This is a genomic window from Seramator thermalis (genome assembly GCF_004138125.1).
In the GTDB taxonomy this organism is placed as follows: Bacteria; Bacteroidota; Bacteroidia; order Bacteroidales; family Dysgonomonadaceae; genus Seramator; species Seramator thermalis.
Window position 1 is genome coordinate 1 of sequence record NZ_RXHS01000016.1, and the last position, 57,671, is coordinate 57,671.

Sequence of the window (57,671 nt, forward strand, 5' to 3'; positions counted from 1 at the left end):
TAGAGTTAAAAGGATCCAACCTGAGAAAAAAAATGTAATTTTGTCAGATTCCTTCGTTCTTTGAAATAAAACCATCAAGAGGGGTCAATATCACCGGAACGAGGGGTCAACATCACCGGAATATCCATGACTGCGAAAAAAGTTCATCTTATTAAGTTAATGAAGTAAACAGGGGTTTCCGAAACGGTATATAAGACTTTTACGGTTCTTTGAAAATAGGTATTTCCCGTTTTACATTTTGACTGAGCGAGATCATGGTTTCGGTGGCAACAACACCGGGAATTTCCTGAATACGGTTGTTGAGAAGATCCATCAAATGCTCATTGTCGCGGGCGTAAAGTTTAACTAACAACGTATAGGGACCCGTAGTGAAATGACACTCGGTGATTTCGGGAATTTTTTCGAATTCGGGTACCACGTTTTTATACATGGAACCTTTCTCGAGTTTCACACCAATATAAGCAGTTGTAGCATATCCGAGCACTTTGGGATTAACATTATATCCGGATCCGGTGATCACATTGTTTTCGATCATCCGTTGAACGCGTTGGTGGATGGCAGCACGTGAAACGCCACATTGTTCGGCAACATCTCGAAATGGAATTCGAGCATTTTGAGAGATGATCTCTAAAATTTGTCGGTCCAATTTGTCAATTTTTTCCATCGAACTTCTTTTATTATTTACATTTTGACTTCAAAAGTACTAATTTTCTTTATTAAAATGACAAATTGAAATTATTTTTTTTGAAATAAAATAATTTGTAAACTAAACAGTCTCAATTTTGAAACGAATATTTCGTGAAAGAAGAACTCTTACTGCAAAATCGAGTTAACCAGTATTTCTGCCAAATTAAAATCGAATGCGGTTGTAATTTTAATGTTCTCGTCATTCCCCTCCACCAAGTGAATTTCGATACCATACTCTTCGGCCACCGAAGCATCATCGGTAAAGGAGCTTTTGAAATCTACAGAATAGGCTTTCTTCAAAAGACGAGCAGGAAAAACCTGAGGAGTCTGTACCAATTTCAACAAAGAGCGATCGATAGGTTTGTGTCCGTGTGAAGTGAGCATCCGGACACTGTTTTTTTCGCTCACTACCGGGATAGCTCCACATTGACAATTTGCGGCTTCGGCAAATACGTTTTCAATAACCGAGTGTGCAACAAATGGCCGAGCTGCATCATGGATAGCCACCATTTCATCATCATCGATCAGCGAAAGTCCGTTTTTTACCGAATGAAAACGTGTTGCTCCCCCATCGACGAGCAAGTGCGGCACTTCAAATCCATGAGAAGAACATAACTGCGCCCACAAATTACGATATTCGGGATGAAGAACAACGACTATTTTCATTTCCCGATTGTATCGATAAAAAACTTGAATGGTATGCATCAATAATGGTTTACCGCCAACAGACACAAACTGTTTGGGTAACTCGGTGCCTGCCCGAAGGCCTACCCCTCCGGCGACAATCACGACACTTTGTTTCTGCAAGCCCTTCATGCAACGACACATTAAGCAATCTCATCGAGCATGCGCTGCAAATCCTCGTCGGCTTTGGTAAGTTTCTCTTTGCAAAAAGCAATCAACTCGCCCGCATGCTTAACCTTTTCAGTCAGTTTATCCACATCAAGCTCGCCGGACTCGATAGAGCGGACAATTTCTTCCAGTTCTTTCCGTGCCTGAGAATAAGTCATATTTTCCATTTTTCGATATTTTTTATTTCCGAAGTTGTTTTACCATCCGAAAAAATAGTTTCGATACATTCGTTTTCAACGAGAGAAGTAGCGGAAGTTACGATTTTACCATTTTGCACCGTGATGGTATATCCCCGCTTCAGCACATTTTTGGGAGATACCATTTCAAAATATTGCTCAGCGTTCTCTATCCGATGTTTTTCACTCCGAATCACATGTTCAACAGCATTCCGAAAGCGCACGACCTGCTCTTTGTGCTCTTGCCTAAGCGTATCGAGTTGCTTTTGTGAATAGGCACGAAGCATAAAAACAACATTTCCGATTTCGCTGTTTTGTTTACTCAAAAAGGCAATAGAATGATGATATACGTCCTTCGACAAAAGCGCCAACTCCGAGTTTTCGCGGCTAATCGCTTGTCTTGCAATAGATACCAAACGCTGTTGCAAGTCGGTTATTCGGGCGAGCGACTCGGCTTGATGATCGATGAAAAACTCGGCAACGGCAGTTGGCGTTTTAACACTTGTGTGGGCAACCATATCGAGCACGGTGACATCGCGCTCGTGTCCGATGCCGGTTACGATAGGCAAAGGAAATTGAGCACAGTTGGTTGCAACCGGATAAGAATCGAAACAATTCAGTTCGGACGTTGCCCCTCCACCCCGAATGATAGCTACGGCATCAAACATATCCCGGTTTTCGTAAATCTTTTCGAGCGCAGCAATAATTGAAGCTTCGCTATTTTCTCCCTGCATTGCAGCCGGAAAAAGTTTCGTATAAAAAATCAATCCGAACGGATTCGAAGCAAGTTGATGCAAAAAATCGCCATATCCGGCTGCAGTGGCAGAAGAAATCACGGCAATCCGATTGCACACATCAGGTATAGGGAGTTCTTTATTAAGCCTGAGCACTCCTTCCTCCTCGAGCCGGCGAATAACCAACATTCGGTTGCGCGCCATTTCGCCAATCGTAAACGAAGGATCGATATCCACCACCGTGAGAGAATAACCATACTGTTCGTGAAATTCCACCGACACACGAACCAAAACCCCCATTCCCGAAGTAAATGCCGTACCGGTTTGCGATTGGAAATAACTTTCGAGAAGGCGAAAGGTATTTGCCCAAATCACACCACGAGCGCGGGCGACAATATTTTGCGTAACCGGATCTTTTTCGATAAACTCCAAATAGCAGTGGCCATTGGCATTGCGCCGCACATCACTCGTTTCGGCACGTACCCAATATGTGTCCGGAAAATTGTTTTTCACTACTTCCCGCACAAAGCGATTCAGTTCCAGCAAGGTGAGCGATTGATTCATAGTTTAATTTTTAAACGCGCAACACGCAAATCCAAAGGACTATCGATGACGATGTAAAGATATTGGTTTTCTTTTTTCAAACCACTGTTCAGCTGAAAATTTAATAGATAATTCTCGTCGAGCTTGTTTTCGTAAAGGATCAGTCCATTTTCGGAAAGCAATCTGACAATATATATATTAGGAGGAAGCTCGCGATCGAGAAGTTGAACGGAAATATGATTTTTAGGATGATCCATCGAAACGGAAAAACCATCATCGGACAATATTTTTTCGGCGGGTTCGATACTTTCAAGAACGGTTCTCATAGCTTTGGAAAAATCGGGAATTCCGTATCCAAAGACAGTATCAGGGCGATTATACCGATCGGCCGATTCTTTCAGGGCATGGAGGATGTCGGTACGGGTAAGTTGAGGATGAATGGACCAAAGAGAGGCAACGAGTCCGGCAAGAAATGGCGACGAAAAGGACGTTCCATTCGACCATCCCACAACACCGTTTTGATTAACCGTAGCCACTCCCACTCCCGCCGACACTAAATCGGGTTTTATGCGTCCGTCGGCCGTAGGGCCAATAGAACTAAATTTGGCAATAGTGCTATCAAGTAGAACAGCTCCGACCGTAAGCGCATGAAAAGCATCGGCAGGAACTGTAATCTTTCTCCAGGGTTTATTGCCCTCATTTCCGGCACTGCACACCAATAATATACCCTTTTCGAAAGCTTTGTCGGCAGCACGTGTCATGAGTGAAGTCGAACCATTCATCTGCTCGTAGCGGTAACTCAACGATGGATCGTCAAAATCGCTATAGCCCAAAGATGTATTCACGATATCCACCCCCACGCTATCGGCAAATTCTATTGCCTCCACCCAAAAATCCTCTTCGACGGGAAATTCGCTTTGCGAATCTTCGGATCGGAGCAACCAGTAAGACGCTTCGGGAGCAGAACCGATCATGAGATAGGGCTGATTCACGGCCATAGTAGATAACACTTTGGTGCCGTGATCGTTTGCCGAAAAAAGAGATCCGTTCGGGACAAAATCCTTATATCCAAGCAGGTTGTATTTTGCGAAATAGGGAATAACATCCACATTGGTAAAACCGGCATCGATAACGGCAATCGCAATTCCTTTCCCCCGAAAACCGGCTTTGATCATTCGATCGGCTTTATGTAAGGCAAACTGTTCGCGAGAGATTCCGAAAAAATCCTTTTCGGAGACGGTATCCTCACAAAAAGAGGGTTCGAGACGTGGTCGCATAAGATGAGTCGTCCGTTGATCATTGCCGCGCCAGATATATTTAACGGAATCTACAAAAGGCAATAATCGTACGGCCTCTATTTGCAGGCTGTCCTTCAACTGAACCACGCAGGTATTGAACCACTTGCTTTTCGAAACAATTTTTCCACCCGAATTTGCAATGATTTGCAAATAATTTTTCGAGACAGGAAAATCGGTACTGTCGATATCGACCCGTTCTTTACGTTTGCGCTCTATTGCCCGTTTCGATAAAAAAGATTGCGGGTTGTCCACCGAATATTCCATCTCGCTTCCTTTATCCTTCAAATATACGCGGAAGCGATATTCGAGCGGAGAGGTTTGCCCCAAAAGCACTATAGAAAAAGCGGCAAATAGAATGATGGTGTAGATGCGTAGTGTCATGATTTTAACTGATGGATAAGCAAAAATACATACGATTTATCAAAAAGAAAAATCCGCATCGCGATTTTATTCACGATGCGGATCGGCAGCAGCAACAATTGTCCTTAATCTTTACCGAAACCTTCGGTCATTTTCTGAATATCCTGCAATGTAAAATCGCCCAGAAACTGGAGTATCACACTTTCATCATCGCTGCCATCGACAATCATGATGAGTTCGCGAATACTTTCGGGCTTGCCTTTCATAAAAAAATTCACGTTGTCGTCGTCATCCGATTTCACGCGCATCAGCAATTCATAATTATCTGTCTTGACTTGGTTGTTTGCCAGAGAGACCATGCGTTTTCCAATATTCTTATCCTCGGTAGTAAGAATGAGAATGGACGACAATTTGTGCAAAAAATTGCCCACGTCTATGCCCCCATAATTCATATTTTTGGCGTTTTTGGGGAAAAGTGAAAGCATGTTTTTCGAAATGTAAACCGACGTAACACCATCCATTTCGGTAAACTGTTCGAATGGATTCTTTTGAGCTGAAAGATTTGCTGCGCATACTACAAAAAGTATAGCTATCAATAATTTTCTCATTGTTTCGTATATATAGTTTGATGAATAATCTTCTGTGTTTTCTCCACATGAACGGCTGCTTTTTCGATAGGCTGCATGCCTTTTTCGAAATTATCGGAAAACAACTGCAGAGCGTGCATTGTTGCCCGATAAGCATCATTCGGATTTTGATATGTGTCGGCCATCAAAGCCGGTTTGGGGTTATCGGATTGAACAAAAAAACGGATTCCGAACACAAGCAAAACAGAGGCGGCAACGACCAAAAACGGAGATAACAATCGTCGCATCCCGGTCCTCTCCGACTTCATTTTACGATCGTCGTCAAACGAATCAATGAGCGCGGAAATTCTCTGTTCCAAGTCGGATGGAATCGGCACATTTTGGTCGTAAAACGATAAAAACACCCGTCTATCCTCTTCGAGCGATTTGGGAACAACTTCCTGTCTGAAAAAATCGGACAACCGCTTTTCCTCATCGAGCGAGGTTTCTCCTTTATAAAATCTGTCGAGCAGTTTATGTATTTCTTCGATTTGCATATTCATTTTGTTTTTATGATCACGGTTCGTGTCGTTCGATCAATGCCAGTTGAGCCTTCATCGCACTTCGCGCTCTCGAGAGCAATTGTCTTATATTCACTTCGGTATATTGCGTAACATTCGCTATTTCCGGAATTGACAAATCGGCAAAATGTCGGAGTTGCATTACTTTTTGCTGCGAAGCAGGCAATTTTTTTAAGCAATCCATCACCACCGAGAGTTGATCCTTCGCCATCAGAGTATGTTCGAGCCACTCGTCGCTTTCAGTTTCCTGATCCGGATCGAGCAATGTCGTGCGCTTGTGATAACTTTCGCGAAGCATATCGAGTGCCAGATTTTTGGCCATTCTGATGACAAAAGCCTCGTCATTGCGAATATCATCGAGTCGGTCACGCAGCTGCCAGAGCTTGATGTAAACCTCCTGCACAGCATCTTCCGCATCCTTTTCGTTTTCGAGAATCGAGTATGCTACCCGATAGATTTGTCGATGGAGACCCAGAAATCTATTTTTAAACTCACTGCTCTCCATCCCTTTTTTTTGATGACCATTTCTCGATATCCTTCGGATCTATTTTTCCGGTAATGCTTATCAACGCAGGATCGTCACCTGAAGTAACAATTACCAGTTCGCGAATTAAATCCTTATCGAAACGAAGCAAAATTTTGGTTCTCTCGCGGCCATCGTTCGTGTTTAGAAACGTTTCGTAACGGTTATCTCGCAATTTCGAGACGCGTTCGTTGAAACGTTGCTTCACTTCGGGAGAGCATTCTTCGAGCGACAACACCTTGATGCCGGAAATATTTGCCAGCTCGCCGTTTCCCCGCTCGAAGGTTTTCGCCACGGACATCAACAATCCTCCCAATTTCACTTTTTCGACATTCTCAGCGCGCGAAAACTCATTGAAAAGTCGGTTTACGGATATTTGTGCCCACATTGCCGAACACAAAGCTGTAAATAGCAGCACACTAACAATTCTTTTATACATTGCTATAGAATTTAATTTGGGAGAAACATCAATCAGGATCGTTTCTATACAGAAGACGAATCAGATAAAATTCTGTGACACGGATTTGTTCAGATTGTGCAGAAAAAACCATCTTTGGGAAAGAATTGCCGGCAACTTCTCGTCCGCCTGCAATTTGGCCGGGCTGCTATTCTGCACTCACTACTTCCTTTCCAAAAGGCACAAAAGCCAGCCTCATCAGTTTGAAATGCTGATTGCCAAAAGGAATACCAATGATCGTGATATAAAAAAGCAGTCCGAATAACAGATGTGTCAGCGCGATGGGGAGTCCACCGATAAAAAACCAAATGATATTCATAACAGTGGACAGACAACCGGAGCTTGAAGGAATGGTTCGGATTTTTTTGCCAAAAGGCCAGAGTGCAAGTTCGGCCAGTTTGAGTGACTGAAGCCCAAATGGTATGCCGACAATCGTAACCATCATGCCGATGCTGCTGATGACATATTCGATGGCGGTGATGGCGCCACCGAACAACACCCAGATAATATTGCCCAACGTTTTCATCGCACGGCTATTACCTCGATCTCAATCGGAGCATTCTTAGGCAGCGCCTTCACGGCAAAAGCCGATCGCGCAGGAAAAACGCCCGAAAACTGTTCGGCATACACTTCGTTCATGTCCGAAAAATCGTTCATGTCGGTCAAGAATACCGTAGTTTTCACAATGGCATCCATATTCAGTCCGGCTTCTGCCAAAATAGCACGAATGTTTTTGAACACTTGAGCGGTTTGTTCTTTGATGCCGCCTGTTACCATTGTTCCGGTAGCGGGATCGATAGGCAATTGCCCCGACACGAAAATCATCCCGTTTGCTTCTATGGCTTGGCTGTAAGGACCGATAGCAGCAGGGGCTTGTTGAGTTGAAATTGACTTTTTCATATTCTTGGAATTATAAGTTTTTTTTGAGCAGATAATCGAGAACTATAGTATGAGTATCGAAAAAAAGTTTTATGTTAGATTTCTTACTGCTTTTTTTCTTCAATTAATTTCCAGACCGTTGTCGAACAACTTCATAGACAAGAATGCCGGCAGCAACCGACACGTTGAGTGAACCGATGGCACCGAATTGGGGAATTTTGACCAACTCGTCGCAGATACGCAAATTTTCGGCAGCGATGCCTTCATCTTCCGATCCCATCACGATGGCCGACGGCACCGTGTAATCGGCTGAAGTATAAAGATTGGCCGCTTTTTCGGTAGCAGCAACCACTTTAATCCCGCTATTTTTGAGAAAAACGATTGCCTCTCTGATGTTTCGTTCGCGACAGACCGGGATGCGAAGCAAAGCACCGGCAGATGTTTTTACCGCGTCGGCATTCACCGAAACACTTCCTCGTTGCGGAATGACAATAGCATCCACGCCGGCCACTTCGCAGGTGCGCGCAATGGCTCCAAAATTGCGCACATCCGTGAGCCCGTCCAGCACCAGAATAAACGGGTTGCGACCTTCCTCAAACAGACGGGGAATCACCTCTTCGAGACGATAGTATGTAACGGCCGAAATATACGCCACCACCCCTTGATGATTTTTTCGGGTGAGCGATTCAAGTTTCTCGACCGGCACACGCTGCATCGGAATATTGTAGTGGCGCAACGTGTTCTGCAATTCACGAAACAGTTCGCCCTGCAAATCGCGTTTCACCAACACTTTGTCGATGTCCTTTCCGGCTTCCGCAGCCTCAATCACGGCACGCAGGCCGAAAATCATCTCTTTTTCTTTCATTTATCAGTTATGGATGGTTTCGTATTTTTATCACTTAGTTTTTTCGGAGCATCACCTTCGCATTTTCGATGGCCTGCGCCGTAGTTTCCGCGCCGCTGAGCAAACGGGCAATTTCGGTTATTCGCTCTTCGGAAGACAATTGCCGCATATAGGTCTGTGTGGAATCTTCGGTATCTTTTTTATAAACGATATAATGAAAATCGCCTTTCGAGGCAATTTGCGGAAGGTGCGTAATGGCAATTACCTGCATATTGCGGCTCATATCTTGCATGATGCGGCCCATCTTATCGGCCATTTCGCCCGAGGTTCCCGTATCTATTTCGTCGAAAATAATGGTTGGTAAGGCTGTAGCACCAGCAATCATAGCTTTGACGCAAAGCATGAGACGAGAAATTTCGCCGCCGGAGGCAATTTGCGAAACCGGAAGCAGATCGGTATTTTTGTTGGCCGAAAACAAAAATTGGACATCGTCCATACCTGTTTCGTCGGGCTGTTGCTTAGGCGTAATCCGGCACTCGAATCGAGCATTCGGCATTCCCAGATAAGAAAGTCGAGAAGTCAATTCTTTTTCGATATCGGATATTGCCCCCAAACGTTTTTCCGAGAGACGGCGAGCCAAATCGGACAACTGCTCGCGCTTTTCCGAAAGAATATTTTCAGCCGACGAAATTTTTTCTTCCATCGAATCGATATTTTGCAACTTCGACCCGATATCGTCACGCAATTCTATCAACTGACGAACAGTGGCAACCGAATGTTTTTTTTGCAGATCGTAGATGACACCCAAGCGATCTTCAACAAGCTGTTGACGATCGGGATTAAATTCTATTTCGTCGAAAAGGCGCTCGGTTTCGCTGCGCAGATCTTTCAGATCGAGATAGGCCGATTCGAGGCGCTGAACAATTTCATCGGCTTTAGGGAAAACCGATTGTATATTACGGACTGACTCGAGAGCCGATTTGAGCATGGTTTCCACATTTTGATCCTCGCCCGAAAGCAGATTAGTAACCGCAAACAATCCCGATTTTATTTCTTCGGAATGCGTAAGGGCTTCGAGTTCGGCTTCGAGCTCCTCCTGTTCGCCTTCGCGAAGAGCGGCTTCCGAAAGCGCCGCGTATTGAAAACGCAGATAATCCTCTTCCTCCTTGTTTTTGCGTGACGCCTCCTTCAGATCGGCCAACACCTTAGCCGCCGATCGAAAACTGTGGAATGCCGAAACATATTCGCCACGAAGCAAGCGGGTATCGGCAAGCGCATCCACTACGAGCAATTGAAACTGCCGGTCGTTCAGCGCCAGGTTTTGGTGCTGCGAATGGATGTCGATTAGTCGATCGCCCAGCGCCTTCAAGTCATTCAAATATACCGGCGAATCGTTGAGAAATGCACGCGATTTGCCATTCGCCCAAATCTCGCGTCGCAGGATGCAGGTCTCTCCTTCGTAAACCCAATCGTGTTCATCGAACAATGATTTCAAATCATACTTCGACACATCGAAAACGCCTTCGACCAAGCACTTGTTTTCGCCCTGCTTTATTTGCCGGGCATCGGCACGCTGACCCAAAATCAACGATAGTGCACCCAGAATAATAGACTTGCCGGCACCCGTTTCACCGGTAATTACCGAAAAACCGGGAGCAAACTCGATATTCAGCGAATCAATCAGTGCATAATTTTCTATCGAAAGCGATTTGAGCATGAGTTATCAACGTTCGTTAAAATATCTTTTTATAAAAATCAAGTTCGTTTTGCAGGCGTTCTACTTCGGCCTGCAACGCACGCACCTTACCCAGCAGGTGATGCATCGCTTCGATGCCTTCGATATTGATATCCCAATCGTATCGCCAACGAACAAACTGTTCCAAATCGTCCAGATCGTCATATTCGATATATTTCTGTTCATTTTCCGATACGATGTGGATCAGTCCGGATTCCTGCAAGGAATCGATGAAATTTTCTTCCACCTGATAGATGCGAATGCAATCGCTATATAGAATTCTGTTTTCGTTCATCGTGTTCTGATTTTTGACAGTTCGGTAAACAATTCTTTCTCTCTTTGCGACAAATGTTCGGGAATCGTAACTTTTAGCGTGACGTACAAATCGCCATACTGCCCTTCCTTTTTATATACCGGGAAACCTTTCCCTTTTAGGCGTAATTTGGTATCGGGCTGAGTGCCGGGTTTAATTTTCATGTTCACTTGTCCGTCAAGCGTATTCACACGAATTTCGCCTCCAAGCACCAGCGTGTACAAGTCCACTGGGACTTCGGTATACAAGTCATCACCCAAACGTTTGAATTGAGGATCGTCTTCCACAATAAACGTGATATACAAATCGCCATTGGGGCCGCCATTAACGCCGGGTTGACCATATCCGGGAAGTTTAATCTTTTGGCCATTGGCCACGCCTGCCGGAATGGTGATACGGATATTTTTTCCGTCAACGGTTATTTCCTGCTTATGGGTGGTAGCAGCCTGACGAAGTGTCAGACGAAGCTCGGCATGATAATCGCCTCCCTTGAACTTGCGCGAACCGCGACTCCCGGCACGTTGAGAAAATCCGCTGCCAAACATCGAATGGAAGAAATCCGAAAAATCGTCGTCGCCGAAATCGCCTTCGGTATAAAAGGTGCGAGCTCCACCGCCGCCAAAATTGCCCCATTGCTGTTGATATTCGCGCTGCGCTTTTTCGTACTCTTCGCCGTGTTTCCAGTTTTCGCCATACTTATCGTATTTGGCACGCTTTTCGGGATCGCTCAGCACTTCATTGGCTTCGTTGATTTCCTGAAACTTGCGATGAGCATCCTTGTCATCCGGATTCAAATCGGGATGCATCTTGCGCGCCAGCTTGCGATACGCTTTCTTAATCTCTTCCTGCGTCGCATTTTTTGGAACTCCCAAAACCTTGTAGTAATCGATGTATGCCATACTGTCTCTGATAGCTGTTTTCTATATTGAAAGTTTTCTACAAAAATAGCAAAAAATATACCGTTTTTATCTTTCGTAAAAAGAATTAGAAAGGTACGATCAAAAAGAATGAGAAGATTCAATACAGACCCACCACCTGCTCAGAAACCTTGAATTCGGTACGACGATTGATTTGATCGGCAATTTGTTGCTGTTCGGGAGTAAGTTTTTCGATAAATTCTTCATTTAACACATCGCCTTCGTGCAAAAAATCGTATTTTTTGGCAATTGAAGGCGTTACTGTTTTGGGACGTGACTTTCCATAGCCGGCTGCCGTAAGTCGATGTTTATCGATTCCCTGCGAAATAAGGTATTGCACGACAGACTGAGCCCGGCGCAACGATAATTGGTTGTTGTATTCATCGGAACCTTTGCGATCGGTATGCGACGAAAGTTCGATGGCAATGGCAGGATGCTCGTTAAGAATAGCGATCAGTTCATCCAAGCCTTTTTTCGATTCAGGACGAAGCGTAGCTTTGTCGAAATCGTAGAAGATGTTTTCGAGAATGACCGGCTTGTTGAACGGCATCAGCTCGAAATCCACAAAATAAGTTGTGTCTTTTTCGGCCGAAGAAGTGTAAATTTGTTTGTTGGCATTAAGAAAACCGTCGGCACGTGCCATAAAAGTGTAGCGTGTTCCTCTTTCGGCTCTGAAACGATAGACGCCGTCTTTATTCGTAATAAACTCTCGTTCGCTTCCATCGGAACCGACCACCCTGACCACGGCTTTGGGCAAAAGCTGTTGTTCACGATCGGCGACCAATCCTTCTATCCGGACATTCGCATCGGGATAAACGAAAGACCACACATGATCGCGTCCGCGTGCATCGCCCCGATTGGAGCTGAAGAAACCTTCATTTTTTCCCTTTGCGAACGTAATTCCAAAATCGTCATTATGGGAATTGATCGGAGATTTCATGTTTTCGATCTGCCAATGCTCGCTTCCCCGATGACGAACAGCTTCGAAAATATCCAGTCCTCCCATTCCGGGATGTCCATCGGACGAAAAATAGAAAGTACTGTCATTCAAAATATAAGGAAACATTTCGTCGCCGGGTGTATTTATTTCCGGGCCAAGATTTACAACCTTAGCCACACCTCTGCCGATAAGTTCAGCCTTCCAAATATCTTTATCCCCATATCCGCCCGGCATATCCGAAACGAAATAAAGATAATCGCCTTTCGGTGATACGGCAGGGTGTGCAAAAACGGAAAGACTGTCCTTCGAAACAATACGTAGCGGACGTCCCAAACTCCATTCCGCCCCGGATTTTTCGGAAACATAAATGGCTGTTGACGCAGGTCGTTTATCGCTTTCGGGTGAAAACGTATAAAACAGCAAAGAACCGTCGGAAGTAGTAGAAGTAATGCCTTCATCCCATACCGAATTGAGAGGCGAATCGAGAAGTTTCGGCTTTTGCCATTCGCCTTTTACGTTTTTCGTAGAAACAAAAATATCGTTATTCTTTAGTCCGGTAATGTTGCTGAGGGCATCGCCCGTCGCTTCGTCGCGCGACGAAGTCAGATAAAGCGTTTCGCCATCGGATGTCAACATGGGCGAAAATTCGCTGCGATTGGAATTGAGAATATCGGCACGTTTGGCCACAAAACGAGAAGGATGTTGCGCCCAAACCACTGCTTGACGCACCCCTGATAGTCCGTTGAGCCCGAGTATATTCGTCGAGTCGAGTCTCAAAAAATCGAGATAAGCCTTTTCAGCCTGTCGGTATTGTCCCTCTTTGTGCAACATCTGCGCGTAGCGCAAAAACATTACGGTATCGGGATAGTTGTAACGAATGGCGTTGGCATAAGAGGTTGCGGCACGTGCACTCATATTGAGTTTACGATAATTTTCGGCCATTTCGTAAGCAATTACCCCTCGCATGGCACGCTGTTCGCGTGGAGTTTCGGCATAAATTTTTCGATACGTTTCGGCTGCAGCGAAATAATTGCCCGACAAGTATTGTCGGCGTGCCTGGCTCAATTTTGCCTCATTACACGAAAACAAGAGTATGCCAATCAACAGAACAAATGTATATCGAAAATTCCCCCACATTCTTATAGACAATAACTGATTTTGGGGAAATTTATTGTATAACCAACCGATCTTTCACCTCACCTAAGGCATACTGTACACCCCTCTCACCAAAAGTTGTCCTTGCGGAACATCTCCTGTGAGCTCGATGTTTTGACTCGACTGCTCTCCGACGGAAACTTTCACGGATTTAAACAGATAGTTGTCGCCTTTCTTTTCTTGCAGAGCATATACCCGGTATTCTTCGCCCACTTTCACAACCGCTTCCTCCGGAAGACCCACTGCCTGACGTTCGCCGGTTATAATCTGTGCTTCGACGTACATGTCGTTTACAAAATCGCTCTTTCGGGGTGAAAGAATATCGGCAATGCAGACAATACTTTTTTTCTCGGGATCAATCGCTTTCCCGATTTTCGAAAGTTGTGCCGAATAAATGCTGTCCGGATTATTCGGATTGTAAAATTCCACTTTCTGCCCCACCGCAAGCGCGGCAATGTCTTTTTCGTACACGTTGAGCTGTAGATACACTTTATCGATATCTACCAACGTCATCAGCGTTTTTTCGGGAGTAACATATTCTCCAATCACACAATTGATTTGTGTAACATACCCTCCAATGGGTGCACGAATGGGTAAAATCGAAAATATTTTTCCGTTTTCAATCTCTTTCGCATCAGCTTTCAGCAGATTCAAGCGCTGTGTCAGTGCTTCGTATTGTGCCGCAATGCTTTTGAAAGCACTTTCAGCCATCTGAAAATCTTTTTTCGAAGCAATGCTGTCGCGATAAAGTGCGCTCAACCGCTCGTAATTGGCTTTAGCCATCCGATAACTGTTGCTCACTGCATTGTATTCTTCCTGTAAGGTAATGTAATCGTTGCTCTCGATGGAACAAATCACACTGCCCGCAGGTACGTAGTCGCCAATTTCGCGATGGATGCTCTTCACCGTTCCCGAAACACGACTTGTGATTTGCGCCTGTCCGTTGACGGAGGCAACCACCCTTCCATTCACTTTGACCGTCTCGCGAAAAGTTACTTGCTGCGGCACTCCCAAAGCCATACCCATAGCATCAAATTGGGCTTGCGTGATGGTTATCAACGAGTCGGATTCGTTCTGATCCTGAGTCGTTCCTGCCGATTTTTTACCACACGAAATCCATGTGGCGAAAAAGAAAAAGAAAATAAAAGCGTAAGCCGTTGTTTTCATGTGCTCCAATGATTTTACAGTGCATTATCCCCTTACTCTTTCAAGGGTTGATTTTTTCTCATTCGATGTCCAAATAGTTTAGTTCGATAGCAGTTTGGTTATAACTTGCCAAATTGTCGAGATACTCCAACCGAATATCGCTTGCATTTTCTATGCTTTGAATATATCGAAAAAAATCAATTTCGCCAACGTCATAACTTCGTTGGGCAAACTTGATGAGCTCATCGCTGATGTGCTTGCCCGAAGACTGATAATAGACAATATGAGAACGATATTTCTCCAACTCGTTCATCAATTCGGTGCGACGTGTATCCAGCGATAGCCGGTAATTTTGTCTCAAATTTTCGGCAATCTCAACGCCATATTTCCGAGCCTGAATTTTCGATTTTTGTTCTCCAAAAAACAGGGGTACCGCAATTCCCACCTGCCAACCCCAATAGTTGCGAGCATTTTCGTAACGATTGGTTCCATTGAAAAGTTCGATACTGATGTTGGGCAAAAGCCTGTTTCGCTCCACACCCAGCATTGCCTGCTCATATCGCAAACGTTCGTCGTACACCTTCAATCCGGCTTGGATAGACGACGGAGCTACCATAAACGGTTCGAGAGGTTGATCAGCCACTAAAAATTCTTCATCCGTTTGCAATAGCAATTTCAACTGTTGATACGCCGTCTGCAAATCCACTTTCACTTGTCGGAGACGAATCTCTATCTGCTGTTGTTTAGCCTGAGCATTCAACTTTTCGAGGTAGGTTATTTCTCCTTGCTCATACTGTCGGTTGGCAGATTGCGAAAAACGAGCATAAATATCCGAAATATAAGCATATTCCTTTTCCTTGTTTTGCAGATAAACGATGTGCTGATAACGTTGGGTAATGTTTTTGGTCAAACGGTTCAAAACCTGCCGATATTGGGCGTCCGAAACCGATACGGCAATCTTATTGGCCCGACGTTGCGCAGCATACACCGACGGAAAGTCGAACTCCTGCGTTGCCCCCACTACATACAACGGGTGACCATTTTCGGCAACATTGTTCGCATCGTATCCATAATAAATGCCGGTTTTTCCGATAGAATAAGCCGAAGGTACGCTTGCAATGCTTTGATTTACTTGCAGCCGGTAGGCGTTCAGCTCCCGATTGTGAGCAATACCCGTTTCTATGGCTTCTTGCAACGAAATCGTCTTTTGGGCCGACAACATACTCGGAGCAAGGAATAATAAGGGAAACAGTATTACAGACAATTTTCGTTTTCCAAACCAATGTCGGGGAGATTTGTTTTTCTTTCGCGTTTCGTCCATAAAATATCCGTACAACAGAGGCAACATGATCATGGTAAGAAATGTAGAGGTGACCAATCCACCGATGACCACCGTAGCCAGAGGTCTTTGCACTTCGGCCCCTGCCGATGTAGAGATGGCCATCGGCAAAAAGCCCAATGCGGCGGACGCCGCAGTGAGAATGACGGGACGCAATCGATCGACCGATCCCTTAAAAATAATATCATACATGGATGTATTTCTTTCGGTTTCGTTCAACTCCTGAAAATGTTCGATGAGCACGATGCCGTTGAGCACAGCTACACCAAAGAGTGCTATAAATCCCACTCCTGCCGAAATGCTGAAAGGCATACCGCGTATCCACAGAAACAGTACGCCCCCCACTATCGAGAGCGGTATTGACGAAAAGATGATGGTGGTAACTTTCAGCGAATTGAATGCAAAGTTAAGTAACAAAAAAACCAGAGCCAACGCAATCGGAACGATGATCATCAAGCGATTGGAGGCATTTTTCAGATTTTCGTACTGCCCTCCGTAATCGATATAATAACCCGGTCGCAAATCTACATCCTTTTCTACTTTCTGTTGAATGTCGGTTATCACCGATTGAAGGTCGCGATTGCGAACATTGATGCTCACGGTAACTCGCCTACGGGTATCCTCATGCGAAATTTTGGCAGGTCCGGTAGTATATTCGATGGCCGCCAATTCGCTCAACTGCACCTGATTGCCATCAGGCAAACTTACATACATGCGGCGGATATGGTCGATATCCTTACGGAAATCTTCATTGAAGCGGACAACCAAATCGAAACGTCTTTCCTGTTCATACACGTCTCCCGCCTTTTCCCCACTGAAAGCCATCGACAGATACTGATTCATTTGCTCGATAGACACTCCGTAATATGCCAATTTTTCGCGATTGTAAGTTACCCGCATTTGCGGCAGCCCGACCGTTTTTTCCACAATCACGTCGGCTGCACCGGGAATGGTCGAAGCAATGTTTCCGATTTCATTGGCTTTTTCGGCAAGATAATCCAAATCTTCCCCAAAAATTTTCACCGCAATATCCGATCGAACGCCGGTCACCAATTCGTTGAATCGCATTTCGATGGGTTGGGTAAATTCATATTCGATGCCGGGAAAAACTGAAAGCGCTTCCTTAAACTTATCGGCCAATTCCTCCTTTGTTTTGGCATTTACCCATTCTTTTTTGGGTTTCAAACGGATAATCATATCTATCTCCTCCATCGACATCGGATCGGTAGGCACTTCAGCAGCACCGATACGGCTAACGATCTTGTCCACTTCCACAAAATTATCCTTCAGTATTTTCTCCATCTGCGTGGTCATCTCGATGGTTTTTTGTAACGAAGTGCCTGTTTTGAGTACCGGTTGTATCACAAAATCACCTTCATCGAGCGTCGGGGTAAATTCGGCACCCAATCTCGGGAAGATGAAGACAACAGACAGCAGCAACAGGACGGCTCCCGCCACAATTATTCTTTTATGCCTCCAAGCCCACTGCAACGAAGGTTTGTAGGTACGATAGGCAAACTCCATCAATTTCGAATTCGAATTTTCATTTTCCACTTTCGGTTTCATGAAGAGAGCCGACGCAACCGGAAGCCAGGTCATACCCAATATCGAAGCCCCAATCACCGCGAAACAAAAGGTGATTGCCATCGGTCGAAACATTTTTCCCTCTACCCCTGTCAGCGTGAGAATTGGGACAAATACGATGAGAATAATGATTTGTCCGAAGATGGCGGAATTCATCATTTTCGAAGCCCCCTCAATCGTGATGTTGTCAGTTACAAACTTCCGATCGGAACCCGTAATCTGGCCTAAGATCCGACTGTTTCTATTGAGCATCAACGCAATATACTCAGCCACGATCACTCCTCCGTCGATAATAATTCCGAAGTCCAACGCCCCCAGACTCATCAGATTGGCATCGATCTTCAACAAATACATCATCGATAGCGTGAAAAGCAGCGATAGGGGGATAACCGAAGCGATGATGAGTGCTGTGCGAATATTTCCCAATATGAGCATCACGATCAGGATGACAATCACGATACCAAGTAACAGGTTTTCGAAAATGGTCAGAGTTGTCTTTCTTATCAGTTCGCTACGATCAACGATCGGATTTATGTAAACTCCTTCCGGAAGCGATTGCTGTACTTCCTCTACTCGTGCTTTCACCGCCTGAATGGTTTGTTGCGAATCGGCGCCTTTAAGCATCATCACCTGTCCCATCACCTTTTCACCTTCCCCATTGGCGGTGATGGCTCCAAAACGGGTTGCATATCCGAATCCGACCTGTGCAATGTCGCCTATCAAAATGGGCGATCCGTTTCGGTTTTTGATGACAATTCTACGAATGTCATCAAGCGATTTCACTGTCCCATCGCCTCTGATGAAATAACTCTGATTGTTTTTCTCGATGTATGAACCTCCGGTAATGTTATTATTGGATTTCAGCGCATCGAATACTTCAAGGAGAGTAATACCCTGACTGCGTAGCAGCTCAGGATTGATCGATATTTCATACTGTTTCAGATATCCACCCCAGGTATTCACCTCAACCACACCCGGTATCCCCGAAAGTTGCCTTTTCACGATCCAATCCTGAATAGTGCGCAAATCCATGATCGAATAACGATCTTCGTACCCCGGTTTCACATCGAGAATATATTGATAAATTTCGCCCAATCCGGTTGTTACCGGACCCATCATGGGTGTACCAAATCCTTCGGGAATATTTTCGGAGGCTTCTACTATTTTTTCGGCTATCAATTGTCGGGGAAGATAGGTTCCCAAATTTTCATCGAAAACAATCGTGACCACCGATAACCCGAATTTGGATATCGATCTGATTTCCGCTACTCCGGGCAGATTGGCCATCGCCAGTTCCACAGGCATCGTGATGTATTGTTCTACATCCTGGGTGGAAAGATTAGTGGATACCGTGATGATTTGCACCTGGTTGTTGGTAATATCGGGTACGGCTCCAACCGAAAGCTTACTTAAAGAGAAACTACCGAAAACGATGATCACCAGTACAAAAAGTACGATGACGAGTTTGTGCTTTACACTAAATTGTATGATACTGTCTAACATACCCTGTGATTAGTATTGACCTTCATTATGCGTTGCGAATCAACGAAAAAGCCGTATAAAAAAACTCTTTTGAGGCCCGCCCGCTTCGACGCCCGCCAATTTATTGATGTTCGGGACGCAGCAAATCGTTCACGGTTTTCACCGGATTGAAGGTGCTGATGGGCACTTCCACGAAAATGGTGTTCCAATCGCTCATGCCCCCATTCCACAATCCCGGAAGTTCGAGCGCTTTCAACTCCTTCCCGTTTTTCGACTTCTTCGAAATAAAGCCGGTATTTTTATCCACATAATCAGGCAGATGATATTTTTTTCCTTTCCTGTCCTTCACAGCACAAACCAGATCCACAGGATTGAAATGCGAACTTTTTTTCAATGCCTCCATCGCTTTTGGATCATTCGGGTCGATTTGAGAGCTTTCGAGAATCTGCAGCGAAGCCGTGCCATCGGCATTTTTCACGATAAACGGGCCGCCCCCCGGCTCGCCTACGTTTTTCACCATCCCGCACACACGAAAAGGTCTGTCGAGTTTGCGCTTCAAATAATCGGGCAGAGATTCAGTCAGTCCTCCTTCGGGTGGAATAATACACAATTCGTTTTTGGTAAATTCAAACATTTCTGCCAATTCTTCAGTCGAACAATTGCCTTTTTCCAGTTTTTCCAAGTATCCAAAAGCGCGCTGCCTCAAGCGGACAAGCACACCGGCCAACAACTTTTTATACTGTGCCTCATGGGGTTTAAGTCTGTCGGGCACTACATTATCGATGTTTTTGATGAAAACGATTTCGGCATCAACATCATTCAGATTTTCGATGAGTGCTCCATGCCCTCCGGGACGAAACAGCAGCGATCCGTCTTCTTCCCTGAACGGTTCGTCGTTCATGTCCACCGCAATGGTGTTGGTGCAGGGCTTTTGTTCACTGTACGAAACATCGAAAAAACAATCGAGTTTCATTTCATAAGCCGATTTGCGGGCTCCTACCAATGCTTCAAAAAAGGGTCGATGCTCCGGCGATACCGTAAAATGAATGTTCACTTCCCTATCTCTGTTCATCGCATAATACGATCCTTCGGTAAGATGCTCGCCAACCGGTGTGCGATTCCCTTCGGGGTATTTATGAAAAAGCAACAATCCTTTCGGCAGATATCCGTAGTTCAGGCCGTCGGGCATAAGCAGAGCAGACACCACATCCTTATATCGGCCTCTTTCCACCAACTCGGACACGCTATGGCCGTATAAGTCTTTGCATGAAGCATCGAGAGAGAGGTAAAACGCAAATTTGTCGATATTCCCGAAAAAAGTTTTTTCGGCTTCAGTGGTCGGCACGGCATAATCTGCGCCTAAAAACGCGAACAAATCTTTAAACATGCGACTTGCCGCACCCGAAGCCGGCACAAACTTCACCACTTGATGATCGTCTCGCAGAAAATGAGCCCATTCTTCAATATATTGTTTTTCGGCCGTTTCAGGGATGCGCATAATTCCCTTATCTATTGTTGCTGCCGAGATGATGGTTAAATAAGGGAATCCCTGCTTGAAGCGCTTCAACTGCTCTTCCACTTCGTCAAGGCTCAAGTTCATCTCTTTTATCTGTGCTAAATCACGGGGAGTAAACATAATATCAACGTTTTTAATGGAATATTATACTTGCATTACTATAACTGTTTCTGTTTCCAAACATACATAAAAATTTTTAATTCACACGCAAGTATCGAAATTAATTTGCAGGAAAGGAAAGGAAATACCAATTGCAAAAAGAGAATCGATACCTGCAGGGATAACCAAACGCCGGCCATTATAAAAGCTCCAAAAAAGGGAGAAAAGATATTCGAACCAAGTACGACGCAAATACGACGCAAATACGACCGAAGTATTATCATGAAAAAATCGGCAAAACTATAAAATTATACTTCCGATTTTGCTTCCGGAAATACGCGTCAGAAGAATCCGTCATGGCCGAACATATCCCACGAATTTTTCAAATTTTCGGCAGTACCCCCTCTTATCTTAAGAGGGGATTGCATTGGGATCACACTTAACTTATTACCTGTCCTTTATCTTATTAAGGGGGACAAGCACTGCCGTCAGGCATTGCAGGTGTCATGATGATCTGAAAATAAGACCAACTTCGCGTCTTTGTGTTTGCGCGGCAAAAAATAATCACAACGAGGCTGAGGCTCAACGCAAAACTCTTGATGCGGGATTTACGAATTGGATCATTCTTTAAAATTCGTAATCCTTTGCAAATGCGAGTCCGGCGAAAAGCAGGAATACAAAAAATAACACCACCATTCGTGGGAGCCGCTTATTCGTTTGCTCCCTGTGCTCCAATTTTTTGTGCATTGTTTACCTTTTATGCAAAACCGACAATCTGTCATAAAATTCGATCCTCAAATTTTTTTGGCACATCATTTGTTCAATCAAAAATGTAAACAAAAAAATGGAACAGAAATTCAAATAAATTAATATAAAGACTATGGGAAAAATAATTGGAATAGACTTGGGAACGACCAACTCGTGTGTCGCCGTAATGGAAGGCAGCGAGCCGGTGGTTATCCCCAACAACGAAGGCAAACGCACTACGCCGTCCGTGGTAGCGTTTTTGGATAACGGCGAACGGAAGGTAGGAGATCCGGCTAAACGTCAGGCAATTACCAATCCTACCCGGACTGTGTTTTCGATCAAACGTTTTATGGGTCGAAAGTATGATGAAGTACTCAACGAAATCTCCCAAATGCCCTATAAAGTAGCCAGAGGAGAAAACAACACCCCTCGCGTAGAAATTGACGGACAATTATATACGCCACAGGAGATTTCGGCTATCATTCTTCAAAAAATGAAGAAAACCGCCGAGGATTATCTGGGTCAGGAAGTGAAGGAAGCGGTAATCACCGTTCCGGCATACTTTAACGATTCGCAGCGTCAAGCGACCAAAGAGGCAGGCGAAATTGCGGGATTAAAAGTACAACGTATCGTCAACGAACCTACAGCGGCAGCATTAGCCTATGGGTTGGACAAGAAAAACAAAGACTCGAAGATAGCCGTATTCGATTTGGGAGGAGGAACATTCGATATCTCGATTCTCGAATTGGGAGATGGCGTTTTCGAAGTAAAATCGACTAATGGCGATACCCATCTGGGAGGTGACGATTTCGACCAGCGAATTATAGACTGGTTAGCCGAAGAGTTTCAGAAGGAAGAAGGCATCGATCTTCGCAAGGATCCGATGGCTTTGCAACGACTGAAAGAGGCCGCCGAAAAAGCCAAAATCGAATTGTCGAGTTCTACGACTACCGAAATCAACCTGCCATACATCATGCCGGTAAACGGAATACCCAAACACTTGGTGAAAACACTGACTCGGGCCAAATTCGAACAGTTGATTGACGATCTGTTGCGAAAATGTATCGCTCCTTGTCAAACGGCGATGAAAGATGCAGGATTGAGCAATTCGGACATTGACGAAGTGATTCTGGTAGGAGGATCGACACGTATCCCTGCCGTTCAGGCATTGGTCGAAAAACTTTTTGGCAAAGCTCCGCACAAGGGCGTTAATCCCGACGAAGTGGTTGCCCTTGGTGCTGCTATACAGGGAGCCGTGCTCACGGGCGAAATAAAAGATGTGTTGTTGCTCGATGTTACTCCGCTTTCGCTGGGTATCGAAACACTGGGAGGCGTGATGACAAAACTCATCGAAGCCAATACCACCATTCCTACCCGCAAGAGCGAAATATTCTCGACGGCAAGCGATAACCAACCTTCGGTACAGATCAATGTTCTGCAAGGTGAACGTGCAATGGCGCGCGACAACAAACAGATCGGCGTGTTCAATCTCGACGGCCTGCCACCTGCACCGCGTGGTGTTCCTCAAATCGAAGTTACGTTCGATATCGATGCCAACGGCATTCTCAATGTATCGGCTAAGGACAAGGCTACCGGTAAGGAACAGAAGATCCGCATCGAGGCTTCGTCCGGACTGAGCGAAGAGGAAATCAAGCGCATGAAAGAAGAAGCTGCCGCCAATGCCGAAGCCGACAGACGCGAAAAAGAGCGCATCGACAAGCTGAATCAGGCCGACTCGTTGATCTTCCAAACCGAGAAACAGCTGAAAGAATGGGGAGACAAGATTCCTGCCGACAAGAAAGCACCGATCGAGGCCGCGCTCAACAAACTGAAAGATGCCCACAAGGCTCAGGATTTGGCGGGTATCGAGGCCGCTACCAACGAGCTGAATACCGTTTTCCAAGCTGCTTCGCAGGATATGTACAATGCGACTAATGCAGGTGCGGGTCAGCAATACTCATCGGCCGATCCCGGCAGCCAGTCGCAAAGCAACAATAGTGGCAACAAAACCGATGGCGATGTGACGGATGTAGATTTTGAGGAAGTAAAATAAACTCGAAAAACAAGGATTAATATCCCTATTCAAACCACTGTAAATACTTGTTTTACAGTGGTTTTTATTTGCAGTCTCTCCCGGCCGGGCTCAATCTCGAAGAACGCCGAAAGAGAGAGAATTTTCGACCTATTCACCTTTAGTATCATGTCGCTAACAAACATCGATGATCCTGTTATTCAGCCAAATTCAATTGTGGGTACCGAACAAAAATACAATTTCCACGAAATCATCTATGGCCATCTCAGGCCATGGTTAACGGGAGCTTACTTTCGAGAGCCGCATTATATCGATCTATTACGAAATTTTGTCCGTACGCCCAAAAACTCGTCCCCCCACTACCAGATCAGCCGTAGCGAGGCCCCTTTTACGGCCAAAATAAAATATTACCTGTGCTTAATCGATAACGATACTACAGGGATGATCAATCAGTTAATAAAAGAAGAAAAAAATAGCAAAAATCTGATTGCCTACAAAATAGATAAAAGTCGGAAAGAGCTAATCGATTTGTTGGTCGAAATCCAGGCCCTTATCGAACAAAGAAAGTTCGCCGACGAAAACATTTGTTCAAAAGAAGTCTATTCGGACGCCGATTGCAATCAAAAGGAGTGTGCATACATTTTTCATTATTTGTTCGACGCATGCGTATGCTGTCTGCTCGAAATACAAGTCGATTTTGCAAAATTTATTCCCCAAAACGATTTACTGACCGTTGGGGATATTTACAATATGATCGTGAAAAAACCGTTTTCGGAAGAACAATTTATTCGGGAAATCGATGTAATGGAAACGGATGCGGGGCTAATTTCGCCATCTTTCCAACTGAAAAAAGACGAAAGTTTTGTCCGACAATACGCACACGAAAAATATTCGACTTTCATGGATGAAGTTGAGTTTTACCGTTTCGACCAATTGCCCAAAATAAGCACGCTGAGTTCCGTTCCCCAAAATCGGCTCATACGAAAGATCATCGAAAACCCGCTACCCTATTCCATTGCCATGCTATCCTATTTGGGATACCTCGACAGTTTGCACAAATCTTATGCCCTGAGCAAGGTAAACATATACCTGCATATTGCCAAAGCCTTCCATACCGACGTAAGAACCGTGAAAGGGAATTGCCTGGTTTTAAATCCCTATTCCAAAGAAGATCGAGGCAAATATCAGGCGGACCGATATCTTGGTAAGGTGGAAAAGGATTATCAAGCTATTTTAGAAAGTTCGTAAAGTTACAAAGTTCATAAAGTTTTTCGTTCAACACCTTGCCGGCGCACGTATTTACTTGTGCCGTTTTTATTAGTGGCACAGACGGATGTCTGCGCCGGCGATGGAAAAGTACTGCCTTTCAGGCAGGTTTCTGAAGACGATTCATGCCGCAGACTAAATTCTGCGGTTATGAAAATTCGGCTTTTCAAGCCAAAAAACATCCTTGAATACAGAAATATCCATCATGGTCGAAGTTTTCAATTCACCGGCTTGCTTTTGCCTGAAAGGCAATAACCTTCATAACCACAGGTCACCGACCTGCGGACGAAGACGTCCCTGCAATCTCTCTGCCTGAAAGGCAGAACTATTGCCGCTGTACAAATGAATATCCACACCGGCAAAAAAAGAACACTGATCGATTAGATGATTTATCGATTTACTGATGAATTCCGGATGATGCAGGGGGTATAATATTTCTTCACTTCTTTCTTAAATTCTCAATTGTCAATTATACATTATCCATTAACATCATAACACCCCCCCGCCTTCGGCGGTACCCCTCTTATCTTAAGAGGGGAGTCGGACGCACTTGGCATATAAAACCGTCCCCTTAAGATAAGGGGACAAGCGCTGCCGTCAGGCAGTGTAGGGGTTATGATATTTCTCCATTTCTTTTCATTAGCGCAAGTTTCCGAACTACCTGTCGCTTTGCGTCCAAATTACGCTAGCGCCAAACTTGAACGGAAAATATCGGGGAGCTTTATGGTGGTTTCGAGAGCCTCAACCACCATTCGAGAGCCTCAACCACCATTCGAGAGCCTCAACCGCCATTTGCACTCTTAATCCTTGTTTTAGTGGAATATACGCCGAGAGAAGGAAAGAGGCGGAAAGACTGTGAACCGGACTGTGTCGAATGAAGAAATAAAAAAATATTACATTTACACAGAAAGAAATTAGATTTATGGAAGACTTTGATTACAAGGCGATGGAAGCCTTAGCGCCGGAGCAATTAAAATCCGGCAAGCCTCTATTAGGAAAGGGGAGCTTTTGCTCCACTTTTGGAGAAAATTTTAAACGCCGCACCTGAAAGCGAGATGGATGCTCACATGGATTGCGAAGAGCGATCTTTGGGCAATCGCCGAAACGGCTATACGAGCAAACAGGTTCAAACCGGTATGGGCGAAGTAGGAGTCCATACTCCCCACGACCGCGATTCGCGATTCGAACCCGAATTTATCAAAAAGCGCGAGCGTGTTTTGGCGGATAGTGTTTCCGACCGCATCATCGGCTTATATGCCTTAGGCAACAGCACACGCGGGATGCGCGGCATTGGAAGAGTTGGTTTATCCGGCTTATCGCAACATCGGAAAGAAATGGACAACGCCTCTCTCCAATTGGGGGGCAAACCGCTCAACAATTGGCTGTTAAATTTCCGGACAGATTTAAACTTTTCGAATGATGCGAGAAGCCAATATTTTTTGTAATTTTATCGCGTCCAACAAAACGATGGACAAACGTTGTAGCATTAATAAAAAAAGGAACGGAATTGTAAGAGAATAAATCTTGACACAGTTTGATTTACACTACCTATTCTGTTGAGAACTAAATTTTGTGATGTATCCATCTAACCTTTTATTGCATGTTTAAAAGAATAATTTACCCCCTGTTTTTATTGTTTCCGCTTGCAATTTTTTCCCAAACCATACAGTTGGACAGTTGCCAGAAAAAGGCAAGAGAACATTATCCGTTGTTGAAGCGGTATGATTTGATTGCAAAGACTGCGGAATATACGCTTTCGAATGCCAACAAAGCCTATCTTCCGCAATTCGGCATATTAGCCAAAGCAACCTATCAATCGGATGTTACGGCCATTCCCGAAGCATTAGGACAGGTTTTGTCGCAATTGAGCGGTCAGCCTTTTTCTTTACCGGCCTTGAGCAAAGATCAATATCAGGCAGTGGTGGAAGTGAATCAGCTTGTGTGGGACGGCGGAATGGTGCAAGCTCAGAAAGAAGCGGTGAAAGCGTCATCCGAAGCCGAAAAGCAAAAGCTGGAAGTGGATTTGTATGCTCTGAAGGAAAGAGTGAACAACCTCTATTTCGGTATCATGCTGATAAAGGAACAGTTGAAATTGAATCGCATATTGCAGGATGAACTTGCCAATAATTATAACCGAATGGAAGCATATTTGAAAAACGGTGTTGTTCAATCCTCCGACCTGGATGCCGTGAAAGTAGAACAAATCAATGCCATGCAGTCGGAAACCGATTTGAGGAGCACCCTGAAGTCGTATTGCCAAATGTTGTCGATTTTTACGGGAATGCAAGTGGATGAAAACACGGCATTGGAAAAGCCGTTGCTTCCCGTTTTCGAAGGGAATTTGGAGAACAGGCGTCCCGAATTGTCGTTGCTTGATGCACAGAAAAATTTGCTTGAAAGCCAACGGAAAACCATTCTTGCAGGAAATCTTCCTAAAATCGGTTTGTTTGTACAGGGTGGTTATGGACGACCCGGACTCAATTTTTTCGACAATAGATTTACGCCTTTTTATATTGCCGGAGTAAGACTTTCGTGGAATTTTGGCGGATTGTACACTCAAAAAAACGATCTGGCTAAAATCGATATCAATCAGAAAGAAGTCGAAACGCAAAAGGAAACGTTTCTGTTCAACAATTCGCTGCTTACCACTCAGCAACAAAACGAAATCGATAAACTCACGGAAACCATGAAAAATGACGATGCTATTATTGCGCTTCGGAGCAATATCAAAAAAGCTGCCGAGTCGAAACTTGAAAACGGAGTCATCGTCGTTTCCGATTTGTTGCGGGAAATCAATGCCGAAAATTTGGCAAGGCAAACCCGCTCACTTCACGAAATTCAGCTCTATATGGCAGCATATCAATTAAAAAATACAATTAACAACTGAAAATACAAGACTGAAAAATATGAAATCGAATAATCGGCATTCCATCAGCACTTTTCTCTTTTTCTTTTTCATATCCATTGGATTAACTTCGTGTCACAAACTGTTGAATAACAATGAATATGATGCTTCCGGAACTTTTGAAACAACTGAAGTGATTGTTTCGTCCGAAGCAAACGGCAAAATTATGTCGTTCGATGTGGTTGAAGGTCAAAACCTGACGGAGAATCAGGTCGTGGGATACGTTGACAGTACGCAGCTCTATTTATCCAAATTGCACCTTTTAGCATCCCAAAAATCTTTGCAAAGCACACTTCCCGACATTCGAAAACAAATCGGAGCATTGCAACAGCAAATTGAAACTGCACGAAAAGAGCAGCGCCGCGTTGAAAATTTGGTGAAAGCAAATGCCGCAAGCCAAAAACAATTGGACGACGTCAACGGACAAGTTTTGGTTCTCGAAAAACAGCTCGAAGCTGCCCAATCGAATCTCGAATCGACAAGCAATAGCATTTTGAACCAGAATCAGGCACTGAAAATTCAAATTGAACAAATAGAAGATCAATTGCAGAAATGCAAAATCAAAAGCCCACTTTCCGGAACAGTACTTGTAAAATATGCCGAAAAGGGCGAATTGACCGGGGCCGGAAAACCATTGTTCAAAGTAGGCGATTTGCAACAGATGATTTTGAGGGCTTATGTTACGGCCGATCAGGTTACAAAACTTAAAATCGGACAGGAAGCAAAAGTTTATGTAGATTATGGCAAAGAAGACCGCAAAGAATATGATGGAACGGTAAGTTGGATTTCCGGAGAATCGGAGTTTACGCCTAAAACCATTCAAACTCGTGATGAAAGGGCGAATTTGGTATATGCCGTAAAAATCAACGTCAAAAACGACGGTCTGCTTAAAATCGGGCAGTATGCCGATGTGAAATTCCACAATTGAGGCCTCAATCGAATGGTTTTTTCAACGAAAATGGATTTATGACAAATATTCAAGAAAGCGAATGGGCCGTAAAATGCGAAAAGCTTTCAAAAACCTATAAGCCGGATATTCAGGCGTTGAAAAACATTGACCTGAAAGTTTCGCCGCATCAGATATTCGGAATAATCGGTCCGGATGGGGCAGGGAAAACGACCTTGTTTCGAATCCTCACCACGTTGATTCTTGCCGACGAAGGAAAAGCTGAAGTTATGGGCTGCGATGTAGTGACGGAATACGAAAAAATTCGTCGGAACATTGGTTATATGCCGGGTCGTTTTTCGCTTTATCAGGACTTGACCGTAGAAGAAAATTTGAAGTTTTTTGCTTCGGTATTTGGGACGACGATCGAAGAAAATTACGACTTGATCAAAAGCATTTATCAACAGATAGAACCATTTAAAAACCGACGGGCAGGTCAACTTTCGGGAGGAATGAAGCAAAAGCTGGCATTAAGTTGTGCGCTGATTCACAAGCCTAAACTTTTGATTCTGGATGAACCGACTACCGGTGTGGATCCTGTCTCTCGAAAAGAGTTTTGGGAAATGCTGCGACAGCTGAAAGAAGAAGGAATCACCATACTTGTTTCTACTGCATATATGGACGAAGCAAGCCTCTGCGATGCCATTGCATTGATTTTGGATGGTGAATTTCTGAAAATTGATACACCTGAAAATATTGTTCGTCAGTTTGAGCCGACACTTTATTCGATTCGAAGCTTGCAACGTTCAAAATTATTGACCGATTTACGGGGTTTGCCGGCCATTGACAGCTGCTACGCTTTTGGCGAAAGCACTCATGCGACGGTTATCCATAATCAGATTTCGCCGGAAGCGTTGAAGAAATATTTATCCGAAAAAGGACACACCGATTTGGAAGTTGTGCCCATCGCCCCAACGGTGGAAGATTGCTTTATGGAACTTTCGAAACAAATGCATCAAAACTGACAGTCGAATGGAAAATGTGATTGAAGTAAATAACTTGACGAAAAAGTTTGGCAGTTTCACGGCAGTGGATCATATTTCTTTTGAAGTAAAACAAGGAGAGATATTCGGCTTTCTCGGGGCAAACGGAGCAGGCAAAACCACCGCCATGCGAATGCTCTGTGGTTTGTTGCCATCTACTTCGGGAAAGGGACTTGTTGCCGGTTATGATATTAACACTCAATCGGAACAAGTGAAACGAAACATCGGCTACATGAGCCAAAAATTTGCGTTGTATGAGGATTTGAAAGTTTGGGAAAATATTCGACTTTACGGAGGTATCTACGGAGTTCCCGAACCACAGATTGTCAGCAAGACAAATGATTTGCTGAAGCGGCTTGGTTTCGAAAACGAACGTAATACGCTGGTAAATTCACTTCCATTGGGTTGGAAGCAGAAACTCGCTTTTTCGGTAGCTATTTTTCACGAACCGAAAATCGTTTTTCTGGATGAACCGACCGGTGGCGTTGATCCCATCACACGAAGGAAATTTTGGGAACTGATTTACGAAGCTACGGACAGAGGCATCACCGTTTTTGTTACGACGCATTATATGGACGAAGCAGAATATTGCGACAGGGTTTCGATGATGGTCGATGGACACATTGAAGCGCTCGATACGCCTAAAAATTTGAAACAAATGTTTCACGCCGATACGATGAACGAAGTGTTTCAAAAACTTGCACGAAAAGCTCAACGAAGCGACAGCTAAAAAAATCGGCAAAAAAATGAATTCGACAAATAAAAACGAGCATACTCATCCAACTCCGACGAACGGCCAATGGAAAACTTTTGGTTCGTTTGTTCAGAAAGAATTTTATCACATCACGCGTGATCAAACGACGCTCGCTTTGTTGTTAATCTTGCCCGTTTTGTTGATGATTTTGTTTGGTTTTTCCATTAATACGGAAGTAAAGAATTCACAGATTGCCATTTACGATCCTTCCAACGATGTGGCAACGCGCGGAATTATCGAAAAAATAAAGGCAAGCGACTATTTTACGGTTGTAAGGATGTTGAATAATCCTGCCGAAATCGAGAAGCAGTTTTTAAAAGATGACTTGAAAATGGTTGTCATTTTCAGCGACCATTTTTATGAAAACATGCAACGAACGGGAAAAGCTCAAATCGAGCTGCTGACCGATGGAACCGATCCCAATTCGGCAATGACGGTTGTTTCGTATGCATCCAATATCATTGGTCTTTATCAGCAAGATTTGTTCAAAATTCAACAAATTCCTTTCGAGATTACTCCTTCGGTAAAATTGATGTACAATCCGGAGCTGAAAGGGCCTTACTTTTTTGTGCCGGGTATTTTGGGGATGATTTTGATGATTATCTGCTCGATGATGACCTCCATTTCCATCGCTCGCGAAAAGGAATTTGGTACGATGGAAGTTTTACTGGTTTCGCCATTCAAACCGATGTACATCATCCTTTCCAAAACCATTCCCTACTTTGTGATTTCGCTTGTCAATCTTGCTACCATGTTGCTGCTGTCGGTCTTTATGCTGAAAGTACCCATTGCCGGAAGTCTGTTTTGGCTTGTGACATTTTCCATCCTTTTTATTTTCCTTTCACTTTCGTTGGGGTTGCTTGTTTCAAGCATCGCCAATTCGCAACTCCAAGCTTTGCTGTTTTCGGGAATGGTACTTGTAATTCCGGTCGTGATGTTGTCGGGAATGATTTTCCCGATAGAAAATATGCCGGCATTTTTTCAATGGTTTTCCAAACTCATCCCTGCCACGTGGTACATTACGGGAGTAAAAAAGATCATGATCAAAGGGCTGGGATTTACATCCATTTTGCCTGAACTCGGTGTGTTGATCTCCATGACTATCCTCTTGATCGGAATTAGTTGGAAAACGTTCAAATATCATTTGGAGTAAAAGAGAAGTAGATATTTTGTTTTCACTAACATGTAAAATGAATGAAAACCTGCCGCAAGGATGAATAAAAGGAATAAAAACATAAAAGATATTGTCAACCCCAATCAACTGTTGTCACGTTTCAATCCGAGAGGTTTTGGGGCACTTAAATTTTTACTCGAAAAGGAGTTTAAGCAGATTTTAAGGAACAAATTTTTGATTCGGGTAATCATTTTTTTACCGTTGATTGCATTATCTTTATTGCCGATGGTTGCCAATTTTGAAATAAAAAACAATAATTTGGCCGTCATCGACAACGATCATTCTCCTTCGTCGTCATTATTCATTCGGAAAATAGTTTCTTCGGGTCATTTTCACCTGGTTTCAGTCCGCCAAAATTATAATGATGCCCTAAACGATATCGAACAGGATCGAGCAGACGTGATTCTTGAAATTCCGGCTTTTTTCGAAAAAGACTTAATGACCACCTATTCCGCTCAGGTGAATGTTACTGCAAATGCCGTAAATGCCGTTAAAGGAGCGTTGGGGAGTGGTTACCTGATGCAAATCATTCATAATTTCTCGAATGATTTGCGCAGTCGATTCATGGCGGGCAATTCAAAAATACAGACACCGGCCTTTGAAATCGTGCCGCGATACGATTTCAATCCGTATCTCGAGTATAAATTCAGCATGATTCCGGCAATTATCATGATGATTTTGGGGATGATTTCGGGTTTTCTGCCGGCGCTGAATATCGTTGGTGAAAAAGAAAAGGGAACCATCGAACAGATGAATGTTACGCCCGTTGGTCGATTCCCGGTCATTTTGTCGAAACTGATACCTTATTGGATCATTGGATTCATAGTACTGACAATTTGTTTTATTGTAGTCTGGATTATTTATGACATGGTGTCGGTAGGAGGTTACTTGGAAATTTATCTGTTTGCAACGGTTTTTGTGCTTGCTTTTTCGGGTTTGGGACTCATTATTTCAAACTACGCCAATACGATTCAGCAGGCGATGTATCTGATGTTTTTCTTTGTCATCAATTTTATTTTCCTAAGCGGACTTTATACCCCCATTTCGAGCACACCGGAATGGGTGCAGACGATGAGCCTTTTCAGTCCGCTGCGGTATATGATTGAAGCCTTACGTTCCATCTATCTCAAAGGAAGCCACTTCGGCGATTTATGGACTAAATTTGCGGCATTGGTCGGTTTTGCAGTCTTCTTCAACCTCTGGGCAATACTCAGCTACCGAAAAAAAGCATAAGCATCTGTTTTCCCTCTGACTCAAAAGTCCTAAAATAATTATTTGAGAAAAATGTTCACTAACGTGTCGCACTTCAGAAAGGGCTGAAAATAAAGGAGAAAAAAAGATAAAGATGAAAAAACCGTTATCCGATGCAGGAAGCGTCAGTCATCAGCAAGCTATAGACAAAGCCAAAGACGAATTTCGGAAGTACCGGCTCAAAACGTTGTCTCCGGTAGAAAAAGCCTACCTCGAAAGCATCAAAGCTGTTCAGAAAAAGATGGAGAAGGGAGGAAAAGAAAATGAACAAAATTAAACAGTTTATCCAACAGTTCCCGATTTTATGAAAGGCTATATGTATATATTGGAATGTGCCGATGGCAGCTATTACACAGGCAGCACCAACAATTTGGAACGGCGGTTGCAACAACACCAAAATGGCGAGGGGGCCAATTATACCAAAAAACACTTACCTGTTAAGTTGGTGTATTTTGAAGAATTTCAACGTATCGACGATGCATTTTATCGCGAGAAGCAGGTACAGGGATGGAGCAGGAAAAAGAAAGAAGCATTGATTAACGGTTGCTTCGACAAGCTCAGCAACCTGTCGAAGAATTACACACAATACCCGAGAAAGGAATCGGTGTCTTCGACAGGCTCAATCACCGATAAACAGACAGGCTCACCTTCGACAGGCTCAGGCGACACGACAAAATGACGCGGTGTCTGAGCTTGGCGAAGACACCACTTTTAACTTTTCTCCAACCTCCACTTATTCGTGCCATAATTGCCGTAGTGAGTTCACACAAAAAAAACGCCTCGAACTTATTCCGGTTCTTGGCGCTTTTTTATTAGATAGCGACAAAGAAATTACACGTTCAACGATACGCGTTTGAAAGCAACAACCTCCAAATCTTTGTCGTATTTCTTCAAAAGTTCACCTATCGTTAATTTACTGTCTTTTACGTATTCTTGCTGCAACAGTGTTGACTCTTTGTAGAATTTCTGCAAAGCACCTTCGGCAATACGGTCGATAAGATTTTCAGGCTTACCCGATTCGCGCGCTTTTTCGCGAGCAATTTCGAGTTCCTTTTCCTTTACTTCCGCAGGAATTCCTTCGGGTGTTACAGAAATAGGATTCATAGCTGCCACTTGCATAGCTATATCCTTAGCCAACTGCGCATCCACTTCCGGCTTGTTGAATCCCACAATGGTTGCCAGTTTGTTACCCATGTGAATGTACGAAACAACATAAGGAGCCGTGATCTGTTCGTAAAATCCTAGCTGCATTTTTTCACCTGTTGCACCTACTTTATCTGTGATTAATTGGGCAACCGTGCCGTTCGACAATTCTATCGCCAACAATTGATCCAGCGTTTCGGGTTTGTGTTTTAGTGCAGCATCCAAAATTTGCTGAGTAAGTGCAACAAATTCGGCATTTTTTGCAACAAAATCGGTCTCGCATTGCAAAGCCACGATTGCCGCAAATGAACCGTCGGTGCCGGCTAGTACACAACCTTCCGATGCTTCGCGATCTTCGCGTTTGGCGGCAACTGCCTGTCCTTTTTTACGGATGATTTCCATTGCCTTATCGAAGTCTCCGTCAGCTTCGTTCAGTGCATTTTTGCAATCCATCATTCCTGCACCGGTCATTTTGCGCAGGTGCTGGATTTCTGCCATAGTAACTGCCATATCTCTATTTCCTTGTATTTTTTTTAAAATTGATTATTCTTCTTCGTCTTTAGCGAACTTGCTAACTACTGAAGCATTAATTGCATCTTTGTCTTCTTTTTTGATGCGTTCTTTTTTGGCAACTTTCGACTTGCGTTCTCGGCGTGGCGCTGCATTTTCTTCGTCCTGTTCTTCGGCAGCTGCCGCATCTGCTTTTTCGATCTTGCGTTCTTCGAGACCTTCCTTGATTGCGTCGCAGATATATCCCAAAATCAGATCGATGGCTTTTGAGGCATCGTCGTTGGCAGGAATAACAAAATCGACTTCCGAAGGATCGGAATTGGTATCAACGATACCGAATACCGGAATTCCCAAACGATTGGCTTCTTTCACGGCAATGCGTTCTTTCATCACGTCAACCACGAATAGAGCTGCCGGAAGACGTGTGAGATCCTGAATAGATCCCAACATTTTTTCGAGCTTGGCCCTCTGGCGTGTTACTTGCAGTTTTTCGCGCTTCGAGAGGGTATCAAATGTCCCGTCCTTCATCATTCTGTCGATGTTGCTCATCTTCTTCACAGCCTTGCGAATGGTAGGAAAGTTCGTGAGCATTCCGCCGGGCCAGCGTTCGATAACGTAGGGCATGTTGATGATTTTGGCTTTTTCCTCAACAACGGCTTTTGCCTGTTTTTTGGTTGCGACGAAAAGAATTTTTTTACCTGATTTTGCAATTTGTTTCAGTGCGGCGGCCGCTTCTTCGGCTTTGGCTATCGTTTTGTAAAGGTCGATAATGTGGATTCCGTTACGCTCCATGAAGATGTAGGGAGCCATTGCCGGATTCCATTTTCTTTTTAGGTGGCCGAAATGAGCTCCGGCTTCGAGAAGTTGGTCAAATTCTAATTTTGCCATGTTTGTGTTTTGATTTTTTAGTCGTTTACATTCTTTTTCTAAATCGAACCGCCCGGTAAATTATGCAAACCGATGATATTTTCGTTTCCATAACGTCCTTGCGGTTTAGATACTAAACGTCATTGAGCCCGGATGTCGTAAAAGGCGAAAAAGTCGTTTCCAATATCAACGTTTCGAGAATTGGAATCTCTTTCTGGCTTTCGGACGTCCCGGTTTTTTACGTTCAACCACACGCGGATCGCGGGTCATGAACCCTTCAGCTCTCAGTGCCGGTTTATCTTCCGGATTGATTTTAACTAAAGCGCGTGCAATTGCCAGCCTTGCCGCTTCTGCCTGCCCTTTGTAACCGCCACCCTGCAAATTCACCTTGATATCGTATTTTTCGGCAACATTCAGTTTGTTGAGAGGTTGTTTTACGATATATTGAAGAATGGTGGAAGGAAAATAATTCTCGATATCGCGTTTGTTAATCACAATCTTACCGGTGCCTTCGCTTACGAACACGCGGGCCACAGCAGCTTTGCGTCTTCCGATTGCATTTATTACTTCCATCTGTTGTTATTTAAGAGTATTAATATCTATTTTTCTGGGCGTTTGAGCCTGATGAGGATGCTCGCTTCCGGCATAAACATACATGTTGTTGAGCAATGTGTCGGCCAGCTTGTTTTTTGGGAGCATGCCTTTTACTACTTTTCTGAAAAGTTTGTCGGGACTTTTCTTCATCAAGTCCGCCGGACTGTATTCTCTCTGACCTCCGGGATAACCTGAAAAGCGCAAATATGTGCGATCAGTCCACTTGTTTCCGGTCAATTCTACCTTGTCGGCATTTACTATAATTACATTGTCGCCGCAATCAACATGAGGCGTGAAGCTTGGTTTGTATTTACCTCTTAGCAATTTTGCTACTTTCGAAGCCAAACGTCCCAACGATTGCCCGGTTGCATCTACAACAACCCATTCTTTCTGAGCCGTTTCCTTATTTACAGAAATGGTTTTATAACTTAACGTATCCACTTTTGTTAGTTTTTTAATTTGTTAAAAATTAAGCTGATTCTCATTCGCTTCCATTTTGTCTTGCTAAGGGACATAATAGGCAAATAAAAAGCTAAAAATCAAACTTTTAAGTATATTATTGAAATAATCGGACTGCAAAGTTACGATATTTCAGAAAATTAGCAAAGAAACTTTCTGAATTTTATCGTGTTATTCTTATTATTTATCTGCAGGGAATTCGCCAAACCCATCCGAAAAAGATTCTCGAAGGATCAAAAAACTTTGATTTCGTCGTAGAAAGGAGCTTTCCCTATAAGAATATGAAAGCCAAAATAAAATCCCTTGAAAGAGGAATGATCAAGGGGTATGCTGTAGCCAAATTGCATCCGTCCCAAATTAAAAAATGACAATCCGAGCGAAGGCCTTACATTTTTGGCGGATACCGACAATTCGCTTACAAGATAATGTTTCCACGTCTGATTGAGATGTAGCTCAGGGGTCATCTTCAAATCCCCGCCTTGTTCATGCACATATGTTCCGACTCCCACATTGAGAGGTCCGTTGGCATTATTCGTATTATTGCTGTTCAACCGATACTCGGCGCCCAGATAACCGCTGTGAATGCCTGCCTTGTCATATCCGATATTCAGGGCAAAGCGGTGTTGCGAGAAACTGCCGAAGCAGATCGTCATCAGAAAAATGAATGTCGATAATTGCTTTTTCATTCGATGTTTTCTTGAGCAGCAAAGATAGCATATTTTGCCTCATGTTGGGCAATCGAAAGAAGAACGCCAAGAGTTGTTTTCGTTAAGCGACGACTCTAAGAGGACGCTAATATGCCGGTGAACGGCTCTCTACGGCTTTTACTTGAAACCAAACAAGGACGAAAAGAAGAAAAACTGCATTGAAGATCAAGGCCAATCCAAAACTGTGAATATCGCTCAGCCAGCCCAAAAATACAGGGCCAAGCACAAATCCCAAATCGGAGATGGCACGATACGTGCCCATACCGATACTGTAATTTTCTCGCGGAATTATGTCGGCCACATAAGCCGAAGAAATGGTACCGCACATGCCGATCCCTACACCCATGACAATGCAGCTTAACAGCAAAAACCGAACACTGTCAACTGCCGTCAACATCAGAAGAGATATCACCAGAATATAACCGCCGATGGTTATGAATCCCTTTCGTCCTGTGCGATCGGAATATTTTCCACTCACAAAAATGGAAACAAGTTGAACAAGGGCTACTACTGTCAGAGCAAACCCGATTTGGGCTTCGTTCGAGTTGAGACGATCGGATGCAAGCAACGGCAAAATCTGATTTTGAGCCCCCTGTCGGGTAACAAAAACTCCAAACGTGATCAAAGAGATGAGAATGAAATCGGTATTTCGCAACAAAGCTTTCACCGGTTTGTTTGATTTGCTTCGCGCCGCCCTTAAAGCAGGTTTAACGATTGACGGCCGCGATTCGGGAAGGCTGAAATAAGCCCAAAAACTTGCGATAACTCCCATAGCGGCAAAGGCATAAAAAGGAGCCTGCAACCCAAAGTATTGAGCGATAAACCCGCCCATTGTGGGGCCAAGTCCCGCTCCCAGCAACACACAACCCTGATAAAAACTCATCAACCTGCCCCGATTTTCATCTGTGCTGACATCTGCCAGCATTACCATTGCGGCGGTAGTGTACATAGCCGATCCTATTCCCTGCACAAAACGAAAAGCAAGAAAGATCCAGTACGTATCGGAAATGGCACAACCGATAGATCCCAGCGACAAAATAAGGGGACCAACTATTAATACCGGTCGGCGACCAATTTTGTCGGTCAATCTGCCTGCAGGAATATCTACCAACATTCGGGCAATGCCGAAAACCGTGATCAACATTCCGATCATCGTCATGTTTACGCCAAACGTTCGTGCATATTGTGGAAGTATCGGGCTTACCAATCCTATCCCCATCATCATGATGATAACCTCGATACAAAGGATAATGAGTGTTTTATTGCTTCTTAGTTGTCGAAATATTCGTTGGAAAATCATATAACCTATTTTTCGTATACTCCCGCATCAGTCTAAAATAAATCTCAGAGCAGGAAACTCTTGGATGCGGTTCATAAAAAAAAGAAAAGCGCACATTCACGGCGCTTTTTTTAGTGACTCCGACAGGATTCAAACCTGTAACCTTCTGATCCGTAGTCAGATGCTCTATTCAGTTAAGCTACGGAGCCAATAATTGGATTTTGTGAATGCAAAGGTACGATTTTTTATGATATTTGCAAAAAAATAATTTCCAAAAATTTTTTATCGATGAGAGCTCAACTACATTTTTCCTTCATTACACAATCGAAACAGTATCGCCCTCTACAGAAAACTCTCCATTGTCGTCATTCTGTTCTGAAAAGGGAAACTAAAAGAGGATAGGATTGAATTAAGAATAGAGATATTTACTCCGAAAAAACAGGGGAAAATTCCCATGTTTTTACAATATCTACTTACTTATTTGTTTGACATCTATACAGTCACTTATTTTTGTCTTTTAATTTGTATCTTACGATCTGAATACCCAAAATTATGTATATGATAATTCCGCAATTAAATATATAGAATACCCATTTTTCGTCTATGAAACTAAACAAAAAATTAAAATACAAAATAAGAAAACAAATAAATGAAATCCCTAACAATAATATGACATCGTTTTTTTTCATGAGTTTAACACATTAGCACACTTATCAATCCCCAACATGCTGCAAAGCCAATACATGCTCCGAGCGTTAACGGAATAAATGCAGCAGCCACACCGCCAGCCACGGCCATTTCTACACCACACCAAGCCCGTGCACTGGCTCTTGTTTCTGTGCCTGCATATACATTTACAAATAATATTTCATTTTTTTCAAAATCAATTTTAGCATCTAATATTGGTTTCCCAGTATCATCTTTCAACGTATATAATTCCCCGTTTTTAATTATGCCATGTCCGTATCTTTCCTTACCGACACCATATCATCTTTCAGTGTAAACTCTTCCATATCGATCAGAAAACGAAGGACAGCGATCACTTTATCACTGTTGGCATCGGAAACGGAATCTACAAGATCGTTCAATCTGCAAGGAGATTGTTCCTCTAAGGAAACTTTTAGCTTTTTTTTTATCTGATGAAATTCGTAATTCGATAATCCGGTTTCATTCTTTTTCAAACATACGTCGCAATGGCCGCAATCCTTGGGATCGGGTTCGTCGAAATAAATCAGCAACATGCGGCTGCGGCAGACGAAATCCTTCTCTGCATATTCGATCATTGCCTTAATACGGTTCTCGAAACGAGCTTTCCGCTCTTCATACACCGATTTGGGTATTTTTACAAAGCGGGTTTCTTCACGCGATTGCGAAAACACGATAAAGGGTGTTTTCTTTTGTGGCACATAGCGAATAAATCGCATCCTGGCCAATTGCGAAAGCATTTCGTAAACATCCTGACGAGTAGTCCCGCTTTGCGAAGCAAGCAAAGTTTCGTCGATATACACCTCATCCGAAAACAAACCCGTGTAATTGCGCAACAGACCATGAACAAGCTCATCCAGCCGTTTGTCGAGATTCAAACCGTACAATTCGTCACGCAGAACGAGAAATCTTACCCGCGAACGGGCATCCACTTCTTCTGTATATTCAATATAACCCGACAATTCGAGAATCTTAAGTGCATGATGGGCTTGCAAAATCGGGAAACGGAATCGTTGGCAGAAGTCCTGCAAATCGAAATCGTACACACTCAAAAATCCCGATCCGACAGCTATCTGGTAGTAGTTGCCCAACGCTTCATAAACACGCAAGACGAAGTTGCGATCGGGGAACGTATCCGAAATTCGTTTCTTCAGCTTTATCGAATCGGCTTTATTATACAATATGGTAGCGTACGAGCGTTTGCCGTCACGCCCGGCACGGCCGGCTTCCTGGTAATATTCTTCGATGGAATTGGGCAAATCGACATGAATCACCGATCGCACATCCGGCTTATCGATTCCCATTCCGAAAGCGTTGGTGGAGACAATCACACGACATTCGTCGTTTTTCCAGGCATTTTGGCGAGAGGTCTTTTCCTCATGCGCTAGTCCGGCATGAAAAAAACTCGCAGAAATTCCGGCTTTTTTAAGAACCGTCGCAATTTCTTTCGTTTCGCTTCGACTGCGCACGTAAACGATAGATGTTCCGGGGACGGATTGGAGAATATGAACAAGTTCGGCGATCTTATTTTCGGTTTGTCGCACGACATACGACAAATTTTCACGCTCGAAACTCATTCGAAAAACGTTCTTTTCCTTGAAGTGTAGCTTTTCCTGAATATCGTCCACCACTTCACGTGTAGCAGTGGCAGTAAGTGCCAGAACGGGCACATCGGGAAGAAGCTCACGAATTTCGGCAATTTTAAGGTACGAAGGGCGAAAATCGTAGCCCCACTGCGATATACAATGCGACTCGTCCACGACAAGCAGACTGACATTCATCGCTTTCAGTTTGGTCAGAAAAATGTCGGAGCCTAATCTTTCGGGCGAAACATATAAGAATTTGTAATCGCCAAAAATACAATTTTCGAGATTGGTAATAATTTCTTCTCGCGACATTCCCGAATATACGGCCAATGCCTTGATGCCACGCTCGCGAAGATTGTCCACCTGATCTTTCATCAGTGCGATGAGAGGCGTTATCACCAGACACAGGCCGGGCATTGCCATTGCAGGCACCTGAAAGGTAAGCGATTTGCCTCCACCGGTCGGCATCAGCCCGAGCGTGTCTCTTTGCTCCCAAACCGATTGAATGATTTCTCTCTGAAGAGGACGAAACGATTCGTAACCCCAATACTTTTTCAATATTTCATCAAACAAACCCGCCTGCATAAGGTGTTCTCCGATTTTGTTTATTCCGACAGGCGCATATCTTTCACCATCAGCTGAGTAAAGATATTGTTACCATGCGTATTCTCCTCGATATTGTAGCATATATCTATGGGATGCTTTTCTTTGAATAATCTGAAATAGAAATCTTGTCCGAAAGCAATCCCCTGCAACGGTCGGGTGACAGATGAATCTACAATCTCCATCTTGATATGATGCAGTTCTTTCCCAACAAGTTTGCTCCCACCGGCATCCACCACATTGCGTGTAAGAAAAACCGGATTTTCGTTTTCGGGACCAAAAGGACTAAACATTGACAGGTCGCTCACAAACTTGGGAGTGATTTTACACAACTGTATTTCGGCATCAATCAGGATCTGTGGCTGCATCATCCCGGGTTTTACCTCGTCAAACGAAATGGCATTGAAACGGCGTTTGAATTCTTCCAGATTTTCTTCTTTCAGCGTCAAACCGGCAGCGTATGTATGTCCGCCAAAGTTTAACAGCAAATCGCGGCATGCTTCAATAGCCTTATACATGTCGAATCCGGGCACAGAACGCGCCGATCCCGAAATCATTCCGTTAGATTTGGTCAGTACGATGGCAGGGCGAAAATATTTCTCTGTAAGCCGCGAGGCTACAATTCCCACAATTCCCTTGTGCCAGTTTTCATCATAAATAACAATACTGTTGTTGTATTTCAAATCGATTTGCGAATCGATGAATTCGACGGCTTCGTCGGTAATCTTTTTATCGAGCTCGCGACGATCTTCGTTGTATTTGTCGATGTTCTTGCTTTTGATGCGTGCCAACTCAATATCGTTGGCCAAGAGCAAATCAACTGCCTCCTTGCCATTCATCATTCGTCCCGATGCATTGATGCGCGGCCCAATTTTAAATACGATATCGCTTACGGTAAGCCTTTTGTGATTGAGCCCGCAAATTTCGATAATACCCCGCAATCCGTAGCTCGGATTGGAATTTAATTGCTTCAAACCGTAATACATCAACACCCGATTTTCGCCCGTAATGGGCACAATGTCTGAAGCGATACTTACCGCTACCAGATCGAGCAAAGGTTCTAAATCCGAAAACGGGAAACCGTTGCGAGCGGCAAGCGCTTGCACCAGCTTGAATCCCACACCACATCCCGATAACTCGTCGTAGGGATAGGTGGAATCGGGACGTTTGGCATCGACAACTGCCACTGCCTCCGGAAGTTGATCATCGGGCATGTGATGATCGCAAATAATAAAATCGATGCCTTTTTCTTTGGCGTACGCCACTTTTGAGACGGCCTTGATGCCACAATCGAGAGAAATGATGAGTTTCACGCCCGTCGAGACTGCATAATCGATTCCTTGAAACGATATGCCATACCCTTCATCGTACCGGTCAGGAATGTAATAATCAATATTGTTTGTAATCTTTCGCAAGAACTTATAAACCAGCGATACAGCCGTGGTGCCATCTACATCATAATCGCCATAAATCAATATCCTCTCTTTGTCACCCAACGCTTTCTCGATACGCTTTACGGCAATTTCCATATCGGGCATCAGGAAAGGATCGTGCAAATCGCTGAGACTCGGATGAAGAAACTTCTCGGCTTTTTCTTTCGTCGATAAGCCTCTGCGAACGAGCAACTCGGCTAGTACCGGATCTATATTTAACTCTTGCGCTATTTCATTTTTCCTGGTTTTTTGGTCGTTTGAAAGGGTTACGTAATTCCATCTGTAAATCATTTATAACGTTTTTTTTCTTTTCTCTCATCAACGGAATAAAAATTCCGATATATAAAAACCGACTTCTCGGATCGTTTGCTCAAGCTACTGACCGACATCGATTTATAGTATAGATTGCCGAAAAATCGCTTTTCGGCAATTCAACATGTAAAGGTAATACTATTTTTTCAGTGAATATCTATTTCGATTTTTTTTCATGCAACTTTTTTCATGCAACATCAGGGCATCATTTGCCGATCTCGTTTACCGACAACAGCCATAAACGCGAACTTCACCGCAGTATCGCTTGTCGGCGATTGTATAAGCCATACCCCACACCAAAGGATTCATTGTTTTTTTCTACTTATTTGTACCTTTGCACAAAATATTCATGTATTTATGGAAATTGCAGCATTGGTGTCCGGCGGAGTGGACAGCTCGGTAGTGGTTTATCGACTGAAAGAGATGGGCTACGACCCGACCATTTTTTATATACAAATAGGCATGCAGGACGAGGAAGGGTTCATCGACTGCCCTTCGGAAGAAGATATCGAAATTGTTTCGTACATCGCAAAAAAATACGGATGCAGATTTGAAGTAGTTTCGCTACACGAAGAATATTGGAACAGCGTGGTAAAATATACCATCGACTCGGTCAAACGGGGATTGACTCCGAACCCCGACATGATGTGCAACAAGCTTATCAAGTTTGGTGTTTTTGAGCAGAAGTGGGGACATCAATTCGACAAAATAGCTACCGGACACTATGCAACTACCACCGAACTGGACGGGCTAACCTGGTTATCGACGGCCAAGGATCATGTGAAAGATCAAACCTATTTTTTGGGACAAATCAGTTATATGCAAGTTTCGAAACTGATGTTTCCGATTGGCGATCTGCTAAAGTCGGAGGTGCGCGAAATAGCTGCCGAGCAAAAACTTCCTTCGGCACACCGCAAAGACAGTCAGGGAATTTGCTTCTTGGGCAAGATCAACTACAACGATTTTATCGCCCGCTATTTGGGGAAAAAGGAAGGACTTATCGTGGAATTCGAAACCGGCAATATTCTGGGCAAACATCAAGGGTACTGGTTTCATACCATCGGACAGCGCAAAGGGCTCGGACTGAGTGGCGGGCCATGGTTTGTGATCAAAAAAGATGTCAATCGGAATATTGTGTATGTGTCGAAGGGTTACAATACGAAATATCAATATGGAGACGTTATTAATCTTCAAGGGTTCGATTTCATCACAAAAGATGTTTGGGGCGATTTCGAGGGCGAAAAGGATATTACGTTCAAGATTCGCCACACTCCCGAATTCACGCGGGGCAAAATATCAAAGACAGGCGATCTCTACCGCATACAGTCAGCAGAGCCCGTACAGGGAATTGCTTCAGGACAGTTCGGAGTGGTGTATGACGAGACGCAACATCTCTGTTTGGGCAGTGGCATGATTATTTGAGGCACTTCCCTCAACTAATTTGAATTATACGTTTGTTTTAGGATTATCATTGCAAGGTATGGAAATATTACAAAACATACGTTTCGTGGATATTATCGAAATATTGGGAACATTCGCTTTTGCCATAAGCGGCATCCGATTGGCATCGGCCAAACAATTCGATTTGTTCGGAGCTTTTGTGGTAGGTTTTGTCACGGCCATAGGTGGAGGAACGGTGCGCGATATTTTTCTCGATGTAACGCCATTTTGGATGCTCAATACCGTATATCTGTGGTGTTCGTTGGCCGCACTCATATTCGTAATGATTTTTCGAAAGCATTTGGTGAGTCTCAACAACACATTCTTCTTGTTCGACAGTATCGGTTTGGGTCTTTTCGTTGTGGTCGGAGTCGAAAAAACCATTTTTATGGATTTCGAACCCTGGGTAGCAATAACGATGGGTGTCATCACCGGCACAGTGGGAGGCATACTACGCGATATCTTCATCAACGAAATACCGCTTGTATTCCGAAAAGACATTTACGCACTCGCCTGCGTGGCCGGCGGGGTAGTCTTTACCGTGATGTATTCTGTGAATGCAAATATGTTTCTCACCGAAACGATGACCGCCGCTACCGTAATAGCAATCCGGCTGCTTGCCGTGAAATTTCATTGGCACATGCCAATAGTCAAAGGAGAATAGTGTATTTTCGTTGCCTCACTTTAAAGAGATTATCCATGCGCTCCAATTTCCCATTAAAGGTTTTGAAGGACAATTGAAAATCAAAACGACAGGATATTAAAAAAGGATTTTGTGTGCTACAAAATCCTTTTTTAATTAATTTTACGAAACGAAGATCGCATTATTTCTTCTCAATGCCAAGCAATTCGACTTCGAAAATGAGTGTAGAGAAAGGCTTGATAGTGCCTCTATCTTGCGAACCGTAAGCAAGGTTGTAGGGAACATAAATTCTCCATTTCGAACCAACAGGCATCAACTTCAGAGCTTCTGTCCATCCGGGGATTACCTGAGTAACTCCGAAAACGGCAGGTTCGCCTCGCTGCACACTGCTGTCAAACACGGTTCCGTTGATCAACGTTCCGTGATAGTTCACCTTCACACGGTCGGTATCTGTAGGTATCTGTCCGGTTCCGGCTCTCAAAATTTCGTATTGCAATCCACTGGGAAGTGTTACTACACCCGGTCGTTTGCTATTTTCGGCCAAATATTTTTCACCTGCGGCAATCGAATCTTTGTATTGCTCTTTCAACTGAGCCTCTTGTTTTTCAGCCTGTTTTTTCTGTGCTTTTTCTATTTCAGCCTGTACATACGAATTTGCATCCATTTTCGAGATAGCAAGTTTTTCGTTTTTCAACGTGTTGACCAATCCGGCAAGGAGTTGATCGGTGTTGATTTTTTTGGTGGTATCGTCTGCAAAAACCATTTGATTGAACTGCGGCAACATCTGTTGAGAGATTTGCTGGCCGATTCCCAATCCCTGAATGTAGGCCGATTTTTCTTTTCCGCTTTCCAGCGCTTCTTTCAATCCTTTTACGAATTCCTGCAATTTGGGAGCATTTACCTTATTGAGAGAATCGATTTTGGCATTCATTTCTTTCTGAAGATTTTGTTTTTCAATAGAATCGGTTGCAGCCGAAATCCTCATCTGGTATTCGTATTCGATATTTGACGTTCCCTCAATTACTCCGCTTTGTTCGAGAAATTGCATCAATCCCTGATCGGCAAGACTAACACCATAAGCATACGAGATGCTGTCAACCGGATTGTTCAAAGAGGCCTTTGGAACTCCCGAGTTGCAAGAAACCGCCATTGAGCCTGCAATGACAATAACACTCAGTGCAAATAAATTTTGTTTTTTCATTTTTTGTCTGTTTAAATGTATAAATAATCTATTGTTTTTCTTTCGTTTATGCTTCGATACTTAGCAACTCGACATCGAAAATGAGGGTGGAATTGGGTTCGATATCTTTGCCGGCACCGCGTTCGCCGTATGCGAGCTCCGACGGAATATACAGCCGCCATTTCGACCCCACCGGCATCATTTGCAAGGCTTCCACCCACCCCTGTATCACCTGATTGACACCGAAGATGGCCGGTTGTCCCCGCTGAACCGAACTGTCGAAAACAGTTCCATCGAGAAGAGTGCCGTGATAGTGACATTTCACTTTATCGGTAGCTTTGGGTTTTTCGCCCGAACCTTCTTTCAGAATTTCGTATTGCAATCCGCTCGAGAGAGAAATTACCTTTTCGCGTTTGGCGTTCTCGGCAAGAAATTCGCGCCCGGCTTTCAAATTGTTCGTAAGCATTTCTTTCTGCTTCTTCTCAAAATATGCACGTATGACTTGATCGGCCTCCTGTGGCGACATCGCCGGCGATGCTCCGTTTACCATCATTTCTTTGAATGCCTGTGCAAACGATTCCACATCGATATCCGTGAGTCCTGATTGTAAAAGGCTCGAAGCCATACTCATTCCCAGTGCATAACTTAATTTGTCCATCTGTTTTTTTGTTTCATTTTAGCCTCTATTGCTTTGTCATTCTTCACGATAGTGACGAAGCAAAAAAATGTTGGCACAAAATTAGCATTAAAATACGAAACTTTAGCTTTTTCCACCGTAAAAAACTATTTTTGTTTTCGTTGCAGTACAAAATTCTTTATTTTAATAAATTGGAGGAAGGTATTTATGAAAAAGAAATTGGTCGTTCTTACCGGCGCCGGAATGAGTGCCGAAAGCGGAATATCTACCTTTCGCGATTCGGGAGGACTGTGGGAACAGCACAACGTGGAAGATGTGGCAACGCCCGAAGGCTTTGCCCGAAATCCTAAACTTGTTCTTGATTTCTACAATGCCCGGCGCAGGGAATTGATTGCAGCCGAACCCAACGCAGGACATCGGGGATTAGCCGAACTCGAGAAATATTTCGATGTAAGCATTATCACACAAAACATCGACAATCTGCACGAACGTGCCGGCAGCAGCCACGTTATCCATCTGCATGGAGAATTGATGAATGCACGATCGACGGGTGACCCCTCGCTTGTGTACACATTATCGCCCGACCATCCCGATATAAAACCGGGCGATCTGTGCGAAAAAGGCTTCCAATTGCGACCCGATGTAATTTGGTTTGGCGAACCCGTACCCATGATAAACGAAGCGGAACGAATCACGAAACAAGCCGATATTTTCGTCATCATTGGCACATCTATGAATGTTTATCCGGCAGCGGGATTGCTCGACGTGGTGCGCAAAAACGTACCCGTCTATCTGATCGACCCCAAAGACGTCTATACCCGTCGTTACGACATCCATCATATCAAAAAAGGTGCATCTGAAGGGGTGAAAGAATTGACTAAACTTCTTGTCGAAGGAATAACGCAAAATTGAAATTCGAACATCAAATTCGTATCATTCAAATCATTGTTGCTCATCTTTTTTTGCTAAGTTTGTGTCGTTATTTTTATCTACAAATATGAAATTTTGCCCACAAAACTACCGAATACCTGACGTTCGCATGCAGCCTTTTATTGATGCCGACGAGATTTGGAATTACCTTCTCCACACGCCCTCATCTCCCGAAACGGTTGAACAGGTCATCCAAAAATCGCTCGCCAAAAACCGCCTTTCGCTCGAAGAAGTGGCCATACTCATCAAAGCTGATGACGAAAAATCGATTCAGGCTATCAAAGATGGAGCAAGAGCGCTGAAAAATACCATATATGGCAATCGCATTGTCCTCTTTGCCCCGTTGTATGTGGGCAACAAATGTTCCAATAATTGCCTGTATTGCGGATTTCGTTCGTCGAACATCGAGCAGATACGAAAAACGTTATCGGATGAGGAGCTGATTCGCGAAATAGAAGCGCTCGAAGATAACGGACAAAAGCGGCTGATCCTGGTTTTTGGCGAACATGCCGAATATAGTGCTGAATACATTGCCCACACAGTGCGAATCGTTTATGGGGTGAAAAAAGGAAATGGCGAAATACGTCGTGTAAACATTAATGCAGCTCCGCTCGATATTGAAGGTTTTCGCATTGTGAAACAGGCAGGCATCGGCACATATCAGATTTTTCAGGAAACATACCATCGTGAAGCCTACAAAAAATATCATGTGGCAGGACGAAAATCGGACTACGATTATCGGCTGACTTCCCTCGACAGAGCGCAGGAAGCAGGCATCGACGACGTAGGCATCGGTGCATTGTTCGGACTCTACGACTGGCGTTTTGAAGTGATGAGTCTTGTTCGTCATGCCAATCATCTGGAAGCCTGTTACAATGTAGGCCCTCACACCATTTCTTTCCCGCGCATCAAAGATGCTTCGACATTGAATATAGATGATCGCTATTTTGTTTCCGACGAAGATTTTGCGCGACTGATTGCCATTCTTCGATTGGCTGTTCCCTATACCGGTATGATTTTGACAGCTCGCGAACCCGAATCGCTTCGAAACGAGCTGATACAGTATGGTGTTTCGCAAATTGACGGTGGCACCAAAATCGAGTTGGGTGGCTATGTGGAAAAGGAATTCTATCACGAACTCAACAAAGCCCAATTTCGCATCAACGACGATCGTTCGCTCAACGAGGTTGTGGATGAGTTGCTGCAGCAAGGCATGTTGCCTTCGTTTTGCACGTCGTGCTATAGGATGGGACGAACGGGCGAACACTTCATGGAATTTTCCGTTCCGGGATTCATCAAACGATATTGTACTCCCAACGCCATGCTCACGCTGGCCGAGTATCTGGAGGATTACGCTCCGGCGGAAACAGCCCGGAAAGGGTGGCAGGTGATCGAAAAAAACCTCGACGATTTGGATGAGAAAATGAGAAACTCTGTGTCTGAAAAATTGGGCAGAGTGAAAAAAGGTGAACGCGATTTGCATTATTAGCCAAAATGAACAACAGCAGTCCACATATCGGCATTTTCGGCAGACGAAACACCGGAAAAAGTTCACTCATTAATCTGCTTACGGGCCAGGACATTGCAATTGTTTCGGAGCAGGCAGGAACAACAACCGATCCGGTAAAGAAATCGGTAGAAATTTTCGGTATAGGACCTGTCGTACTCATCGATACTGCAGGAATGGACGACGATAGTGCATTAGGAGAAAAACGTCTCCGAAAAACGATGGATACCCTGAAGCACATTGATGCCGCCTTGTTGCTTTTCACCGACAACCAATTCGGTGAGTTCGAAATCGATTTCATCCATCGCTTCCAAGCGTACGACATTCCCTATATCATTGCCCATACCAAAAGCGACTTGGCATCACTTAGCGAGGAAACGAAGAAAACCGTGGGCAAGTTTTCTTCAGCAAATCTAATCGATATCAACACTTTCGCTCCTGAAAGTGCCGTCCGACTGATTGAAAGCCTGAAGGCCATACCGGGAGAACATTCTTTTCGAACGCCGTCGTTGCTCAGCGGGCTGGTAGAGGCTAAAGACTTGGTACTGCTCATCACACCTATCGACAGTGAAGCTCCCGAAGGGAGAATGATTTTGCCCCAGAATATGGCAATCCGCAGTGTTCTCGATGAAAATTGCATGGCTATGGTGATAAAGGATACCGAAATCGACGACTTTTTCAAATTTAACCTCCGTCCGACGCTGGTGGTAACGGACAGTCAGGTTTTTGACAGAGTTGCGCGCAGTATTCCCGATGAGATTCCGTTGACGAGTTTCAGCATCCTCATGGCGAGGATGAAGGGAGATTTTGAAGCCTATTTGCGTGGAACGCAAAAAATTTCGGAACTTGCCGACGGTGACTCTATTTTGATCATGGAAAGTTGCACGCACCAAACGAGTTGCGACGATATTGGCCGTATAAAAATTCCCAACCTGCTTCGGAGTTTTACGGGAAAAGATCTGCATTTTTCGTTTCTTTCCGGATTGTCCGAGCCCGACCGAGATATGAGCCAATATGCCCTCGTGGTTCAATGCGGCGGGTGCATGATCACGCGCAAGCAATTGGCAAATCGTCTGAAACCGGCCATCGAAAAGGGAATTCCCGTTACCAACTACGGGATGACATTGGCCTGGGTTAACGGAATTTTTGAACGAGCAACACGCATTTTTCGGCAGAAATAGCAAGATAAAACGGTTTCATTCATTTTTACCCTTCGAATTTTATCGTCATTTTCCGCCGGGTTTATTCCGAAATTTGCATGGGAGTTGAGTGGACGTTGAGTGGGAGTTGCATGGGAGTTGCCTTGGAGTTGCCTTGGAGTTGCCTTGGAGTTGCCTTGGAGTTGCCTCGGAGCTATGTCGGAGTTATATCGGATTTTCATCAGCGTTACGTTGGAGTTTAATGGGAGTTGTTCCCGTGCAGGATCCGTAATTTTTTCTGCTTCGTTGGCCAAAAGATAGAAACGATTTATTATTTCGAAAGGTATGATGGAAAGAAATTTTTTACGGTTCTATATGAATTTGTATGGGCAAACGTAAATTAATTGAGAATGTATAATGGATAATGTATAATTAAGAATTAAGAATTAACAAGAAATAGAGAAATGGGAAGTAAAGAAATAAGAATTTCAATGAATTATCAAATCGGGAAATTATGCATTGTGCATTATCCATTATCCATTATCCATTGATTCTTGAGGCTTTGCCCCAAACCCCACATACTTTTTTGTCTTGATGCAAAAAAGTATGCAAAAAAGATCAAGACTGCATCTCCTCATCGACCCGATAGCTGCTTGTTCGCTAAAAGACAAATAACTCACCGCCTTACGGCGGCTCAAACAGCTTGTCTTTTGCCTGACGGCACGCTCGCTGCGCAGATCGGGTGCCCCGATGAGGAGATGAGGTCGGGAAAATAATGGAGAAATTGATAAAATGCATAATGTAGAGGGGATGAAAAAAGGGAGACTCTGTAAAACGGCTTTTGCCGCGATTTGCGAAAGCAAAGAGGGAAGTAAGTCGGCGACCGATTCGGAAAAAGCAGGCATTTGTTCGGAATTGAAATCCTCAATATCCTCAATATCCTCAGCTGAGGATATTGAGGAAATGGCAAAATGCGAAAACGATATTTGGGACACCAAACAATGTGGTAATAACACTTCCAGACTACATGACCTCGCTGCTTATATTTACTCATTCGGCAAAGTTATTCATTTTGGGCGTTGCCACAAAGAACATTATCACCACCAAAGGTAGTGGATTTTCAAACTGAATTAAAAGATTCAGTCCTTCATCTATCCTTGCATCAATAGACTACTATGACCTCTGCCAACTTCTTGCAGGATAAAAGCTGCATCGCTGCCACTCGTGCACTCAATAGGTGCGCCCTGCAAGACCTCTCGGGATAAACATTACTGCTTTCAACAGGTATTGCCTGATTTACTGTAAACGGTTACGGTTGATTTTCGAGCTCTTCGCAATCCATGAATCCGGCACGCTTACCACCCTCTGTCAGCCTTCTATCGGGTTTCTATGCGTCAATACGCTATCTTTGCTTATGGCTCCTTTCAGATTTGCAGTCGCCCGCAACACCCGTTCGGCTGAGCTCACGGCCGAAGCCTTGCCACTCATTAACACTTCCTTCCAACCCGGCGTGTACAAGAACTTGCATCTTGCCGGTAGTAATGTATGCCCGACATACTAAATAGTGTTGTCCGAATTTCTCGAACAACACTATTAGAATATTACAATTTTGCAGTTTTTATTATACACTGAAAAAGAGAGAAACTATTTCAGAATATATATCCAACTCTTAAAGCTGCTAAATGGTGACTGGCTGAACTCTTTACAACTTTATTTACCTGAATAAAATTCGCTTTACCTGAAAATCTCTCCAAGCAGTAAGCTAAAGACACAGAGAAATATTGTCTATTATTTGTAGGTAAGAGAACACCAATAGATGGGGAGAACAAAAATCCCCCTTTCAAATTACTCTGTACATCCACTACTCCTTGATGTTCAGGGAAAAGTCTAGATGATTTCCAAGAGTAATCTCTATTCAAAAATGAGTACCCTAGCTTACATTCAACAAACGGCGTCGTTTTGTTCACTTTGAATTTATACATTGTATTGACGTAAAGTGGAATTGACACAAGTTTTTTATCTCTATATTCAATAGAACCAACGTCATTGATTAATTCAAGGGATTTAAATAATTTTGCACCTGTACCGATGCCTACAGTGGCATTTTCTCCTATTTTATAGGATGGGGTTACAAAAAAACTGAATCCGCCCACGTTATCTCCTTTTTTAGTAATTTCAGTAGAGTATTCCAGTTCTAAATGAACTCCTATTTTATTCACTTCTTGAGAGAAAGTTTTAGAAAAAACAAGAGTAAATAAAATCATTATGCTAAAAATATTTTTTTTCATGTTACAACAGAGTGTTTTTATAGATCATTCCAATAATCAGTTATATATTGACTTCCATATTTGAAACCGTAAGTGACTACTGCCTTCTTTAATAAACCACTAAGACCTTCCCAAAATCCATCTCCGTTATTAAGCTGTAATATTTGTTTCAAATTTGCCGGGTAAACTGCTGTAAAATCATGATCCTTTTGATCGCTTTCAAACCTAACATATAGATCCAAAGGAGAGTGACTCGGAAAATCATTAAGTCTTGCAGTAAACTCCATCATTACAGTAAATTTCATAGGAGAATATTCGTATTTTCTATCTAATGTATACCTTGTTTTATTCAAATCAACGATCATCGGATATCCGTATAGTTTCCCATTATACCAACCTAATGCACCTTTTTTTCTAAAACAAACATCTATTCGTGCCTCTTTAATTTTTGTAAAAGGTAAATTATTCGGAGCATTCCTTTCGATACCCCTTACCGTTACCCACATTTTTCTTTTTGATGTTATATCTTTTTTTACTTCGGTAAGAGCCCTGTAATACGGAATAGTAGGATCTATAACATTATTAATAGGGAGAGCTCGCAATGAAACAGTTTCCGTTTCATCCGGAATTGCTAATCCTAATTCTTGGAGTTTTTCGTATGAAAAAACATCCCTCATATCTCTTTCTTCACCATTTATAATTACTTTTCCTTCTGGATTTACCAGCTTAGCGATAGCCTCATCGCTAACGGGTAAATATGCAGAATAATCATCATTGTACTGCGGATAGTAAAGATTGGGAAATTTTTGTTTGAATTCTTCATATCCTCCATCACGTTGGTAAAAATTATCTGCTTCTTCCATCGCTTGATCAAATTCTCTATAAAGAGAAAGAAAGTCATCTTCGCTAGTTGAACGTGTCAAAAGAGCGACAGAAGTTTCGTTATTTCTTACCTTTTCAACAGCTTCCCAAAAAGCCGCTTCGTTATCAAACGAAAGAATACCCCCGGATTGAGCTACAATAGTTTGCTCCTCATCGGGTATTGCGATCTGTTTTTCCTCCACATCATTATTACAAGAGGACAGCAGTATGCAAGTTAATGCCGACACTGTAAAAAATTTAGTTTTCATAATTTTAATTTTTAGTGTTTCTTATTCCTGTTTTAATTTCAGGAATTCGGATCCATGAATAAATATTTGTCAGTAAATTACCTTAACAATCGCTTTCCATATTGCGCACTATAAAAAAACAGATCGTTAATTCATTTTTCGCTGATTAGTAAAATCCTACTCCTATTTAGAGTTCACTGAATAATCCCATTAAAACTGCATTGATGGCCAATCTTTTCGAAGTGTGACAAAAACACGCTCAAGTGTCGGAAAGTCTCTTGGGAGTGTCTCCGAGTTAAGTTGGAGTGTTCCGGAGAGACTCGGGAGTGACTCATAGTATCTTCGGAGTGTCGCGAACACACTTTCGAGTGTCTTTTGATCTCTTCACAGTGTCGTTCACTCACTCGCGGGTGTCTCCGAGTTACTTCGGAGTGTCTTTGAGTCTCTTTGTAGTGTCGGCGAGACACTCCGAAGTGTCCTTGTGTCACTTCGGAATGAGTGAAAAACTCTCCGGAGTGTGTCTGTCACGCTCGTGAAAGAAAAGAAGGGCTATCCTTCCGAAGATGCAGGTGTCGTCTTGATTTTGTTCTTTTTGAAAAAGGCACTCATCTCGTCGTACACTGCACTGAGTCCCGGCACTTTGTTTTTGTGCTGCTTCACGGCGGCATACACTTCACGAGCCCCTTTCAGCGTGTCGCTACCAACGGCCATCACCGTTTTGTCCAGGCCCGTGTGCAACTCCGATACCCGCATGGACAGGGGCTCAAGCGCGGCATAAAGCTCGCTGTCTCTCATAAACTCTTCCTTATCGAATATCAGCGGCAATATTTCGGGATGAGTTTCCACCACCTGCATGGCCAAATCGAGTAAGGGTTGATAGGCGGTACCTACCTTGAAAAAGCGCGATACATCCACGTTCTGCATGGCCGAAAGGAACGGCATTTTGGTGAACAACACGTCTAAGGCATCTTTGCACGCCTGCACATCGTCGGGAGTCAACGTCCCGGAAATTAAATTCTGATCCATAATTCATTTGTTTTTGTGTGACTTACTGATAATTTACAGTTCTCGTATAGAATGTTTATTAATCTACTCGCTTTTTTGAGTATATGCTTCATACAAAAAATTATTTATGCGTTCATATTGCATGACAATAAAGTGTTCGAAACGACTATTTGATCGGTATTTGTTTTTAAGATTAAATAGTCATCGACCTCTTGATATTCGGACCTCCCTTAAAATCGCGTCCAACATTTTTTTGTCAATATAATTGATCATTTCTTCATTTTTTTGCTCTATCAAGATGTTGTTTTTAAAACGGAATTTGGTTGTTACGGCAATCTTGTCATAGTTTAACAACTCGGTATAATAGAGTACTTCGATCAGATTGTTTTGATCATCCACATAGATTTCCTTATTCGTTGGAGTTCCAAACTTCTTCAGGAATGAATCTTTGTCCATTCCCAGCTCATCGAAATTGGCAAACATGCTTGTTTTATTGCTATTGCCGTAACCATAAAAGTCCGAAGTGGTTGAACAAGAAGCGGACAACAGCAAACATACAATAACAGGCAACGTCTTTTTGATATAAAAGACAACTCTTTTTTCTCGAATTCCAAGCATAGATGTATTCATTGTTATATTCTCCCAATGGTTTATGATCATTTTTGAAATAAAAAAATATTCATGTTAATTTTTGCCGGAAGGTCTTCAGCTTAGATAATGCATAAGCTGAAGACGCTTCATTATACTACTCGATAGCTTTTATGTACATGGTGTCTAATACTTTGGTCGGACCATCCGGAGAATAAACCCTTACTTCCATGATTTGTAACTTTGGCACAACGCGAAATGCAGGTTGCAAACCGCCGTTGAGTTCCGACCCCAGGTAGAAAAATTGCTCTAAAGAAGGCATTCATGTTACTTTAATCTCAGATTTGAAATCCAGGATTTATTTTCCCCTCGAATATCATCCTCTATGGTAAGGAATCGTTTCGTGTGGGATATACCAAATGATTTCATCATTATCATCACTATTTCTGTACTTTGTATTAAGATCGAAACCTAAATAGCAATCGTAACCTACATTCCGTATTTTAAACGTAGTTGGATTCATGTATTCCAAAGTCCACAGTTGATTGGGATTATTATTAAATGGTTTAAAAGTTTTGTCAGAAAAATCTAAGTAATTATTTCCACCCTTATAGCTAATCTGATAATATTCGCCATAAGGTATAAAAACAAGCAATCCGATGTCAGTGGAACTTCTGGTTGCAATGTATAGCATTTCTTTCCCATCTTTTTTCTTCACTCTTAAATGAGGAACCATACTCACAGATCCTCTTCCTCCACCTCCGCTACTCGTACTTTTTCTATTATAAACGGCAATATTTTTATTGTCGATAATATCAATTTGTTTCATATGAATTGCATTGCTATTTACATAATCGATAATTGCCTGTTCCACTTGTATTTTTTTAATAGGATCGAATATAAATTCACTGATTGGATAAATAACCGTATTTGGATTTCCTGTGCCGATTATCTCTTCGGTCTTTTCACTAACACTTTTAAGCCACAACACATAATCGAAATTTAAATCTTCCAGTTGTGATTTTTCTGCATCAAACTTAATGGATGATTGAGCAATCGGTTCACTCCCTCCTATGGTATGAATATGAATATGAACGTCACGAAAATCCTGAAATCTGTTTTTTTCTATTGCATAATTAGTTTGTGCTGTAATTCCTGAATATACTGCCTTTGCATCAAGTTTAAATTTATTTGTTGATGAACTCGAATTTAATCTTGCATTAAAAAAGATTGATCCCATACCGCCTAATCTGATATCTGTTAACACATGCGTTCCGTATCGTTCAATTAAAGTTTTTGCAGATAAATTTTTCGTATCGCTTATGAAATTATCATTTAAAAAATATTTCAATTCATCAGGTAGAGTGTGAGAAAAAGACAACTTTCGAACAGTTTTTATAGCATCTAATCTATAGAATGAATATACTTGAGAATAACGAATTGAATCAGTATAATAGTTTTTTAGTTCCGCAGTAAAAAAATTAATTTTTTCCTTTCCTAAACTCACGGAAATATTCGTTGCATTATTCATTGATTCTTTGTATTCATTAAAATTATAACCCCAAGTTTCATCTGAATTTCCACCTTGATGAATAATGGCTGAATCGATTGTAAGTGGAGTTACGTTTACCTGGTTTCCAGTTAAAGGATCTGTTCCTTTTCCTGTTAAACATTTATTCACATCAATAACAGCCTTTCTAATAAAATCAGAGCCTTTTAAATCAGAATAAGCACAATCATAACCGTATCCTAATGCATCATAAGGGCCATATCCGGCGCCTCGAGTACTTGTCGAATAACTTATTTCGGGTTCTACCAAGGGTATTTCTCCTATTGGATTTTTATCTTCACATGCTGAAAATACTCCAATGAAAAGGAGCATATAAAGAATTTTTGAATTTTTGTTCATAATTATATTTATTAGAACATTTTCTACTCGTCTCGCTTTTCGAATCCGCGTCCATTGTTCTTTCATACAGCAACCCGATGATCGGTTTCGGGGAGATTACTGCACCATCCTAGCGGCTACTTTTTTTCACTTTCGGTGGCATCCGGTAAACAATTACCGTGTTTTTGTTATCTTTGCAGCGCCTCTCAGTCCCTTCCGGGTTCTTCCGTCAACCGACGGAAGAGAAGTTTCAATTCTGATGGATGGGCTTGCTCCTTGCAAGGGAGGCTTCCACTCTCCCTCTCTCGTACCCCCCGGGCACCGAGAGGGGGAGATGTGGATTACGGCACTGACTG

52 protein-coding genes, 1 tRNA gene and 3 pseudogenes are annotated in these 57,671 nt (G+C 43.2%); 17 read left to right on the forward strand and 39 right to left on the reverse strand.

Annotation, left to right across the window (positions count from 1 at the left end; translation table 11 throughout):
- Positions 1 to 199 precede the first annotated feature (199 nt).
- The 19 genes from EJN84_RS10495 to EJN84_RS10585 all read right to left on the reverse strand — a co-directional run bounded on the left by EJN84_RS10495 (position 200) and on the right by EJN84_RS10585 (position 20,747).
- Positions 200 to 664, reverse strand: a complete 465-nt coding sequence (locus tag EJN84_RS10495; protein WP_129595381.1) for an Lrp/AsnC family transcriptional regulator — start codon at positions 662 to 664, stop codon at positions 200 to 202.
- 149 nt (positions 665 to 813) lie between these two features.
- Positions 814 to 1,503 carry a 2-C-methyl-D-erythritol 4-phosphate cytidylyltransferase gene (locus EJN84_RS10500; protein ID WP_129595382.1) on the reverse strand — a complete coding sequence of 230 codons (690 nt, stop codon included), beginning with the start codon at positions 1,501 to 1,503 and terminating at the stop codon, positions 814 to 816.
- Positions 1,504 to 1,514: 11 nt separating this feature from the next.
- Positions 1,515 to 1,706, reverse strand: a complete 192-nt coding sequence (gene xseB / locus EJN84_RS10505) for an exodeoxyribonuclease VII small subunit (RefSeq protein WP_101486986.1) — start codon at positions 1,704 to 1,706, stop codon at positions 1,515 to 1,517.
- On the reverse strand, positions 1,694 to 3,013 hold the full coding sequence (gene xseA / locus EJN84_RS10510) for an exodeoxyribonuclease VII large subunit (RefSeq protein ID WP_129595383.1): 1,320 nt from the start codon (positions 3,011 to 3,013) through the stop codon (positions 1,694 to 1,696). Before xseA ends, xseB begins: the two co-directional genes overlap by 13 nt.
- Positions 3,010 to 4,671 carry a S8 family peptidase gene (locus tag EJN84_RS10515; protein ID WP_129595384.1) on the reverse strand — a complete coding sequence of 554 codons (1,662 nt, stop codon included), beginning with the start codon at positions 4,669 to 4,671 and terminating at the stop codon, positions 3,010 to 3,012. Before EJN84_RS10515 ends, xseA begins: the two co-directional genes overlap by 4 nt.
- A gap of 104 nt (positions 4,672 to 4,775) precedes the next feature.
- Entirely contained in the window at positions 4,776 to 5,258 is a 483-nt protein-coding gene (locus tag EJN84_RS10520) for a DUF4252 domain-containing protein (protein WP_101486983.1), read from the reverse strand.
- Positions 5,255 to 5,779, reverse strand: coding sequence for a hypothetical protein (locus tag EJN84_RS10525; protein WP_129595385.1), 525 nt, complete (start codon positions 5,777 to 5,779; stop codon positions 5,255 to 5,257). Before EJN84_RS10525 ends, EJN84_RS10520 begins: the two co-directional genes overlap by 4 nt.
- Before the next feature lie 13 nt (positions 5,780 to 5,792).
- Positions 5,793 to 6,302: an RNA polymerase sigma factor gene (locus tag EJN84_RS10530; RefSeq protein WP_129595386.1), complete on the reverse strand. Its 510-nt coding sequence runs from the start codon at positions 6,300 to 6,302 to the stop codon at positions 5,793 to 5,795.
- The gene (locus EJN84_RS10535; protein WP_129595387.1) at positions 6,289 to 6,759 is read right to left on the reverse strand and encodes a DUF4252 domain-containing protein; all 471 of its coding nucleotides are present in this window, start codon (positions 6,757 to 6,759) and stop codon (positions 6,289 to 6,291) included. The genes EJN84_RS10530 and EJN84_RS10535 overlap by 14 nt, the downstream gene beginning before the upstream one ends.
- 166 nt (positions 6,760 to 6,925) lie before the next feature.
- Positions 6,926 to 7,303 (reverse strand): YccF domain-containing protein, encoded by a 378-nt coding sequence (locus tag EJN84_RS10540; protein ID WP_129595388.1) that lies wholly within the window; start codon positions 7,301 to 7,303, stop codon positions 6,926 to 6,928.
- Positions 7,300 to 7,677 carry a RidA family protein gene (locus EJN84_RS10545; RefSeq protein ID WP_129595389.1) on the reverse strand — a complete coding sequence of 126 codons (378 nt, stop codon included), beginning with the start codon at positions 7,675 to 7,677 and terminating at the stop codon, positions 7,300 to 7,302. The genes EJN84_RS10540 and EJN84_RS10545 overlap by 4 nt, the downstream gene beginning before the upstream one ends.
- Before the next feature lie 103 nt (positions 7,678 to 7,780).
- On the reverse strand, positions 7,781 to 8,521 hold the full coding sequence (gene rlmB, locus EJN84_RS10550; protein ID WP_129595390.1) for a 23S rRNA (guanosine(2251)-2'-O)-methyltransferase RlmB: 741 nt from the start codon (positions 8,519 to 8,521) through the stop codon (positions 7,781 to 7,783).
- Between the two features lie 34 nt (positions 8,522 to 8,555).
- On the reverse strand, positions 8,556 to 10,217 hold the full coding sequence (recN, locus tag EJN84_RS10555; RefSeq protein ID WP_129595391.1) for a DNA repair protein RecN: 1,662 nt from the start codon (positions 10,215 to 10,217) through the stop codon (positions 8,556 to 8,558).
- Between the two features lie 16 nt (positions 10,218 to 10,233).
- Positions 10,234 to 10,530, reverse strand: a complete 297-nt coding sequence (locus tag EJN84_RS10560; RefSeq protein WP_129595392.1) for a chaperone modulator CbpM — start codon at positions 10,528 to 10,530, stop codon at positions 10,234 to 10,236.
- Complete coding sequence (locus EJN84_RS10565) at positions 10,527 to 11,447, reverse strand: DnaJ C-terminal domain-containing protein (protein ID WP_129595393.1); 921 nt, start codon at positions 11,445 to 11,447, stop codon at positions 10,527 to 10,529. Before EJN84_RS10565 ends, EJN84_RS10560 begins: the two co-directional genes overlap by 4 nt.
- Positions 11,448 to 11,565: 118 nt before the next feature.
- On the reverse strand, positions 11,566 to 13,542 hold the full coding sequence (porE, locus tag EJN84_RS10570; protein ID WP_129595394.1) for a PorE family type IX secretion system protein: 1,977 nt from the start codon (positions 13,540 to 13,542) through the stop codon (positions 11,566 to 11,568).
- Between the two features lie 63 nt (positions 13,543 to 13,605).
- Positions 13,606 to 14,727 carry an efflux RND transporter periplasmic adaptor subunit gene (locus EJN84_RS10575; protein WP_129595395.1) on the reverse strand — a complete coding sequence of 374 codons (1,122 nt, stop codon included), beginning with the start codon at positions 14,725 to 14,727 and terminating at the stop codon, positions 13,606 to 13,608.
- A gap of 58 nt (positions 14,728 to 14,785) precedes the next feature.
- Complete coding sequence (locus EJN84_RS10580; RefSeq protein WP_129595396.1) at positions 14,786 to 19,132, reverse strand: CusA/CzcA family heavy metal efflux RND transporter; 4,347 nt, start codon at positions 19,130 to 19,132, stop codon at positions 14,786 to 14,788.
- A gap of 100 nt (positions 19,133 to 19,232) precedes the next feature.
- Positions 19,233 to 20,747 (reverse strand): DUF4301 family protein, encoded by a 1,515-nt coding sequence (locus EJN84_RS10585; RefSeq protein WP_129595397.1) that lies wholly within the window; start codon positions 20,745 to 20,747, stop codon positions 19,233 to 19,235.
- A gap of 859 nt (positions 20,748 to 21,606) precedes the next feature.
- On the opposite strand from EJN84_RS10585, the gene dnaK reads away from it, so the two are divergent.
- The 11 genes and pseudogenes from dnaK to EJN84_RS10640 all read left to right on the forward strand — a co-directional run bounded on the left by dnaK (position 21,607) and on the right by EJN84_RS10640 (position 33,463).
- On the forward strand, positions 21,607 to 23,526 hold the full coding sequence (dnaK, locus tag EJN84_RS10590; protein WP_129595398.1) for a molecular chaperone DnaK: 1,920 nt from the start codon (positions 21,607 to 21,609) through the stop codon (positions 23,524 to 23,526).
- A 147-nt stretch (positions 23,527 to 23,673) separates the two neighbouring features.
- Positions 23,674 to 24,753 (forward strand): hypothetical protein, encoded by a 1,080-nt coding sequence (locus tag EJN84_RS10595; RefSeq protein ID WP_129595399.1) that lies wholly within the window; start codon positions 23,674 to 23,676, stop codon positions 24,751 to 24,753.
- A gap of 940 nt (positions 24,754 to 25,693) precedes the next feature.
- Positions 25,694 to 26,048, forward strand: a pseudogene (locus tag EJN84_RS12495) (transposase); the annotation flags it as partial.
- A 323-nt stretch (positions 26,049 to 26,371) separates the two neighbouring features.
- Positions 26,372 to 27,658, forward strand: coding sequence for a TolC family protein (locus tag EJN84_RS10605; protein ID WP_129595400.1), 1,287 nt, complete (start codon positions 26,372 to 26,374; stop codon positions 27,656 to 27,658).
- Between the two features lie 19 nt (positions 27,659 to 27,677).
- Positions 27,678 to 28,604 carry an HlyD family secretion protein gene (locus EJN84_RS10610; protein ID WP_129595401.1) on the forward strand — a complete coding sequence of 309 codons (927 nt, stop codon included), beginning with the start codon at positions 27,678 to 27,680 and terminating at the stop codon, positions 28,602 to 28,604.
- A gap of 38 nt (positions 28,605 to 28,642) precedes the next feature.
- Positions 28,643 to 29,587, forward strand: coding sequence for an ABC transporter ATP-binding protein (locus EJN84_RS10615; protein ID WP_129595402.1), 945 nt, complete (start codon positions 28,643 to 28,645; stop codon positions 29,585 to 29,587).
- Positions 29,588 to 29,606: 19 nt separating this feature from the next.
- A pseudogene (locus EJN84_RS10620) lies at positions 29,607 to 30,335 on the forward strand (ABC transporter ATP-binding protein); the annotation flags it as partial.
- A 16-nt stretch (positions 30,336 to 30,351) separates the two neighbouring features.
- The gene (locus tag EJN84_RS10625) at positions 30,352 to 31,512 is read left to right on the forward strand and encodes an ABC transporter permease (RefSeq protein ID WP_129595403.1); all 1,161 of its coding nucleotides are present in this window, start codon (positions 30,352 to 30,354) and stop codon (positions 31,510 to 31,512) included.
- 60 nt (positions 31,513 to 31,572) lie between these two features.
- A complete protein-coding gene (locus EJN84_RS10630; protein ID WP_129595404.1) occupies positions 31,573 to 32,766 on the forward strand; it encodes an ABC transporter permease in 1,194 nt (397 codons plus the stop codon).
- A 112-nt stretch (positions 32,767 to 32,878) separates the two neighbouring features.
- On the forward strand, positions 32,879 to 33,061 hold the full coding sequence (locus tag EJN84_RS10635; RefSeq protein ID WP_129595405.1) for a hypothetical protein: 183 nt from the start codon (positions 32,879 to 32,881) through the stop codon (positions 33,059 to 33,061).
- A gap of 27 nt (positions 33,062 to 33,088) precedes the next feature.
- Positions 33,089 to 33,463, forward strand: a complete 375-nt coding sequence (locus EJN84_RS10640) for a GIY-YIG nuclease family protein (protein WP_129595406.1) — start codon at positions 33,089 to 33,091, stop codon at positions 33,461 to 33,463.
- Between the two features lie 152 nt (positions 33,464 to 33,615).
- Here EJN84_RS10640 and tsf read toward each other — a convergent pair whose 3' ends face one another.
- The 10 genes from tsf to recJ all read right to left on the reverse strand — a co-directional run bounded on the left by tsf (position 33,616) and on the right by recJ (position 42,961).
- Entirely contained in the window at positions 33,616 to 34,437 is an 822-nt protein-coding gene (gene tsf, locus EJN84_RS10645; protein WP_101486890.1) for a translation elongation factor Ts, read from the reverse strand.
- Between the two features lie 33 nt (positions 34,438 to 34,470).
- Positions 34,471 to 35,325, reverse strand: coding sequence for a 30S ribosomal protein S2 (gene rpsB, locus EJN84_RS10650; RefSeq protein WP_101486889.1), 855 nt, complete (start codon positions 35,323 to 35,325; stop codon positions 34,471 to 34,473).
- 165 nt (positions 35,326 to 35,490) lie between these two features.
- The gene (gene rpsI / locus EJN84_RS10655; protein ID WP_129595407.1) at positions 35,491 to 35,877 is read right to left on the reverse strand and encodes a 30S ribosomal protein S9; all 387 of its coding nucleotides are present in this window, start codon (positions 35,875 to 35,877) and stop codon (positions 35,491 to 35,493) included.
- A gap of 6 nt (positions 35,878 to 35,883) precedes the next feature.
- Positions 35,884 to 36,339, reverse strand: a complete 456-nt coding sequence (rplM, locus tag EJN84_RS10660) for a 50S ribosomal protein L13 (RefSeq protein ID WP_129595408.1) — start codon at positions 36,337 to 36,339, stop codon at positions 35,884 to 35,886.
- 251 nt (positions 36,340 to 36,590) lie between these two features.
- Complete coding sequence (locus EJN84_RS10665; protein WP_129595409.1) at positions 36,591 to 37,043, reverse strand: hypothetical protein; 453 nt, start codon at positions 37,041 to 37,043, stop codon at positions 36,591 to 36,593.
- A 106-nt stretch (positions 37,044 to 37,149) separates the two neighbouring features.
- Positions 37,150 to 38,364, reverse strand: a complete 1,215-nt coding sequence (locus EJN84_RS10670) for an MFS transporter (RefSeq protein WP_129595410.1) — start codon at positions 38,362 to 38,364, stop codon at positions 37,150 to 37,152.
- 114 nt (positions 38,365 to 38,478) lie between these two features.
- Positions 38,479 to 38,552, reverse strand: a tRNA-Arg gene (locus EJN84_RS10675).
- A 484-nt stretch (positions 38,553 to 39,036) separates the two neighbouring features.
- The gene (locus EJN84_RS10680; RefSeq protein ID WP_129595411.1) at positions 39,037 to 39,270 is read right to left on the reverse strand and encodes a hypothetical protein; all 234 of its coding nucleotides are present in this window, start codon (positions 39,268 to 39,270) and stop codon (positions 39,037 to 39,039) included.
- 23 nt (positions 39,271 to 39,293) lie between these two features.
- Positions 39,294 to 41,219 (reverse strand): RecQ family ATP-dependent DNA helicase, encoded by a 1,926-nt coding sequence (locus EJN84_RS10685; RefSeq protein ID WP_129595412.1) that lies wholly within the window; start codon positions 41,217 to 41,219, stop codon positions 39,294 to 39,296.
- A 20-nt stretch (positions 41,220 to 41,239) separates the two neighbouring features.
- Positions 41,240 to 42,961, reverse strand: coding sequence for a single-stranded-DNA-specific exonuclease RecJ (gene recJ, locus EJN84_RS10690; protein WP_129595413.1), 1,722 nt, complete (start codon positions 42,959 to 42,961; stop codon positions 41,240 to 41,242).
- Between the two features lie 378 nt (positions 42,962 to 43,339).
- On the opposite strand from recJ, the gene mnmA reads away from it, so the two are divergent.
- Positions 43,340 to 44,404 (forward strand): tRNA 2-thiouridine(34) synthase MnmA, encoded by a 1,065-nt coding sequence (gene mnmA / locus EJN84_RS10695; protein ID WP_129595414.1) that lies wholly within the window; start codon positions 43,340 to 43,342, stop codon positions 44,402 to 44,404.
- 58 nt (positions 44,405 to 44,462) lie between these two features.
- Complete coding sequence (locus EJN84_RS10700; protein ID WP_129595415.1) at positions 44,463 to 45,086, forward strand: trimeric intracellular cation channel family protein; 624 nt, start codon at positions 44,463 to 44,465, stop codon at positions 45,084 to 45,086.
- A gap of 160 nt (positions 45,087 to 45,246) precedes the next feature.
- Here the strand turns inward: EJN84_RS10700 and EJN84_RS10705 are convergent, their stop codons facing one another.
- Both EJN84_RS10705 and EJN84_RS10710 read right to left on the reverse strand, forming a co-directional pair.
- Positions 45,247 to 46,266: an FKBP-type peptidyl-prolyl cis-trans isomerase gene (locus EJN84_RS10705; protein WP_129595416.1), complete on the reverse strand. Its 1,020-nt coding sequence runs from the start codon at positions 46,264 to 46,266 to the stop codon at positions 45,247 to 45,249.
- A 46-nt stretch (positions 46,267 to 46,312) separates the two neighbouring features.
- The gene (locus EJN84_RS10710) at positions 46,313 to 46,903 is read right to left on the reverse strand and encodes an FKBP-type peptidyl-prolyl cis-trans isomerase (RefSeq protein ID WP_129595417.1); all 591 of its coding nucleotides are present in this window, start codon (positions 46,901 to 46,903) and stop codon (positions 46,313 to 46,315) included.
- Positions 46,904 to 47,089: 186 nt separating this feature from the next.
- Between EJN84_RS10710 and EJN84_RS10715 the strand changes: the two genes are divergently transcribed.
- The 3 genes from EJN84_RS10715 to hydF all read left to right on the forward strand — a co-directional run bounded on the left by EJN84_RS10715 (position 47,090) and on the right by hydF (position 50,500).
- The gene (locus EJN84_RS10715; RefSeq protein ID WP_129595418.1) at positions 47,090 to 47,794 is read left to right on the forward strand and encodes an NAD-dependent deacylase; all 705 of its coding nucleotides are present in this window, start codon (positions 47,090 to 47,092) and stop codon (positions 47,792 to 47,794) included.
- 85 nt (positions 47,795 to 47,879) lie between these two features.
- A complete protein-coding gene (gene hydG / locus EJN84_RS10720; protein WP_129595419.1) occupies positions 47,880 to 49,301 on the forward strand; it encodes a [FeFe] hydrogenase H-cluster radical SAM maturase HydG in 1,422 nt (473 codons plus the stop codon).
- Between the two features lie 5 nt (positions 49,302 to 49,306).
- Positions 49,307 to 50,500 (forward strand): [FeFe] hydrogenase H-cluster maturation GTPase HydF, encoded by a 1,194-nt coding sequence (gene hydF / locus EJN84_RS10725; RefSeq protein WP_129595420.1) that lies wholly within the window; start codon positions 49,307 to 49,309, stop codon positions 50,498 to 50,500.
- A 491-nt stretch (positions 50,501 to 50,991) separates the two neighbouring features.
- On the opposite strand, the gene EJN84_RS12280 is transcribed toward hydF, so the two are convergent.
- Together EJN84_RS12280 and EJN84_RS10730 are read right to left on the reverse strand one after the other, a co-directional pair.
- A complete protein-coding gene (locus tag EJN84_RS12280) occupies positions 50,992 to 51,453 on the reverse strand; it encodes a hypothetical protein (protein WP_165004269.1) in 462 nt (153 codons plus the stop codon).
- Positions 51,426 to 51,512 (reverse strand): annotated as a pseudogene (locus EJN84_RS10730) (transposase); the annotation flags it as partial. The pseudogene EJN84_RS10730 and the gene EJN84_RS12280, both read right to left, overlap by 28 nt.
- A 360-nt stretch (positions 51,513 to 51,872) precedes the next feature.
- On the opposite strand from EJN84_RS10730, the gene EJN84_RS12285 reads away from it, so the two are divergent.
- Positions 51,873 to 52,019: a hypothetical protein gene (locus tag EJN84_RS12285; protein ID WP_165004274.1), complete on the forward strand. Its 147-nt coding sequence runs from the start codon at positions 51,873 to 51,875 to the stop codon at positions 52,017 to 52,019.
- Between the two features lie 88 nt (positions 52,020 to 52,107).
- Here EJN84_RS12285 and EJN84_RS10735 read toward each other — a convergent pair whose 3' ends face one another.
- The 6 genes from EJN84_RS10735 to EJN84_RS10755 form a co-directional block, all read right to left on the reverse strand.
- Positions 52,108 to 52,746, reverse strand: coding sequence for a hypothetical protein (locus tag EJN84_RS10735; RefSeq protein ID WP_129595421.1), 639 nt, complete (start codon positions 52,744 to 52,746; stop codon positions 52,108 to 52,110).
- A gap of 17 nt (positions 52,747 to 52,763) precedes the next feature.
- Complete coding sequence (locus EJN84_RS10740) at positions 52,764 to 53,855, reverse strand: DUF4848 domain-containing protein (RefSeq protein WP_129595422.1); 1,092 nt, start codon at positions 53,853 to 53,855, stop codon at positions 52,764 to 52,766.
- A 528-nt stretch (positions 53,856 to 54,383) separates the two neighbouring features.
- Positions 54,384 to 54,860 carry a hypothetical protein gene (locus EJN84_RS10745; protein ID WP_129595423.1) on the reverse strand — a complete coding sequence of 159 codons (477 nt, stop codon included), beginning with the start codon at positions 54,858 to 54,860 and terminating at the stop codon, positions 54,384 to 54,386.
- 180 nt (positions 54,861 to 55,040) lie between these two features.
- Complete coding sequence (locus tag EJN84_RS10750) at positions 55,041 to 55,469, reverse strand: hypothetical protein (protein ID WP_129595424.1); 429 nt, start codon at positions 55,467 to 55,469, stop codon at positions 55,041 to 55,043.
- Between the two features lie 115 nt (positions 55,470 to 55,584).
- Positions 55,585 to 55,749 carry a hypothetical protein gene (locus EJN84_RS12290; protein ID WP_165004278.1) on the reverse strand — a complete coding sequence of 55 codons (165 nt, stop codon included), beginning with the start codon at positions 55,747 to 55,749 and terminating at the stop codon, positions 55,585 to 55,587.
- A gap of 54 nt (positions 55,750 to 55,803) precedes the next feature.
- Entirely contained in the window at positions 55,804 to 57,336 is a 1,533-nt protein-coding gene (locus EJN84_RS10755) for an MAC/perforin domain-containing protein (RefSeq protein WP_165004281.1), read from the reverse strand.
- Positions 57,337 to 57,671 lie beyond the last annotated feature (335 nt).

Bases quoted from the DNA above. Each gene is read 5' to 3' on its own strand.
- EJN84_RS10495 (WP_129595381.1), bottom strand. From the start codon at position 664: ATGGAAAAAATTGACAAATTGGACCGACAAATTTTAGAGATCATCTCT.
- EJN84_RS10500 (WP_129595382.1), bottom strand. From the start codon at position 1,503: ATGAAGGGCTTGCAGAAACAAAGTGTCGTGATTGTCGCCGGAGGGGTA.
- xseB (WP_101486986.1), bottom strand. From the start codon at position 1,706: ATGGAAAATATGACTTATTCTCAGGCACGGAAAGAACTGGAAGAAATT.
- xseA (WP_129595383.1), bottom strand. From the start codon at position 3,013: ATGAATCAATCGCTCACCTTGCTGGAACTGAATCGCTTTGTGCGGGAA.
- EJN84_RS10515 (WP_129595384.1), bottom strand. From the start codon at position 4,671: ATGACACTACGCATCTACACCATCATTCTATTTGCCGCTTTTTCTATA.
- EJN84_RS10520 (WP_101486983.1), bottom strand. From the start codon at position 5,258: ATGAGAAAATTATTGATAGCTATACTTTTTGTAGTATGCGCAGCAAAT.
- EJN84_RS10525 (WP_129595385.1), bottom strand. From the start codon at position 5,779: ATGAATATGCAAATCGAAGAAATACATAAACTGCTCGACAGATTTTAT.
- EJN84_RS10530 (WP_129595386.1), bottom strand. From the start codon at position 6,302: ATGGAGAGCAGTGAGTTTAAAAATAGATTTCTGGGTCTCCATCGACAA.
- EJN84_RS10535 (WP_129595387.1), bottom strand. From the start codon at position 6,759: ATGTATAAAAGAATTGTTAGTGTGCTGCTATTTACAGCTTTGTGTTCG.
- EJN84_RS10540 (WP_129595388.1), bottom strand. From the start codon at position 7,303: ATGAAAACGTTGGGCAATATTATCTGGGTGTTGTTCGGTGGCGCCATC.
- EJN84_RS10545 (WP_129595389.1), bottom strand. From the start codon at position 7,677: ATGAAAAAGTCAATTTCAACTCAACAAGCCCCTGCTGCTATCGGTCCT.
- rlmB (WP_129595390.1), bottom strand. From the start codon at position 8,521: ATGAAAGAAAAAGAGATGATTTTCGGCCTGCGTGCCGTGATTGAGGCT.
- recN (WP_129595391.1), bottom strand. From the start codon at position 10,217: ATGCTCAAATCGCTTTCGATAGAAAATTATGCACTGATTGATTCGCTG.
- EJN84_RS10560 (WP_129595392.1), bottom strand. From the start codon at position 10,530: ATGAACGAAAACAGAATTCTATATAGCGATTGCATTCGCATCTATCAG.
- EJN84_RS10565 (WP_129595393.1), bottom strand. From the start codon at position 11,447: ATGGCATACATCGATTACTACAAGGTTTTGGGAGTTCCAAAAAATGCG.
- porE (WP_129595394.1), bottom strand. From the start codon at position 13,542: ATGTGGGGGAATTTTCGATATACATTTGTTCTGTTGATTGGCATACTC.
- EJN84_RS10575 (WP_129595395.1), bottom strand. From the start codon at position 14,727: ATGAAAACAACGGCTTACGCTTTTATTTTCTTTTTCTTTTTCGCCACA.
- EJN84_RS10580 (WP_129595396.1), bottom strand. From the start codon at position 19,132: ATGTTAGACAGTATCATACAATTTAGTGTAAAGCACAAACTCGTCATC.
- EJN84_RS10585 (WP_129595397.1), bottom strand. From the start codon at position 20,747: ATGTTTACTCCCCGTGATTTAGCACAGATAAAAGAGATGAACTTGAGC.
- dnaK (WP_129595398.1), top strand. From the start codon at position 21,607: ATGGGAAAAATAATTGGAATAGACTTGGGAACGACCAACTCGTGTGTC.
- EJN84_RS10595 (WP_129595399.1), top strand. From the start codon at position 23,674: ATGTCGCTAACAAACATCGATGATCCTGTTATTCAGCCAAATTCAATT.
- EJN84_RS10605 (WP_129595400.1), top strand. From the start codon at position 26,372: ATGTTTAAAAGAATAATTTACCCCCTGTTTTTATTGTTTCCGCTTGCA.
- EJN84_RS10610 (WP_129595401.1), top strand. From the start codon at position 27,678: ATGAAATCGAATAATCGGCATTCCATCAGCACTTTTCTCTTTTTCTTT.
- EJN84_RS10615 (WP_129595402.1), top strand. From the start codon at position 28,643: ATGACAAATATTCAAGAAAGCGAATGGGCCGTAAAATGCGAAAAGCTT.
- EJN84_RS10625 (WP_129595403.1), top strand. From the start codon at position 30,352: ATGAATTCGACAAATAAAAACGAGCATACTCATCCAACTCCGACGAAC.
- EJN84_RS10630 (WP_129595404.1), top strand. From the start codon at position 31,573: ATGAATAAAAGGAATAAAAACATAAAAGATATTGTCAACCCCAATCAA.
- EJN84_RS10635 (WP_129595405.1), top strand. From the start codon at position 32,879: ATGAAAAAACCGTTATCCGATGCAGGAAGCGTCAGTCATCAGCAAGCT.
- EJN84_RS10640 (WP_129595406.1), top strand. From the start codon at position 33,089: ATGAAAGGCTATATGTATATATTGGAATGTGCCGATGGCAGCTATTAC.
- tsf (WP_101486890.1), bottom strand. From the start codon at position 34,437: ATGGCAGTTACTATGGCAGAAATCCAGCACCTGCGCAAAATGACCGGT.
- rpsB (WP_101486889.1), bottom strand. From the start codon at position 35,325: ATGGCAAAATTAGAATTTGACCAACTTCTCGAAGCCGGAGCTCATTTC.
- rpsI (WP_129595407.1), bottom strand. From the start codon at position 35,877: ATGGAAGTAATAAATGCAATCGGAAGACGCAAAGCTGCTGTGGCCCGC.
- EJN84_RS10665 (WP_129595409.1), bottom strand. From the start codon at position 37,043: ATGAAAAAGCAATTATCGACATTCATTTTTCTGATGACGATCTGCTTC.
- EJN84_RS10670 (WP_129595410.1), bottom strand. From the start codon at position 38,364: ATGATTTTCCAACGAATATTTCGACAACTAAGAAGCAATAAAACACTC.
- EJN84_RS10685 (WP_129595412.1), bottom strand. From the start codon at position 41,219: ATGCAGGCGGGTTTGTTTGATGAAATATTGAAAAAGTATTGGGGTTAC.
- recJ (WP_129595413.1), bottom strand. From the start codon at position 42,961: ATGATTTACAGATGGAATTACGTAACCCTTTCAAACGACCAAAAAACC.
- mnmA (WP_129595414.1), top strand. From the start codon at position 43,340: ATGGAAATTGCAGCATTGGTGTCCGGCGGAGTGGACAGCTCGGTAGTG.
- EJN84_RS10700 (WP_129595415.1), top strand. From the start codon at position 44,463: ATGGAAATATTACAAAACATACGTTTCGTGGATATTATCGAAATATTG.
- EJN84_RS10705 (WP_129595416.1), bottom strand. From the start codon at position 46,266: ATGAAAAAACAAAATTTATTTGCACTGAGTGTTATTGTCATTGCAGGC.
- EJN84_RS10710 (WP_129595417.1), bottom strand. From the start codon at position 46,903: ATGGACAAATTAAGTTATGCACTGGGAATGAGTATGGCTTCGAGCCTT.
- EJN84_RS10715 (WP_129595418.1), top strand. From the start codon at position 47,090: ATGAAAAAGAAATTGGTCGTTCTTACCGGCGCCGGAATGAGTGCCGAA.
- hydG (WP_129595419.1), top strand. From the start codon at position 47,880: ATGAAATTTTGCCCACAAAACTACCGAATACCTGACGTTCGCATGCAG.
- hydF (WP_129595420.1), top strand. From the start codon at position 49,307: ATGAACAACAGCAGTCCACATATCGGCATTTTCGGCAGACGAAACACC.
- EJN84_RS12285 (WP_165004274.1), top strand. From the start codon at position 51,873: ATGGCTCCTTTCAGATTTGCAGTCGCCCGCAACACCCGTTCGGCTGAG.
- EJN84_RS10735 (WP_129595421.1), bottom strand. From the start codon at position 52,746: ATGAAAAAAAATATTTTTAGCATAATGATTTTATTTACTCTTGTTTTT.
- EJN84_RS10740 (WP_129595422.1), bottom strand. From the start codon at position 53,855: ATGAAAACTAAATTTTTTACAGTGTCGGCATTAACTTGCATACTGCTG.
- EJN84_RS10745 (WP_129595423.1), bottom strand. From the start codon at position 54,860: ATGGATCAGAATTTAATTTCCGGGACGTTGACTCCCGACGATGTGCAG.
- EJN84_RS10750 (WP_129595424.1), bottom strand. From the start codon at position 55,469: ATGAATACATCTATGCTTGGAATTCGAGAAAAAAGAGTTGTCTTTTAT.
- EJN84_RS12290 (WP_165004278.1), bottom strand. From the start codon at position 55,749: ATGCCTTCTTTAGAGCAATTTTTCTACCTGGGGTCGGAACTCAACGGC.
- EJN84_RS10755 (WP_165004281.1), bottom strand. From the start codon at position 57,336: ATGAACAAAAATTCAAAAATTCTTTATATGCTCCTTTTCATTGGAGTA.